The sequence below is a fragment of the Buttiauxella ferragutiae genome (genome assembly GCF_022637515.1).
GTDB lineage: Bacteria > Pseudomonadota > Gammaproteobacteria > Enterobacterales > Enterobacteriaceae > Buttiauxella > Buttiauxella ferragutiae.
In genome coordinates this window covers 4551858-4609528 of sequence record NZ_CP093332.1, presented here as the reverse complement: position 1 = coordinate 4609528, position 57671 = coordinate 4551858, and the positions used below count along the sequence as shown (strand labels likewise).

Below are 57671 nucleotides of genomic sequence, written 5' to 3'. Positions count from 1 at the left end.
ATCATGTACATTTCACCAGTCCCATTAAGATACTTTTGGCCGTAGGCAAACATTTGATAGAAGTCGGATTGCGCCAGCCCATACAGTGATTTTTTTTGTGAGTTGTTATTCACCAGCTTCCATTTTGTATCCATCACCATTTTGGTTTGAACCGGTTGGCGTGATTGAATCAACAAGTCTGGGCGAAGTTTAAAGCAGTCGTTAGGCCCATGCTTCACCAAGGAATAAGTGGCAGCCTGCGATTTAACTTTGAGTTGAGGGGGTAATTCGTCGGGGAGGGTTTGTGCAACAAAGGACTCAAATACCGCTTCCATAGGGAACAAAAGTGATATCGCTTTGGTGTTTCCCTGCAAGGCACTTGGGCTCATCCCTCTGAGGATCAACTGTGCCCAGGCCATTGGCTCGCTGTAATGAGCCATACCACGCTCAATGCGTAGGCTGTTTATATCGCTTTCAATATCCCGACTCAGTGGAATACCGTCAAAAGCAAAGCGCAGTTCGTAAAGCCAGCGTTGATTCTCAGATGAAAGCTTCAGGCTAAGTAGCTTATCCAGCGCTGAATGTAAGAGCCGATTGGCTGAACAATCCGGCATGTAGTCATCATAATCGACACAAAACTTATGACGATTCACCACGTTATGCCGCAACTGTGTGGAAAGCATCAGCTTGCCCTTCATAAAAGACAGATTACCTTGCTCGCTCACATAGTCGGAGCGCAAACCTTGTTTAAGCAATTGGCTGACGCTTTGCAAAAACTGGCTGATAAAAATCTCGAGCAAAGGCATGCGCTGTGCCTGAAGAGTGGCCTGCTGGGTTTGAATATGTCGAAACCCTGGCAGGTGGCTTAGCATCGTGATGAATGTTTCTCTTGCACTCGCAGCCGTGAGGTTTTTACCAATCTTGGGCAGTATCTCAAGCTGGAAACCGTGAGGCGTAGAAAGCATCCCCGCGTAGTTTTGCACCTGAAGCAATTTAAAACCTGAGCGAGAGGTGAGTTTGAGAAACTGGCTTCCTTGAATGCTAGTTAGGCTAAGTGTCTCTAAATAATCAAAGACCTGTTGAGGGACCAGCTTTGCGCCAACTGAAGCCGCTTTTCCACTCCCTAGGAGGTCATATTCAAAAACAGAGAGCACTTCACCCATGGTTTAAAGCCTGCTCATCAAGAGTGGTCTGCTGTGGCTGATAAATAGCGCGGTAAGCCTGTGGCATATTCCAGATCTCTTCATCAAATGCTTCGAGCTCGTAAGCTGTCGATTGCTGATCATGGCGTCGTAAAGCATGATTGTTACCAAAAAGCGTATCCAGATCGTCGGTTTTCTCAATCACGAATTGCAGGCTGTCGTCTTGTTTCTGGTTGTCTGCCAGCACCAGCCTGATCTTGTTCCAGTCATCGAAAAAGTATTCCTGCAACAGCGGAATGATCTTTTTCTGGAATGCGATCTTCAATTGTTTAAACGCAGCTTCTTCATCACCGGCATCGAGTGCATTTTTTACCGGCATAAAGAACGCATGCCCTAGCGTATGTTCACGATCGTAAAGTGCTTCGATGCGGCTGTTGAGTTTCTCTAACAACGACTCGAGTTCTATGCCTTTCACCTTAGTTCCACTCAGTAAAGAGAGATCAGGCATCATCTCGACAAAGTCAAAGCGACGGCGCAAAGCCGTGTCCATTAGAGCTAAAGAACGATCCGCAGTGTTCATGGCTCCGATGATGTCGACATTGCCAGGTACACTGAAGTGATCACCGCTATAAGACAGTTGCAGGCTCATTGCATTGGACATACCCGCACGCTTGTCTACTTCAATGAGCGAAATCAACTCGCCAAAGATCTTGGAGATGTTGCCGCGATTGATCTCATCAATGAAAATGGCGTAGCGATGTGCTGGATCGGCATTGGCACGCTGACACAGGCGCATAAAGATACCCGGCTCAATAGGGTAAGAGATATTGCCACTTTCGTCAGAGCGAGCGCGGATACCTTCAATAAATTCTTCATAGCCGTAAGATTGGTGGAACGTAACCACTGCAAAACGCTGGATGGCTTCGGCAGATTTAGGACCGTGCTTAAGTTCGGCGTAGAGCTCAACCAAATCCTCCACTTGCTCGAGCTGTGAATCAACTAGCAACCATTCGCTTTTATCTGTTTTGTTAAATACAGCAGGTTCACGCCGATTCTTATAATCAACGGTTAACGACTCGGGAACTGTGTAGGATTGCAAAGCAGCCCAGGCAGTATTTGATAAGTTACCATTACGACCATTCAATAATGCCTTACGTTGAAACCACGTATGCTCAATAATTTGGCGAACTTTGGCTCGTTTCCCTAGATCGAACAGTACCAGTACAATGACCTGCATCCAGTTTAACGATTCAAGACGAGAATCCAGCCAGGCATCAAGATCGGCTGGGACAGCTTGGGATGTGTACTCTTTCATCTTTTGCTGCAAGGTGAAGGTCTTGCCAGTGCCCGGGGGCCCAAAGAAGATCACATTACTTGGCGAATGTGAGAGGGGCTTAATTTCGGTGAGCTCACTACTGGTTGTTGATGTGGTGGTGGATACTTTCTCCTGTCTCTGTTCATTATCGCGTTCGCGTAATAATTCATAGAGATGCCAAATAGCCATATTCACGTAATAAGGATCTGCATTGGGAGATTGGGCGTGTATGGCTTGCTTCAATTCATTGTTTTTCTGCAACCAATTACCGTTCAGTGCCAAACCGAGGTGGAATTTCTTATTCAGAAAATCTGCCGCTTTAGTAAACGCATTCTCATCCACTGTACTGGTGCAGGTTTCTGGCGAAAACGCGGCAAAGACACGATTTCTCAAACTCCAATACATACGCTTCAGAAGTCCGGTTTCTTTGGCCTGCTTTAGAGCATCGCCAACATATTGGTAGGTTGCTTCATCCGGCTGCTGACGAATACGTTCGGTTAATTCTCTGAGCAGTGGCAGGCTTTGCTGATATTCCGCTAAAGACGGAACACCCTGGCGAATACTGGCAATACCGTTGCCACGTTCATACCAAAGCCGTTTGACCAAATCATCCGTTTCAGGCTCAGTAAAAGTTGAGGTTTGCTGTAGCAAGGTCGTAAATTCGCGGTATCGCTGATCCCACTTTGAAGCTGCGTAATTTTTATCTTTCGCCAGGGTATCAATCAATTCACTGATCGTCAGCTTGCCTGCTTCGACACTATCCACAAGATCCATCGTGAGTTTCCTTTACTGTGACATTGCTTACTAGATAGCTAGTGTGCTGTTTTATAACTTATCTTACCAAGCATGTGTTTGTGGCCAAGCGCCATGAGTAAGATTTTCAATGCAAATTACAGTTTTTTCATATTATTGAATTTATTGTTCTCAAACGAGTTTTTAGCACCTTCACCTTGAGTTGTGATTATCGTATTCCTTTGTTGTGCTGAAGAGTTGTTGTTATCAATGGAGTATGAGCAGTGCGGATATTAGTGCAGAGCAGGCGCCCCTTCTGGGTTAGTAAGGTGCGATGGCTTTGAGTTGGAAGAGGAAAGGGCGGGGGAGATTAACGATGTAAGGGATGAGGTTCGCTGTCTTGACACTGTTCTGAACGTCGGCCGTGAGCGGAAGTTAACAGTTTTAGAAATCAAGCTAATTAGCATAAAATCTCTCAACTGAAGTGGTATGGAGCAGCAGAAATAAATGACGACAAGGCAGTATGCGCAAAAATCAATCTTCGATCTGGAAGCAATCTTCGAGCAGTCGCGCAACAACGCTAGTGTACTTGAAGGGCTGTTGAACGAGCTGACATTTCGCAACACTGCCAAAGCGCGGACGCTGACGACTAAAATCGAGCAAGCCCTAACCGCACTTAACGGTCGCAGCGTGGTCTCCATGTCGGGTTCCAGTCCATCAGCGCGTCATCCCGGTTCGGCGTCCACGCAATCCTCCCAAGTTGTGCCCCGTGAAGCGCCTGCAACGGCAGTGCAACTGCGACAGAAGGCTACTCCGGGCCCTGTCATGCTACAGCAATTCGGCAACGACCAGATCGACCCAGGTCCGCTCCCGTCTTTCTCTCCGTCAGGTAAGGCGAATGATGCGCGCGCGATACTGGCAGCATGGATAGCCCTCGAAGCACTGTCGCCTCAAGGCTATAAGCGCCCAGAAGATATGGCAACCGGCGACCGCTCCAGGGTTGCCCTATTGGATCGAGGCATTCCATGGGGACCAAATGCCCGTAGCAAGCCCAGCCATAGGCTTTATTTCGAGGTCGTCCTCGGCGCCATCGCTCTCGACAAGGCGACGGACGAACTGGTCAAGGTTTTTGGCGAGGACGAGGAACGTTCACGCCCGGACGGCAAGAAAGCGGCCATCGGCTCGATCCTGATCGACAAGGAAGGCTATGTGCTTGAGGACAACGGCGTCGCTGTTTCCAGTTTTGCCTGGGCGCTCAAGCCGGCACTCGATCTGAAGCTCGGGAGCTTAGGGGCTTGGCCGAAAGTAGAGCTGCGCATTATCGAGCGTCTGGATCGGATGGTTCGCCGCCACAACGAGGATGGAGAACCCATACCGATCGATCTGGATGTCGTTCTTAACGCTCATAGATGGCTTGTGTCGCAGTTCGGTGTGCCCGAGCATTTGGTTGAACCACCCACATTCGTACTCAAGGTGTTTCATCATTTCAAGGCCAAGGCGCCGCCTGAGCCTTCGTTGCTGAATTCCTTCTATCTTGAAGATCTCGGCGAAGCAGCAGAATTGATCGAGGCGGGCAAAGCCGGAACCGGTTTGCGGCGCTACATGGGAATTGGCAGGCCTGACCAGAAAATCGATGTGCTATCGCCCGTTTCCGCAGTCGAACCGTTCGTCGCACCGTCGCTCATGCCGCAGGCTCGTTGGCCTTCGCAAGGCGGCCATCCATTGGTGCTGCTTCAACAGGCCGCTGTGAATGCAGCGCGTGCTGAGCTGATTGATGCTCCGGGTATCATTGGCGTCAATGGGCCGCCGGGAACCGGAAAGACCACTCTTCTCCGGGATATCGTCGTTGGTTGCATTCTTGATCGGGCCACTGCGATGTCCGGCTTCAACAAACCGCAGGATGCTTTTTCCACAACAGGCGAGAAGCTGGCATTCGGCTCTAATGCCTTCCTGCACTTCTACAGGTTACATGCATCCTTGAAGGGCCATGAGATCGTCGTTGCGTCCTCCAATAACAAAGCGGTCGAAAACGTCAGCAAAGAGCTTCCCCTCAAGGAAGCCAATGGTCGCCATGAACAGATCGCCTACTTCCGGTCCATCAGCGACCTGATTGCGAACCCCAAACGCGCTGGCTATTTCGAAGCCGAGGGCGACACCCTCTCCGATCCTATCGAAACCTGGGGATTGATCGCCGCCGCGCTCGGCAAGAGCAGCAACCGAGGCGCGTTCCAGCAGGGTTTCTGGTGGAATGAGGACGGCGGTTTCCTTACCTACCTGAAAGCAGCTCGCGGCATGAACGTCATGCGTGAGATCAAGGACGAAGAAACTGGCGCAATCATTGATCGCGTGATGCCCAGCGTGGTCGTCAATGAGCGGCCCAGCACCAACGAAGCGGACGCTGCTGCAGCTTGGCGCAAAGCGCGAACCACATTCCTTAAGCTCAAGGAGACAGTGGACGCCGAAATCGCCAGCATCGAAGGGATGCGAGGGGATATCCGGGCGCTCAAGGGGGCGACCATCGAACTTCAAAAGCTGAAACAGCTTCGTCCGAGCCTGGATGAAGCCGTCGAACAGGCACGCCAGATTGCGGAATCCTGCCATCGGGATCAGGAGAAGGCAAAGTCGCAGGTCGAGAGGGACAAGACCTTGCTCGATAGCCATCTTGCTGGCCGTCCGGGTTTCTTCTCCCGCTTATTCGGGACTGCAGCCTGGAAATCGTGGAGATCGACACTGCAGAAGCTTTCGGCAACCTTGCAGCAATCAGCCCTACTAGTGCAGGTTGCGGATGGCGCTTTGGAGCTTGCAAGGACTGAGTGGAGCAATGCTCAGTCCCAGTTACAGCAACTCGACCATGGAATTTCCAGCAGATGGCAGGCAGTCTCGGAATTGAAGGCGACCGCGGCGCAGGCACGAAACCGCATGGGCGACAGAGTCGTTGACGAGCTGTTCTTCGAGCGCGAGCACGAGGTTATCCACCTGACGGCGCCATGGCTTCCCGATGAGGTTCATCGCCTGCGTGAGGACCTGTTCGCCGCCGCCTTGGCTGTGCATAAAGCGTTCATCGATGCTTCGGCCAGCCGCTTGCAACACAATCTTGGGCTATTGATGTCGGGCATGGTGGCTGGTGCCTTCCAGTCTCCCGCTCATCGTGAACTCCTCCCCGATCTTTGGTCGAGTCTTTTCATGGTGGTGCCGACTGTGTCCACGACGTTCGCCTCTGTCCGGACGATGTTCGGGGATCTGCCACCAGAGAGTATTGGCTGGCTGCTGGTGGATGAAGCGGGCCAGGCCGTTCCTCAGGCGGCAGTTGGAGCGATCATGCGGGCAAAGCGCTCCATCGTAGTGGGCGACCCGTTGCAGATCCCACCTGTGGTTTCGCTTCCTGAGAAGCTGAACGCCGCAATCTGCAAGTTCTTCGACATTGACCAGATCGAATGGTCTGCCCCCGCTGCATCTACGCAGACCCTTGCGGATCAGGCATCGCGCTTCAAATCCACCTTCGTCACAGACGTAGGTGATCGAGAGGTCGGGCTGCCACTCCTCGTTCACAGGCGCTGCCAGAACCCAATGTTCGATGTCTCTAACTCCATCGCCTATGCCGGGCAGATGGTCCATGCTGTCGGGCCTAAAAGGCCTGGACCAATCGGCTCGGCATTGGGGCGAGCTCGCTGGATCGACGTCAATGGCGATGCTGAGACGAAGTGGTGCCCCGACGAGGGCGACGCGGTTGTACGAATGCTCAAAGAGCTGGCAGCATCGGGCATTACAAATCCTGACGTCTTTATCATCACACCATTCAAGATCGTAGAGCAGAACATGCGTCGGCGTCTCGACAGTGAGACTGATCTGCTGCGGGCGTTAGGCGTAAAGTTAGATGAGTGGAGCCGTGATCGTGTAGGCACGATCCACACGTTCCAGGGCCGAGAGGCGGACACTGTCATCCTGCTGCTGGGTGCGCCGAAAGCTAGCCAACAAAGGGCGCGTCAGTGGGCGGCGAGCCCGCCAAACATTATCAATGTAGCCGTCTCACGCGCCAAGCAAAACCTATATGTGGTCGGCTCGGCTGCTGCATGGGCGGGGGCGGGAACTAGCCTGCAGGTCCTGCAGCGGCAATTGGCGCAATCAGCCTGACAATCTCCGAGGCGCCATTCATTGTTTAAGAATAGCGTTGCATCGACCAGTTGAACTCACAGCCAAAAGCGGACGTTCCTTGGTTCTAGAAATGCTCTGATGTAGTGGCCAATTTTTGTTGGCCACTACAACTTATAAAGGAACGATGCGTGCGGGGTTCATCGTGGCTCGGCAGTAACAACAGTTCACTTGAGAAAGACCGGATACATTCACGCACGATGCTGCTGCCATCAAAAGCCTTGCTCTCCATGTCGCCAACTTCTTATGCCTTCTATATATAGAAGGAAGAACAGGAGATGGCATGTTTAAGGCAGATCCCGTGGTTAGGAACGCCAACCTCGGCTTCGCGGAGGATATAAACGAGCGGTGAGGCAGAAAAATTCGTCTTCATGGGGCGTTTCTGGTGTTGCTGATGACGTTATTACTGACTTTGAGGTGAGTTTATCAAGGGGAGTCGATAATTTTTGTGGATAACTTTGTGCACAACTGCGTATAAGGCGGGGTTTTGCTGTGGAATGCAGCAGTCAGTAAAATTACTGCATATTTAGGCTTGCAGCCTCAGCAGAACTCCCTATAATGCGCCTCCATCGACACGGAACATGTGAACAACATCACAGAGTAACGGCGGCGATGAGAGTCAAATATCCTGAAATTAAGGGTTGACTCTGAAAGAGGAAAGCGTAATATACGCCACCTCGAGTTAGCAAGCGAAAGCGCCTAACTCACTGCTCTTTAACAATTTATCAGACAATCTGTGTGGGCACTCGCAGGATTGATATCTCAGATACCTTCGGGTATCAAAAAAATATCAAGTCTTGAAGAGTGACCAAGCAGTAATTCATTTAGTTGAATTATTACGAAAGTTAATTTTTGAGCACCGCTTCACGAGTTGAAGCAAATCAAGCTTTTAATTGAAGAGTTTGATCATGGCTCAGATTGAACGCTGGCGGCAGGCCTAACACATGCAAGTCGAGCGGTAGCACAGGAGAGCTTGCTCTCTGGGTGACGAGCGGCGGACGGGTGAGTAATGTCTGGGAAACTGCCTGATGGAGGGGGATAACTACTGGAAACGGTAGCTAATACCGCATAACGTCTTCGGACCAAAGAGGGGGACCTTCGGGCCTCTTGCCATCAGATGTGCCCAGATGGGATTAGCTAGTAGGTGAGGTAATGGCTCACCTAGGCGACGATCCCTAGCTGGTCTGAGAGGATGACCAGCCACACTGGAACTGAGACACGGTCCAGACTCCTACGGGAGGCAGCAGTGGGGAATATTGCACAATGGGCGCAAGCCTGATGCAGCCATGCCGCGTGTATGAAGAAGGCCTTCGGGTTGTAAAGTACTTTCAGCGAGGAGGAAGGCATTGTGGTTAATAACCGCAGTGATTGACGTTACTCGCAGAAGAAGCACCGGCTAACTCCGTGCCAGCAGCCGCGGTAATACGGAGGGTGCAAGCGTTAATCGGAATTACTGGGCGTAAAGCGCACGCAGGCGGTCTGTCAAGTCGGATGTGAAATCCCCGGGCTCAACCTGGGAACTGCATTCGAAACTGGCAGGCTAGAGTCTTGTAGAGGGGGGTAGAATTCCAGGTGTAGCGGTGAAATGCGTAGAGATCTGGAGGAATACCGGTGGCGAAGGCGGCCCCCTGGACAAAGACTGACGCTCAGGTGCGAAAGCGTGGGGAGCAAACAGGATTAGATACCCTGGTAGTCCACGCCGTAAACGATGTCGACTTGGAGGTTGTTCCCTTGAGGAGTGGCTTCCGGAGCTAACGCGTTAAGTCGACCGCCTGGGGAGTACGGCCGCAAGGTTAAAACTCAAATGAATTGACGGGGGCCCGCACAAGCGGTGGAGCATGTGGTTTAATTCGATGCAACGCGAAGAACCTTACCTACTCTTGACATCCAGAGAATTTGCTAGAGATAGCTTAGTGCCTTCGGGAACTCTGAGACAGGTGCTGCATGGCTGTCGTCAGCTCGTGTTGTGAAATGTTGGGTTAAGTCCCGCAACGAGCGCAACCCTTATCCTTTGTTGCCAGCGGTTCGGCCGGGAACTCAAAGGAGACTGCCAGTGATAAACTGGAGGAAGGTGGGGATGACGTCAAGTCATCATGGCCCTTACGAGTAGGGCTACACACGTGCTACAATGGCGCATACAAAGAGAAGCGACCTCGCGAGAGCAAGCGGACCTCATAAAGTGCGTCGTAGTCCGGATCGGAGTCTGCAACTCGACTCCGTGAAGTCGGAATCGCTAGTAATCGTAGATCAGAATGCTACGGTGAATACGTTCCCGGGCCTTGTACACACCGCCCGTCACACCATGGGAGTGGGTTGCAAAAGAAGTAGGTAGCTTAACCTTCGGGAGGGCGCTTACCACTTTGTGATTCATGACTGGGGTGAAGTCGTAACAAGGTAACCGTAGGGGAACCTGCGGTTGGATCACCTCCTTACCTAATAGATACGAACTTGCGTAGTGCTCACACAGATTGTCTGATGAAAGTAAATGAGCAAAAAGCGATATCCTGCAAAGGATTATTCGTGTCCCCATCGTCTAGAGGCCCAGGACACTGCCCTTTCACGGCTGTAACAGGGGTTCGAATCCCCTTGGGGACGCCATCTCCGATAATGTGTGAAAGACATTATCACCGAATATCTCAAAACTGACTTTCGAGTCACGTTTGAGATATTGCTCTTTAAAAATCCGGAACAAGCTGAAAATTGAAACGACATGTCGTCTCATTCCTCCGTAATAAGGAATGGGAATACGATATGTTCGAGTCTCTCAAATTTTCACAACATCGATTGTGTCTTACGAGACATCTTCGGGTTGTGAGGTTAAGCGACTAAGCGTACACGGTGGATGCCCTGGCAGTCAGAGGCGATGAAGGACGTGCTAATCTGCGATAAGCGTCGGTAAGGTGATATGAACCGTTATAACCGACGATTTCCGAATGGGGAAACCCAGTGCAATTCGTTGCACTATCGTTAAGTGAATACATAGCTTAACGAAGCGAACCGGGGGAACTGAAACATCTAAGTACCCCGAGGAAAAGAAATCAACCGAGATTCCCCCAGTAGCGGCGAGCGAACGGGGAGCAGCCCAGAGTCTGAATCAGTTTGTGTATTAGTGGAAGCGTCTGGAAAGTCGCAGGGTACAGGGTGATACTCCCGTACACAAAAATACACATGCTGTGAACTCGAAGAGTAGGGCGGGACACGTGGTATCCTGTCTGAATATGGGGGGACCATCCTCCAAGGCTAAATACTCCTGACTGACCGATAGTGAACCAGTACCGTGAGGGAAAGGCGAAAAGAACCCCGGCGAGGGGAGTGAAACAGAACCTGAAACCGTGTACGTACAAGCAGTGGGAGCCTCTTTTATGGGGTGACTGCGTACCTTTTGTATAATGGGTCAGCGACTTATATTCTGTAGCAAGGTTAACCGTATAGGGGAGCCGCAGGGAAACCGAGTCTTAACTGGGCGTTAAGTTGCAGGGTATAGACCCGAAACCCGGTGATCTAGCCATGGGCAGGTTGAAGGTTGGGTAACACTAACTGGAGGACCGAACCGACTAATGTTGAAAAATTAGCGGATGACTTGTGGCTGGGGGTGAAAGGCCAATCAAACCGGGAGATAGCTGGTTCTCCCCGAAAGCTATTTAGGTAGCGCCTCGTGAACTCATCTTCGGGGGTAGAGCACTGTTTCGGCTAGGGGGCCATCCCGGCTTACCAACCCGATGCAAACTCCGAATACCGAAGAATGTTATCACGGGAGACACACGGCGGGTGCTAACGTCCGTCGTGAAGAGGGAAACAACCCAGACCGCCAGCTAAGGTCCCAAAGTCATGGTTAAGTGGGAAACGATGTGGGAAGGCACAGACAGCCAGGATGTTGGCTTAGAAGCAGCCATCATTTAAAGAAAGCGTAATAGCTCACTGGTCGAGTCGGCCTGCGCGGAAGATGTAACGGGGCTAAACCATGCACCGAAGCTGCGGCAGCGACGCTTATGCGTTGTTGGGTAGGGGAGCGTTCTGTAAGCCGTTGAAGCTGGACTGTGAGGTCTGGTGGAGGTATCAGAAGTGCGAATGCTGACATAAGTAACGATAAAGCGGGTGAAAAACCCGCTCGCCGGAAGACCAAGGGTTCCTGTCCAACGTTAATCGGGGCAGGGTGAGTCGACCCCTAAGGCGAGGCCGAAAGGCGTAGTCGATGGGAAACAGGTTAATATTCCTGTACTCGGTGTTACTGCGAAGGGGGGACGGAGAGGGCTATGTTAGCCGGGCGACGGTTGTCCCGGTTTAAGCATGTAGGCGGAGAGTTTAGGTAAATCCGGACTCTTATTCAACGCTGAGGTGTGATGACGAGGCACTACGGTGCTGAAGTAACAAATGCCGCACTTCCAGGAAAAGCCTCTAAGCATCAGGTAGCATCAAATCGTACCCCAAACCGACACAGGTGGTCAGGTAGAGAATACCAAGGCGCTTGAGAGAACTCGGGTGAAGGAACTAGGCAAAATGGTGCCGTAACTTCGGGAGAAGGCACGCTGTCGGTAGGTGAAGTCCCTTGCGGATGGAGCTGAAGGCAGTCGAAGATACCAGCTGGCTGCAACTGTTTATTAAAAACACAGCACTGTGCAAACACGAAAGTGGACGTATACGGTGTGACGCCTGCCCGGTGCCGGAAGGTTAATTGATGGGGTTAAGCGCAAGCTGAAGCTCTTGATCGAAGCCCCGGTAAACGGCGGCCGTAACTATAACGGTCCTAAGGTAGCGAAATTCCTTGTCGGGTAAGTTCCGACCTGCACGAATGGCGTAATGATGGCCAGGCTGTCTCCACCCGAGACTCAGTGAAATTGAAATCGCTGTGAAGATGCAGTGTACCCGCGGCAAGACGGAAAGACCCCGTGAACCTTTACTATAGCTTGACACTGAACACTGGTCCTTGATGTGTAGGATAGGTGGGAGGCTTTGAAGCGAGGACGCCAGTTCTTGTGGAGCCAACCTTGAAATACCACCCTTTAATGGCTGGTGTTCTAACGTAGACCCGTAATCCGGGTTGCGGACAGTGTCTGGTGGGTAGTTTGACTGGGGCGGTCTCCTCCTAAAGCGTAACGGAGGAGCACGAAGGTTAGCTAATCACGGTCGGACATCGTGAGGTTAGTGCAAAGGCATAAGCTAGCTTGACTGCGAGAGTGACGGCTCGAGCAGGTGCGAAAGCAGGTCTTAGTGATCCGGTGGTTCTGAATGGAAGGGCCATCGCTCAACGGATAAAAGGTACTCCGGGGATAACAGGCTGATACCGCCCAAGAGTTCATATCGACGGCGGTGTTTGGCACCTCGATGTCGGCTCATCACATCCTGGGGCTGAAGTAGGTCCCAAGGGTATGGCTGTTCGCCATTTAAAGTGGTACGCGAGCTGGGTTTAGAACGTCGTGAGACAGTTCGGTCCCTATCTGCCGTGGGCGCTGGAGAATTGAGGGGGGCTGCTCCTAGTACGAGAGGACCGGAGTGGACGCATCACTGGTGTTCGGGTTGTCATGCCAATGGCATTGCCCGGTAGCTAAATGCGGAAAAGATAAGCGCTGAAAGCATCTAAGCGCGAAACTTGCCCCGAGATGAGTTCTCCCTGACCCTTTAAGGGTCCTGAAGGAACGTTGAAGACTACGACGTTGATAGGCTGGGTGTGTAAGCGTAGCGATACGTTGAGCTAACCAGTACTAATGATCCGTGAGGCTTAACCTTACAACACCGAAGGTGTTTTGGTTGAGAGACTATGACATTTGATTTTCAGCTTGAACCGAGATTAAGTTGATGGTTGTGTGGATAACACAACGGTTAACAAAACAGAATATGCCTGGCGGCACTAGCGCGGTGGTCCCACCTGACCCCATGCCGAACTCAGAAGTGAAACGCCGTAGCGCCGATGGTAGTGTGGGGTCTCCCCATGCGAGAGTAGGGAACTGCCAGGCTCCAATTAAGCAAAAAGCCCTGTACTGACGTACAGGGCTTTTTGCTGTCTGCGATTTATGCAATTTTCTCGTTATTTAAGCGATACAGACCACAGAAAAAGCCTCTTACACCCACAAAAAACCGATTCGGTACATACTTATGGTTGAAAAAACACCAAAGGCGCAATGCCAGGCAGGCTATCTTATGGCTAAGAATACTATCTGTATTTGGTACGATCATGATGCGGAAGATGCTGCTCGTTTCTATGCTGCGACCTTTCCAGACAGTAGCGTAGGTGCCGTCATCCCAGCTCCTGGCGATTATCCTGATGGTAAGGCTGGTGACACAATAGTTGTTGAGTTTGTCGTTGCAGGTGTGTCATGTATCGGCCTCAATGGCGGACCACATTTCAAACATAGTGAAGCCTTCTCCTTTCAGATATCCACCGAAGATCAGGCCGAAACGGACCGCTACTGGAATGCTATAGTCGGTAACGGCGGCCAGGAAAGCGAATGCGGTTGGTGCAAAGATAAATGGGGTGTTAGCTGGCAAATTACCCCGCGGGTACTAACCGAAGCCCTCGCCATGGGTGGGGATATCGCCAGCCGTGCATTTGGGGCGATGATGTCGATGAAGAAAATAGACGTTGCAGCTATTGAAGCGGCGATACGTGGTTGACGAACTGAACACACTGGACCTGAAGCCAGTGCGTTCCCATTCATCATAAAACGGCAAAGCCCTTGTGGCTCTAAATCTCTCGCAACAATCGAGCTGGGTTCCCTGCATAAATCCCCGGTTTAACAATATCCTTCGTCACCACACTTCCGGCACCGATCACCGCACCGCTACAGATATGTTCAGTCAGGATCGTACTACCGCTGCCGATAATCACATTATTGCCCAGCTGAATACTGACCCAGCTTTCAGGATCTGGGTTGAGCCTTCCGGAGCGGAAAAGGTCGTTGGCGAACGTTACGTTATGACCGATGAAGCAGTTTTTGCCCGTTATCACTTTCTCGCAAAGGAATGAATGTGACTGGATGCGTGTGCCCGCACCAATAATACAGTGCCTTTGAATCTCGACAAAAGGGCCGACAAATACACCATCGTGCAGGGTACATTCGTAGAGATTTGCCGGTTCGCATACTGTGACATCATCGCTGGCTGTCACATCTCTGATGCTGCTTTTTAATATTTTCATTCTTTCTCCGGGCTGCTGAAAGGTCGTATCAATTTGTCCGTTTTGTGAGCAGCTTCAAGCCTTCGAGTGTTATTCCTTTTTCTGGTAAAAGTACGCACATTTAGCTCAAAAAACATTCAAAAACTGGCGAATACTGAGACCAGATAAAGCATATGGCCTTTCACCAGAAATGAGCTAACCAGAGGAATATGCTGATGAAAAGAGACCTACAGGCAGTAAACAATTTCGATTTTCTGGCACGTAGTTTTGCTCGTATGTATGCACTTGGGCAAGTGGTTGATATTCAGGCTGTAACCGGCAACATGAGCACCGATCAGCAGGCCTGGTTTCGGAAGCGTTACGAGCAATATTGCCAGCAAGCGACTCGGGCTCGCGAGCTTGAGTTGGAACATTAATCCCAGCGGGCCATCGGGCCCGTTTCTTTTTCAGAACGCGTTTTACTCCATTCCCACTTCCCAACTATCCTTCCCCAAAATTAATCTAAAAATATAAAAGCATTAGCGATAATTTTTAATTCTTTTATCTAATCCTCGCCATTGGAAATACTGCTCCTAACCCCGATACAGGAGCACTCATCATGGTAACAAAACGACATTCTCTCTGGCTGGCCGCTCTGGCCCTTATTGCAGCACCGGCATTCGCAGTGGATGTCACCGTCGCGTACCAAACATCTGCTGAACCCGCCAAAGTCGCGCAGGCCGATAACGCTTTCGCCAAAGATAGTGGCGCAAAAGTGGAATGGCGCAAGTTCGATAGTGGCGCGAGTGTAGTACGTGCGCTGGCGTCTGGCGATGTGCAGATTGGCAATATCGGCTCAAGCCCGCTTGCGGTGGCCGCCAGCCAAAAAGTGCCAATCGAAGTGTTCCTGCTGGCCTCGCAACTGGGTAACTCTGAAGCGCTGGTCGTGAAGAAGGGCATCACCAGCCCGAAAGATCTGATTGGCAAACGCATTGCCGTGCCGTTTATCTCCACTACACATTACAGCCTGCTTGCGGCTCTGAAACATTGGGGCATCAAACCGGGCCAGGTTGAAATTCTTAACCTCCAGCCTCCGGCGATTATTGCTGCCTGGCAGCGTGGTGATATCGACGGGGCTTATGTCTGGGCACCAGCGGTCAACGAGCTGGAGAAAGAGGGCACCGTGCTGACCGATTCCGCGCAAGTGGGTAAATGGGGCGCACCAACGCTGGATGTCTGGGTGGTGCGTAAAGACTTTGCTAAGGCCCATCCTGAAGTTGTTGAAGCCTTTGCCAAAAGCGCTCTCGCCGCGCAGAAAAGTTATATCGATAATCCCGACGAATGGCTGAAACAGCCGGATAACCTCAGCAAACTTTCGCGCCTGAGCGGTGTGCCCGAAAGCGATGTTCCGGTGCTGGTTAAAGGCAATACCTATCTCACCGCCAGCCAGCAAACTGAGCAACTCAGCGGCCCGGTAAACAAGGCGATTGTCGACACCGCTCAGTTCCTCAAAGCGCAGGGCAAAGTCCCGGCGGTAGAGACGGATTACAGCCAGTTTGTCACCGACCGCTTCGTGAAAACACTGGCGCAGTAAGGAGTTAGCCATGTTACAGGTTTCGCATTTAAGCGCAGATTTCGATGGTAAAACCGTTCTCAACGATATCAATCTGACCGTGGATGAAGGTGAGTTACTGGTGGTTCTCGGCCCATCCGGCTGCGGGAAAACTACGCTGCTGAACCTGATAGCTGGCTTTGTTCCTTATCACTCCGGCAGCATCACGCTTGCGGGTAAGCAGGTTACCGGACCAGGCGCTGAGCGCGGTGTGGTGTTTCAGCATGAAGGTCTGCTGCCGTGGCGAACCGTGCTGGATAACGTCGCGTTCGGCCTGCAACTTGCCGGGCAACCAAAGCCAGAGCGCGAGGAAATCGCGATCGATATGCTGCGCAAAGTCGGGCTGGAAGATAAGGCGAAGCGCGCCATCTGGCAGCTTTCAGGCGGGCAGCGCCAGCGTGTGGGAATTGCTCGCGCACTGGCCACGCGTCCGCAACTGTTACTGCTCGATGAACCTTTTGGCGCGCTGGATGCATTTACTCGCGAGCAAATGCAAACCCTGCTGTTAAAGCTATGGCACGAAAGTCGTCGCCAGGTGTTGTTGATTACGCATGACATTGAAGAAGCCGTGTTCCTGGCAACCGAACTCGTGTTGCTTTCACCAGGACCGGGGCGCGTGTTGGAGCGTTTACCGCTCGATTTTGGCCGCAGGTTTGCTGAAGGTGAACCGTGCCGAAACATCAAATCCGACCCGGAATTTATCGCTAAGCGCGAGTACGTGCTGAGCCGGGTGTTTGAACAACGCGAGGGTTTTTTATGAGCATCGTTATTCAGGATAAAGCCCGTCGCAAACGGCTGGCGGTGCACTGGCCATTCTCGCGCCAGATAACGCTCAGCCTCACAACGGTGACGGCAATCATTTTGCTGTGGTGGTGGGTGGCGGCACAGCTTTGGATAAGCCCGCTATTTTTGCCACCGCCAGGCCAGGTATTGATGAAGCTGATTAGCATCGCCGGGCCACAAGGATTTATGGATGCCACACTTTGGCAGCATCTCGCCGCCAGCCTGTTACGCATTCTCACGGCACTTTTGGCTGCGGTGCTGATTGGCATTCCGGTCGGTATTGCTATGGGGCTTAGCCCAACGGTGCGCGGCATTCTCGACCCGTTGATTGAATTGTATCGCCCGGTGCCGCCGCTGGCTTATTTACCACTGATGGTGATTTGGTTCGGCATCGGTGAAACCTCAAAGATCTTGCTGATTTATCTGGCGATATTCGCCCCTGTTGCGATGTCGACGATGGCTGGCGTACGCGGCGCGAAACAGGTGCGCATTCGTGCTGCCGAGGCTTTGGGGGCATCACGCCTTCAGGTGGTATGGCATGTGATTTTACCCGGTGCGCTGCCGGAAATCCTCACCGGCTTTCGTATCGGGCTTGGCGTTGGCTGGTCAACGCTGGTTGCCGCGGAGCTTATCGCCGCCACGCGTGGATTAGGTTTTATGGTGCAGTCAGCCGGTGAGTTTTTGGCAACCGACGTGGTGCTGGCGGGGATCGGCGTGATTGCAGTTATTGCATTTTGTTTAGAGCTGGGTTTACGCGCCTTGCAGCGCCGCTTAACCCCATGGCATGGAGAAGGGCAATGAGTGAAAAAGTGAATGTTGTGCCGTTGGGGCCGTACATTGGTGCGCAGGTCAGTGGCGTAACTCTAAGCCGGGGTTTGACCGATAACCAGTTTGAGCAGCTTTATCACGCGCTGATCCGCCATCAGGTGTTGTTCCTTCGCGACCAGCCGATTACCCCTGCACAGCAGCGTGCACTGGCACAGCGGTTTGGCGACCTGCATATTCATCCTGTTTACCCACACGCCGAAGGTGTAGCGGAAATTATTTTGCTGGATACGCATAACGATAATCCACCGGATAACGACAACTGGCACACCGACGTGACCTTTATTGAAACGCCGCCTGCCGGGGCGATTCTGGCGGCAAAGCTTATTCCTGAAACGGGTGGTGACACCTTGTGGACCAGCGGTATTGCGGCGTACGAGGCGCTTTCAGAACCGTTTAAGCGTTTATTGTCTAGACTGCGGGCAGAGCATGACTTCAGGAAGTCATTCCCGGAATATAAACATTTGAGCAGCGAAGAGGAACATCAGCGCTGGCGCGAAGCGGTCGTTAAAAATCCCCCGTTGCTGCATCCGGTGATTCGCACCCATCCGGTCAGCGGCAAGCAGGCATTGTTTGTTAATGAGGGGTTTACGACGCGAATTGTCGATATCTCGCAAAAAGAAAGCGATGCACTGCTCGCATTCCTGTTCGCGCATATTACAAAACCGGAGTTCCAGGTGCGCTGGCGTTGGCAGGAAAACGACATTGCTCTCTGGGATAACCGCGTCACACAGCATTATGCTAACGCGGATTATCTACCAGCGCGGCGCGTTATGCACCGTGCGACGGTTCTGGGGGACAAACCTTTCTGGCGGGGTTAATGGGTTGCAGTGATTTGTCGGCTTGTAGGTCGGATAAGCGCTAGCGCCATCCGACACAATTACTTCACCCGCACTTTTGCCGCTACCAATAGCGCAGTCAGTAGCATCAAACTGCCAGACAACACCAGCGGCGAGAATATGCCGAGGTTATCAAGCGCGAGCCCGCCAATTGCTGCGCCGCAGGTGTTGGCCAACTGGATCACGGCGACCTGAATAGATCCCGCTTTTTCAGCTTGATCCGCCAGCGAGCGGGTGATCCACGTTGACCAGCCGACCGGAATAAGCGCGAAGGCAAAGCCCCAAATTATGGCAACGACAGAAGCGACAATCTTATCCGATCCCCACAACACCAGTGTTAAGGCGCTAAGCGCCAGTATCAGCGGGGCGCAGGTCAGCGCCAGCTTGAGCGAGCGCTTCAGGAAAACGGCAGAAAGAGAAGTCCCGACAAAACTGGCGATCCCAAAGCTCAGTAATACTAGTGTCAAGCCATCGACGTCGAATCCGGCTAGCGTCATATAAACCGGGCGAATATAAGTGAAGAAGGCAAACTGCCCGGCGAAGGCGGTAAAAATCGCAGCCATCCCAGCCAAAACGCCAGGGCGTTTAAGCAGGACAAACATGTTTTGCTTGTGCTGGGTTGATTCACCCGGTAGCGATGGTAGCGCTTTCCACACCCAAATAATGCACACCACGCCCATCAGCGCCGCGCCATTAAAGACGTTGCGCCAGCCAATAATCCCACCTAAAAAACTGCCTAACGGTGCGGCAATCACCAGTGCGATAGACACTGCGCCAAAGATAACCGACAACGCTTTTGGCACTGTTCGAGCCGGGACCAGGCGCATGGTTAATGAAGCGGACATCGCCCAGAAACCACCCAGCGCAACGCCCAGACAGGCTCGTCCCATCAGCAGCATCGTAAAGTTGCTCGCAAAGGAAACCAGCAGGCAGGAGAGAGTAAGCAGAATGGCAAACAGGAACACTACGTAGCGGCGATCGGTTGAGCGGATAATACTGGTCACAAACAGGCTTGCGAACATGGCAACGAAGGCAGTAACGGTAACGGACTGCCCCGCGACACCTTCAGAAATGCCTAATTCCTGCGCCATCGGCGTCAGCAAACTGACCGGTAAAAACTCCACGGTGATCAGGCATGCGACGCAGAATGCCACGGCAAATACCGCCGACCAATTAGGCCGCGCGACGACCCTCGGTTCGATTGTTCCTTCAATATGCTCACTCATTTCGTCACCTGGCGTCGTTACTACGATAAAGCCGCGTAGTGTAGCACCATTAGTGTGACGAACTTAACATTTTGGCAACTTGATCGAGGGTTCTAGAAATCGAGCTCAAGTGCGAAACAGAGGTAGGCCATCAATGGTGCGCAATGCTGAAACTGTTCGGCACAAAAGCTGATGGCACCAGGCTTACACAACTCTTCGAAATCGATATTTTTGACGGCGATAAAATCTTTGCGCTTCAATTCTGTTAGCAGGGGATGCGTCTTATCAAAACCCTTTGGCGGGCGACTTAAGCTATCGCCATCCATTATAAACCCCTGGTTTTGCAAGGTCTGCAACGCCTTCCGATAAGCATTTGGATTTTCATCTATACACATGCGAATGGCATTCAGGGCTTTAGATTCTGGGTGCCAAATCCCGGCCGCAATAAAACAACCTTCCGGGGCAATATGAACATAGAGCCCAGGAGCATGGACATCTTTCCCCTGGAAATGACGAAATTGAATGCCGACATTGGTTTTATAAGGCGTTTTGTCTTTGCTAAAACGACTGTCGCGCTGAGGGCGCATCAGACTACCCCCCACTTTTTTCGGCACGGCGGTCAGTTTGGACGATATGGCCAGAATGCCAGGCTGCATCTGTTCGATAAAACGTAGAGCAGGGCTTCTGACGTTATTTTCGTATTCATCCTGATGGTCTTTAAACCAATCGCGTGAATTGTTTTGTGCGAGCTTATTCAGGAATTGCAGGCTTTCTGGGCTAAACGGTGCTTTTGACGATACCGGAGCGCTTGGGGTTTTAGGTGTTTGAGTCGCCATTATCGATGAACCCTTATAAATACTTATAGAGCGGGCGCCGGCGGTAGTGATCTTAACGGAATATGAGACAAATCATCGACGCCAGCCAAGAGGTTGTTAAAGAGGGTAGCAAGTCTGTCAGCTTAGGGCGAGGCCACCAGCCGTTTATTGGGCTGGTGGGTTTAATCAAAGCACTGGAAACCGAACATTATCTAAACTGGATGAGCTAGACGGTGACTTTGCGGCGGGGCTCGCTGGTGCGTTGCTGCGTTTGCCACTTGTCTGCCAGACCGACCTGAGCATTGGACGGCGCAAGCATCGAATGACCACGAATCAGATCAGCCGCGCGCTCTGCCAGCATGATAGTCGGCGCATTCAGGTTGCCGTTAGGTTCTGTTGGGAATACGGATGAATCAATTACGCGTAGCCCTTGTAGGCCGTGCACGCGCAATTCAGAATCGACGACAGCCAAATCGTCCTCACCCATCCGGCAAGAACCACATGGATGCATTGTACTTTCCATGTTGGCACGCACAAAAGCATCAATTTCTTCGTCAGTTTTCACGTTCGGGCCGGGGGCAAGTTCCACGCCACGAAATTTGTCCATGGCAGGCTGACCGATAATCTCGCGTGTCAGGCGCACGCAACGGCGAAAACCTTCGCGGTCCTCTTCCCGCTCCAAATAGTTAAAACGGATTTCAGGATGTTCATACGGATCGGCAGATCGCACCCGTACATAACCACGACTTTTCGGCTTATTTGGCCCTGTCAGTACCATGAAACCGTGTCCCTTGAACGGCTTGTCACCGTCGTAACGCATCGCCGCGGGTAAAAAATGGAACTGGATATCTGGCCAGCGCAATCCTTTCTCTGAGCGGATGAAACCACCCGCCTCAAAATGGTTGCTCGCACCCAGACCATCTTTGAAGAGTAACCAGCGCAACCCAATCAGTGCCTTAGGGATCAACCCCATTTTGCTGTTAAGAGAAACGGGTTCCTTACATTCAAATTGAATGTAAATCTCAGAGTGATCTTGTAAATTTTCCCCAACACCGGGTAGGTCGTGTTTCACTTCAATACCGGCTTGACGCAATACTTCGGCTGGGCCGATGCCTGAACGCTGCAAGAGATGGGGGGAACCGATCGGACCTGAAGAAACCAACACCTCACGGGTGCAGCGCACGGTGTGTATTTCCCCGCCGTGTTCATATTCGACGCCCACCACACGCTTACCTTCCAGTACTAGTTTACGCGTCATTGCATTGGTGATAACGGTCAGGTTGGGCCGTTCCATGGCAGGGCGTAAATAGGCATTAGCGGTGGACCATCGCACACCATTCTTGACCGTCATATGCATTGCGCCAAAGCCTTCCTGCATGTAACCGTTGGTATCGTCGGTCTTTATGTAGCCCGCCTGTGTACCAGCCTCTACCCAGGCCCCATAAAGTGGGTTTTGCATATTGTTGCCGTTGTTAGTGCTGAGCGGGCCTTCTGAACCGCGGTAGTCGTCGCCACCAAACTTGAAATTCTCTGCTTTGCGAAAATAGGGCAGGCAGTTGCGATAACCCCAATTTTTGGCACCTAACGACTCCCATTCATCAAAGTCGCACGCATGGCCACGGATGTAGACCAGGCCATTGATGGACGACGAACCGCCAAGCACTTTTCCACGTGGGCAGTGCAGGCGACGCCCATCCAGATGTGGCTCGGGTTCCGTTTCGTAGTGCCAGTTATATTTTTTAGTGTTCATCGGTATTGAGAACGCGCTGGGCATCTGGATGATAATGCTTTTATCGCTGCCGCCGAACTCAATCACCAGCACACTTACACTTGAATCTTCGGTCAGACGATTTGCCAGCACGCAACCCGCTGATCCGGCACCCACGATGATATAGTCAAATTGTTTGGTAGACATATTGCTCTTGCTCCATTCATGTTCTGGACAACAACCTCAGACGCGTCATTTATTCCCGGTGGTGTACTCCGGCATATTGATTTCGATTTGCGCGATCACCGCTTCTTCGTGATGTAGGTTCAGCGAACGACAAGACAGGTAGTAGACGATGCTGGATACGATAAGCCCCACCAGCCAGGCCAGATCAACGCTACCCATTGCACGTGCTATCGGGCCGACATACACCTCGCGACTCCCTTCAAAGATGCAGAAGAATGGGACCATCGCCATGAAACCCACCATGTAGGAGAGCAAACCACGAGCTCCCCAGCGGCCATAGAGGTTGCCGTGTGGCAAGAAGAAGTGTGGGATGGCATAGCGTCCTTTGCGCACAAAGAAATAGTCTGTGAGGTTGACTGCTGTCCATGGAACAAGGAAGTACAGCATCACAACCAGATAGATGTTGAGCACCGACAAGCCAGAGCCGGAGTTGTAGATACTCATTGCTACACCCAATTGCAGGAACACGACTAAGAAGATCGCCACAATGCGGGTTTTGGCAGTCGGTTCAATCTTCCTGAAGGAATCCACACTGGTTATGGCCGTGAGTTTGGCGCTGTAAATGTTCATCGCAATAACAGGCAGGAAGGCCAGGATGGTGATAGCCACCATAAAGGTACCCAGATGTGGAGCAAAGCCGGTGCCAACAGTATTGAGTGCCACCAGTACATCAGTCGCATGCAGATGGGCAGCCAACCAGCCACCTACTGAGATCATCCAGGCACCTGATAGCGATGCGCCCAGAAATACCGCCGTGATAAGCTTGCTGCTTGAGGTATTTTTAGGCAGATAGCGCGAATAGTCGGACACATACGGCGCGTAGGCTATGTTGTAACTGGCGGCGGCAGCAAACTGTGCAATAAATCCTGTCCAGTTGAAGCCCAGCGGTGCTTCCTGCACCGCCCCTTCAACTACTGGAGCATCATGAACCCAGCCCATCAGCACCGCCAGAGTGACCAGTCCATACAAAGGCAACGATAGATACAGCGACCATTTGAAGGTTTTGTGCATCCAGTCGTGGCCGAGTATGGCCAGAATGGTAGCGGGAACAGTCACTGCCAGCGCAACCTGTAAAGGATCCCAACTGAACAGTGTTTTCAGCCCCTGCATCATCAGCACCAGGTTGACGATATTAAAACCCGCGAACACAAACAGTGTCGCGATCAAGACCAGCACCACGCCACGATAACCAAATTGTGCGCGTGACTGGATCATCTGTGGTAGCCCCAGGTGTGGCCCTTGTGAGCCATGGAAAGCCATAAACAACGTACCGAACATGATGCCCAGAGTGCCAGCAATCGTGGTCCACAGTGCATCAAGACCGACACTCGGACCAACAAAGCCAATAGTCATAGTGAAGAAGGTAAAGTTGCCGACGAACCAGAATGGCCCCTGGCTTGAGAGTTTATCGGTACGCTCTTGTTCTGGTACAAAATCGATCGAGCGTCCTTCAATAGGGCTTTGATCGTTGCTGGTGGCTTTCACTGCTGTTGATTCTGTTTGCATAAAATACCCCGTACTCGATAAGGGTGAAGCAATAAGAATTCATTAAGCCAGGTAGTAACCGGCTCACTAGTTCAGTGTGTTGTGCGCTATCTGGCCACTTCCGAACAGCAGCGGCTTGCTTCGGAAGTGGCAGGCGAGTCGGACTATGAAGGCAAGGTGATCCACACCGTTTTGGTTTCCATCAGGTGGTCAAGCTGCTCAGGACCCAGATCTTTACCAAAACCAGAATCTTTGAAACCACCGAATGGCAGAGCCGGGTCGATGGTGCTGTGCGCATTGACATACACCGAGCCGGCATGTAGCTGGGGAATCAGCGTGTGTACGCGGGCCAGGTCGTTTGAATAAATAGCGGCAGCCAGGCCAAACGGTGAATCGTTGGCGAGCTCAATTGCCTCTTCGACTGTATCGAACGGGGCGGTCACTAGCACCGGGCCGAAGATCTCTTCCTGTACGATACGCATATCGTTGCGGCAGTGAGCAAAGATGGTTGGCTCAACGAAGAAACCCTCTTCTTGCTGAGGACGACCACCATAGTAAAGTGTTGCACCTTCGCGCACGCCAGCATCAATGTAGGACAGTACCGAGTCCTTCTGCCTGGCCGATACTAGTGGGCTGATGAAACACTCCCGATCCAGACCTGGCGCAATCTTCAGCGTCGAGGTGTAGTCGGCAAGTGCCGTCAAAAAGCGATCGTAGATACTGCGGTGAATATAGGCTCGGGTACCGGCATCGCACACTTGGCCAGAGTTAAAGAACACGCCGTTGGCGACCGCCTGAGCTGCGGCGGGGATATCGGCATCTTCTAGTACCAGAACGGGAGATTTGCCTCCCAATTCAAGGGTGACACGCTTGATGTTCTCGACGGCGGTATGCCCGACTTCACGACCAACAGGGGTGGAGCCGGTAAAGGTTACCTTGTCGATCCCCGGGTGGCTGGCCATGGCTGCGCCAATCACATGGCCATGCCCGGTGATGATATTGATAACGCCGTCAGGAATACCAGCTTCCTGTACTAATTCAGCAAAGCGCAGCGTCGACAATGATGTTAGTTCAGCGGGTTTAATCACGGCCGTACAGCCTACCGCTAGTGCGGCCGCCAGTTTCCATGCCATGGTTTGCAGTGGGAAGTTCCACGGCACAATAGCGGCAACGACACCAATCGGTTCTTTGCGGGTATATGCCAGATAATTGCCCGGCAGGGATGGCTCGACAGTGCGACCATGCAGCTTAGAGGCCCAGCCAGCGAAATAGCGGAAGGTGTCGATGGTGCCCTGGATATCGACGTCACGCGCTTGCGATACCGATTTCCCCATATCAATTGATTCGATCTCAGCCAGTTCATCGGCGTTGGCTTCTATCAGGTCGGCCAGGCGGTGCATCAGGCGCTCGCGTTCCAGTGGCTTCAGGCGACGCCATTCACCGTGGTCGAACTGGTAGCGGGCCGCAGCTACTGCTCGGTCCAGGTCAGTGGTCGTTGCGAGCGGAATCGACGTCAACTGGCCCTGGGTGGACGGCTCAGTGACGGCACTGACTTCTCCTTCGCTACCGTCAACCCACTGGCCACCGATAAACATTTTCTGCGGTTTGGCCAAAAAGCGTCGCGTTGCCTCGGAAATACCGTATTGGTCGAGATAGTGTTTTACTGTTGCATCCATTTGATCATCCTCTCTTTATAGTTCTCAGCGAGACAACGCCTGCTTACGCTCGTAGAAAATGAAACCAATGCTGTTCATCAGCAGTTGGGCGGCCAGAATTGAGGTCACACCAGTGGGATCGTAGGCAGGGGCTACTTCGACCAAATCCATCCCGATAATGTTTCCACCGCTGCGTTTGGCCAATGCCTGAATGATTTCCAGGACCTCGTAGTACTGGAATCCGCCGTGGCTCGGCGTACCGGTACCTGGTGCAATAGAGGGGTCGAAACCGTCGATATCGATAGTGAGATAGTAGTTACAACCCTCAGGTATTTGCGCTAGTACAGCCTCAGTGCCTAAACGGCGCACGTCACGCACTGACAGGATGTTCGAACCTGCTGCGCGGGCTGCGTCGTAGTCGCTGCGGTTGGATGAGGAGACATTCCTGATGCCAAGCTGTGTCATGCCGACGATATGGTCCATTTCTGATGCACGGCGTAGTGGGCTGCCATGGCCATAGCGCACGCCGTGACGTTCGTCGACAAAGTCGAGGTGGGCGTCAAAGTGAACGATGTGAATCGGTCCTCGTCCTGCATATGCCTTGATGACAGGTGCGTGAATCGAATGGTCACCCCCCAGCACCACCGGCATGGCGCCGGAGGCAAGAATTTTTCGTACTGCAAGCTCGATGTTTGCGTTACTACTGACCATGTCGGTATGCACGATGTCAGCATCACCCACATCGACCATGCGTACCTGATCTTGTGTCAGGTAGAGCGCATCATCTTCATGGTCATAAGCACCGGCATGACCAAATGAAAACAAAGTAGATGCCTCGCGAATACCGCGTGGCCCAAAACGGGATCCTGCGCGCCATTGGGTCCCCATATCATTTGGGGCTCCAAGAATCGCCACGTCGGCATCAATCTCTTCCCAGTTAAGGCATACCGGCGATTTGGCAAAAGTACAATGCCCGACAAACGGTAAGTTTAATCGTCCAGTCTCATAGTTATTGTTCCCCATTTTCTCTCCCCATCTGTGGATTTTCTGATGAACGGCAGGCACTTGTTTATTTGCCTTAACAATGACTATGGTCAACAATTTGCAGTATAAAAATAGAAAACATCAGATGTTCATATCGGCATTTCCGAAGCAATGCGTAAGAGGAAAGAGAAGTGAATCAACTGCACAATATTGACCTAAAGCTACTGAGAATTTTCATGACAATTGTGAAATGCAATGGCTTTTCGGCCGCTCAGGCAGCCCTGAATGTCAGTCAGTCCACTATTAGTGAACAGATGACCAGCCTTGAGACACGGCTCGGTGTCAAATTGTGTGAACGGGGACGAAGTGGCTTTCGGCTTACTGAACATGGCGCGGCGACTTACGAGGCAGCACAACGCTTGTTATTGGCAGTAGACACCTTTTGTATGGATACCTCAGCGCTCAAGCGGCATATATCGGGCAGACTCTATCTGGGCATTATCGACAATACCGTTACCGATAGTGGCAGCGTTCTGTCACGCACTTTGCGACAGTTCGTCTCGCTTGGGCATGATGTGCAACTGGATATCTACATTGGTACACCAGCCGAGTTGGAGGAACGCGTATTGGATGGACGACTGCACGTCGCCATAGGACATTTTCCATTCGAGGTGGCGGGGTTGGCCTATACGCAGGTATACGATGAGGAGGATCGCTTGTACTGCAGTTGCTACCATCCGCTTTTCAACAACCAGGCAGAGGGTGATGGCCTGATTGCAGCGGTCCGTGATAGTCAAATTGTGGCGCGTGGCTTCCTGCAACAACGCGATCTGCAATTGCTCAAATCAGGTAGTGCAGCGGCGACTGTAGACAATGTTGAGGCGCAGGCCATTCTCATTTTGACCGGGGCTTACATCGGATTCCTTCCTATACATTACGCCCGCCAATGGGTTGATTCCGGTCATATGCGCCAGATTGTGCCGCAGCAATTTGGCTCTAAATGGCCGTTTTCTTCTGTCACAAAACGCGCAGCAACACAACCGACGATTCTTCGTGTATTTATGGAATCGTTGATGAGTAATTGTAATCCCACTTTAGCCTGACAATGCTTTGTTGATTGGGTTGGTTTTGTTGATAGTCATGTACAGAGACTACCAGCGGTCATCGGTTGTCGTACCTTAATAGCAAAGATTCGAATATCTATTTAATGTAGCAAACAAAAAGGACCTGGATAATTTCTTATCCAGGTCCTTGTTTTATTTGGTGGCCCCTACTGGACTTGAACCAGTGACCAAGCGATTATGAGTCATAAAATTGGCATGTTTTTAATTGTTCGTCATTGTCTCTATTTGTATTTTTAATTGTCTATAATCAATTGGTTATGAAGTTATTTTTGTTTCTGATTGGTTCTCTCATTTCCCCATTGTACTATCCTTACCTGACCCGAAATGGGTATCGGGTCAGGTAACGCTTATCCTCAGAAAGGTAACCTCATGGCCGCTAATCTTACCGAGACTGCTATACGTGGATTGAAGACAAAAAGTACGGCGTACTACGTGTGGAGCAACAGTGCTCAGCGTGGTACCGGCAGGCTTGGCGTTAAGGTTCAGCCTTCAGGCAGCAAGGTTTTTTATTTCCGTTACTACGTTGAGAAAGGGAAGAAAGAGAAGTTCATCCAGTTGGGCATCTGGCCTGAGATGAAACTGGTGACGGCCAATGAACTGGCGAAAAAGTATGGTGCCTGGCTTATTGAAGGAAAAGAACCTCAGCAAGAGCTTGAGCAACAGCGCCTGGCCGAACAGCACATCATGCAGCTGCATCGTTCGCAGGGATCGTTTGAAGAACTGGTGCATGGTTACGTCAATAAGATGAAGCTCGACAATAAGCGGACGTGGGCTGATGTATTGAAGCGCATAGAAAGAGAGTGCTACTCGGTTATTCCTCGTGATACCAAAGCGAAGGACGTGACGCCTCTGCAGATCAAAACCATTCTCTCAGGCATTATCCAGCGTGATGCGGTGGTGCATGCAAACCGGATTCGTTCCTACCTGATGGCGGCATTCAACTACGGTCTGAAAGCTGATAACGATCCGATGAATACCAGTGTGGGTATTACGTTCGGCCTTGAAGTTAACCCGGTATCGGCCATACCGAAACAGTCTTCGGCGGAAAAAGTGGGTGATACATGGTTAACGCTGGAAGAGCTGCGTGTTGTCATGGAGCAGTTCGCAGAGGCCACCAACGTTGGGCCGCTGATGCAGCATTTAATCCGCTTCTGCGTTTATGCTGGTGGGCAGCGTCCGTTTGAAATGATTGCCAGCCAGTGGAGCGCGATTGACTGGCAGCAAAAGACGCTGCTAGTAATTGCCGATGTATCGAAAAACAAACGGGAGCACCTGATCCCGCTGACTGAATCGGCATTAAGTGAATTAGCCTCAGTGAAAGAACTGACTAAAGAAAGTAACAGCCCCTATATCTTCCCGCTCTCGACCAACGGCGAACGACCAGTGCGTACCGATAGTCTGGCGCGTTCCATCATGTATTTCCGAGCTTTTAATCCTGAGTTTAAAGTTTTCACGGCGCGAGATTTACGTCGCACCTGTAAAACGTTGATGGGGGAGGTGGGGATCAGCAAAGAGATCCGCGACCGTATCCAGAATCACGCTTTGAACGACGTTAGCTCGAAACACTATGATCGTTATGATTACCTGACTGAAAAGCGCAGGGCGCTTGAGATCTGGGAAGATCGGATTAACAACTATCAACGACAGCAGGAAAACAACGTTGTGAACTTGTTTGGGCGGAGGTGAGAGCTTGGCAAAATATGAGCTTAATTCAGCAGAAGAGCGGTATCAGCCGGGCTCTGGTGATTTGGTGCTGTCTAATAAACTGGGGATCATTGATGAACAGGAAATGGAGGCGCTGGAATCGGGCCTACTGCTGATGCTGTATGAGCAGCTATTTATTGAGGACCAGCCGCCTGAGGCGCTGGCTTTTGAGCACATCAGCAGGTGGCATCGCCAATGGCTGGGGAATGTGTATGACTGGGCGGGGAGGTTGCGTAATGCCAACTTAACTAAGGACGGCTTTCAGTTTGCCGCTGCCGACAGGATTCCACTTCTTCTCGATGGTTTCGAGAAACAGTTTCTCGCTCAGTCTGGTGCGCTGAAATCCCTGAATCGTCCGGAGCTGGTTAGTTATCTGGCTGAATGCCATGTGGAGTTTATTTTGATCCACCCATTCAGAGAAGGTAACGGGCGTCTGTCGCGGCTACTTTGCGATGTGCTTTCGGTTCTGGCAGGGAAGGGCTTACTTGATTACAGCATGTGGGATGAGCACAAGGCGTTTTACTTCAAGGCAATACAGGCAGGCGTATCAGGGAACTACAGTCCCATGATACAACTGGTGAGCGACATCTTGCCAGATTAACGGGCGAGGCCCACGGCTTTCGCCTGTGCCTGATTTTGTTTGAGTTGCTGCTCAATTTTTTGCACAGAAGCACCGGTTTCTATCGCGGTCGAGCTGGCTACGGCGCGATAAATCTGGGCTTTTGTAACTTGCGGTGATGTTGATTGCTTGCGCATGGGGCGGTTCCTTGATGTATTCAATTGGATTATAGTTGTACTGGATGAATTGGACAATAGATCTCATTGGTTAGTATTTTAAAGCACAATCAAAAGCGTAAAATCGGTGAGGATTTTATTCTGAGGAGGAACAAATATAATGGAAAACAAATCTCAATTTCTTACTGTTGAAACTATCTGTATAAAATATAGTGTTAAGTTGGAAAATATAATAGAGCTTTGGTGTGATAATACTATCTCTCTATATACATCTTGAAGGAAATCCGTGTCAATTATCATGTTCTATTCGTAAAGACGATGAGTCTCACTTAAAGGAGGAGTTAAACGATATTTTCACCGAGATTGGTTCGCCTAATAGTTCACTAGATAATATCGAACAGCATAAATATTTTATTGAAAACCGCAAGGTTGAAATTATTAACGAAGTTGATTTATATCAAAAAGATAAACCCCCTCTAACTAAGATAAGACAGTTTCGAATGAAAAAAGGGGCGGGTATTTTCTATATTCCCATCGGCGATGATCAGTTTTATTACGATGGTTACGCATATGGATATTGGCGGATTAAGCCTGGACCAACTACACGGTTCATAAAGGGTGATTATAAAATATCTAATTCAAATCCTTTGTTGTCGGATGACGATGTTTCAGCTTTATTGAAAGTCATAGGACATGATGAAGGGGCCTTTTTGATATTTAAAGAAGCAATTGAAGTTAATAAACGTGAGCTATGTATGAATGTTGATGACATTGAAAAGTTAGAGTATGTATTGTCTGATTCATCGAAAATTGAAAAGAACGAAAATGAAAAACGTTATTCTAAAGTAGAGCATTTGGATTTATATATTTTGCTGAATGAGTATTGTTTGGAAAATAATGGTAATGTTAATTTTACAACAATGGCTGAAGTGCTAACCACTTTAAACAAAACAAAATATGGTGGGAAATACGCATTCAAACCTGAAACTATTCGCCGTTGGTTAAAAAACATTCCAATATAACTCAATGTATTGAATTGATATAGCTCAGTCCACTTTGTCCGAACTCTTCATCCTACATGCTGTGTTAAAAGGATGAGAGTGTTGTTTTCCTGTTGTCCTCGATACCTTATTAAGGCCTTAATAAGGTGTCTGTTCCTTTCACATCCTCGTAAACTGAGACATGCTGCTTTCACTGAAACCAAGGAGGCAACATGAAAACAACATTCAACTATCCAACCCCCGAAAAACGCTTACAGACGCTACGTAACTATGGTGAACCCCATGACCGTCTGGTAAGAGAAAAAGAGCGCCAGTACATAACATCAATATCTCGTTCCACTACCTAGAAACTGGAGCAAGTCGGTCAGTTTCCCTTGCGTAAATCCATTGGGATGAAGTCCTGTGGATGGTTGCTCAGTGATTTACTTTGTTGGATCAATGAGCGTTAAGCATAGTAGATAAATATTTTATCGTTAGGTATTCATATTGTTATTTCCGCTAAGAATAGCGGATTAGCTACGCTAGCAAAGTTATTCTCATCGTTAATTCAATTCGAGGTATTTTATGTCCATCAGTCGTCCTTTTCCTGTAGAAGCTTTTCCACCGATAATTAGAAATGCTGTTTGTGAAGTGGAGCAACAAACGCAAGCACCTCTTCCGTTAATCGCTGCATCGGTACTGGGTGCCGTTTCCCTTGTTTGTCAAAATAGAATTGATGTATGTAGGCTGAATAATCTTCGTAGCCCAACCTCACTTTTTTTACTAACACTTACGGAATCAGGAGAGCGGAAAAGCACAGTGGACAAAATTTTAATGAGGCCGCTGTATCAACTTGAAGAAGAGTTATTTGAGAGGTATACACAGGAGATAATCGACTGGCGTAATAATGAAGTTGTTTTTAAGGCTAAACAAAAAGCACTTCTATCGAGAATGAAAACTGATATTAGCCGTAACAAGTGTACATCAGCTATAGATGAACGACTCCGACTGTTATTAACAACTGGTCCTACAGATCCTGTGAGATATAAATTAATGCTTAATGATGCAACACCTGCTGCAATGAAAAATTTCCTCGGTGGCCAATGGCGTTCTATTGGTCTAATGTCCGATGAGGCAGGGGTTGTATTCAATGGCATTCTTTGAAAGAATTACCATTTATAAATAAAATGTGGGATGGCTCAGTATTTTCGGTGGAAAGAAAGAGTTCACCTGAGCTATTAATAAAAGATGCTAGGTTAACTATGTCATTAATGGTTCAACCAGATGTATTTGAAAATTATAGAAGTCGTAAAGGTGATATGGCTAAAGGGATCGGTTTTTTCTCTAGGCGTTTGATTTGCATGCAAAAATCAACGCAAGGCTATCGGTCGATTAACAACCCTATTGTATCAACGGAACACCTACCAGTTTTTCATAAACGATTGATTCAGCTCATGAGAGAGAGCATATTTAGAAAAGGAGAGAAGGAACGAGTTTGTTTGAGACTTTCTCTCGGAGCAGAAAGAAAATGGATCGATTTTTATAACCAAACTGAGCGGGAAATGGGCGAGCTTGGTTATTTATCAGACTTTAAAGACTATGCCTCTAAAATGGCAGAGAACATGGCAAGGATTGCTGCATTATTGCATTACTTTGATGGGGCTGAAGGTGATATTTCAGCTCAGGCTGTGGAAGATGCAAAAAAAATTAGTGCTTGGTATGTCGAGGAGTACAAACGTTTGTTCACTGTTTCTAAAGGATTCACGATAGTCGATACTGAGGCTGAAGAGTTATATTCGTGGATAAAAAATCATTGTAAAAATACTCTCTCTGCACATATAAGTAAAACAATGATTTTGCAATATGGACCTCACCGCTTTAGAAATAAGTTTAAGATGAATGAATTGTTAGGCGTTCTTTATGATCAAAATAAAATCATAGTAGATCAAACAACTAAGGTGACTTACATCAAGCCGTGTGGTTTTTATAATTAATTGTAGAGTGTTTGTTTAATAAAGAACTTTGCTGGAACTGTATTCCTAACTGTTTTTAATGTTGGAAAGGTAATATATATTTTTTATACACATCATCATTACCTCTTCATATATCATTAAATGTATTCACGGATAGTTCATTATCTACTGACAGAATATTCAGTCCTATCCATCTCTATTGAACATGCCTCTAATAACCATAGGGGCAGTTACTAAGGAATATTATATGGATTTATATCATGGATCACACGGTGAACATGTATTGGCGTATAGAAAGCATATTGAGCAAGTAATAAATAATGCAGTCGCTGAGTTTCCTAGGACAATGGCATTGCGTGTTTATGTGCACTATCCCCCCATTCTGGACAGAGGTGATACTGTTTGCTGTTTCCCTAACCTAGAGCCTGGAGCTATATCTCGCTTTCACCGCTCGTTAAATGCAATGCTTGAAGCTAATGAAAACCGCAGGACATTAAAAGGCTCAAGAATATATCCTAACCGAGTGCGTCACGTATGGGCCAGAGAGTTTTCAGAAGAAGGTAAATGTCATTTCCATCTCGGACTATTTTTCAATAAAGATGCCTATTACCATTTAGGAGATTATGAACACGAAGACAGTCTGAGAGTGATGATAACCAAGGCCTGGTACAGTGCACTTGGTTTAGAACCTGAAGATTACCCAGGATTGGTCCATTTTGCGCATAATGGAAGATATATATTAAACGTCAATAACTCTTGTATTGACGATGAATATAATAAACTGCTGGAACGTTTAGATTACCTGGCCAAACTCGATACTAAAGTATTTGGTGATGGCGACCGTAATTTTGGATGTAGTCGGAATTGATTTATTTTTACATCAATGGCCTTTCTTATGGATTGAAAAGCTTTACTACCTGATAATTCTCTTATCTTCAGCTCTAAAAACTGTTACGGTGGAGCTCTCCCGTCCCGTAAGACAGTTTCTGTCCTAATGGCAAGGCCTTCGAAAAGGTCTCAGAATTGACGCCTCCGAGATGACTATGGCGCTGGGTCTGGTTGTAATACACATCAATATAATCGAAGATATATCCCTGAATTTATATATTCGCTTTCTGACACGTTCTTTTTTGAGTGAACTGAAGAATGATTGTGCCACTGCAATATGCCAGCAGTTACCACGACGGCTCATACTCTGTGCCAGTTTATAGACCCTGCAGAAGCATAACCGCTGCCAGCAATCGAGGCTGTACTGAATTCTCTGACCACTGTTCTCAATAAAGCTTTCTCGCAGTTTTGGTTGCCAAATGGCCTGCTTCTTTCTTAAATTCAAGGGGGAGTAGTGGTATGCCCGTAAACTCCTCTTATAATCAAAATATAGGCTAGATTTGTCTACGGGCTCGGTGGTACTCCATTTATGAAAATCTTGAATCTGTCTGACACATTGAAATTCAAATCACATTTCTGTTGATGCTAATAACGCATTAATCTTTCAAATAGTCACTAAGATTTCTAACACCTTTCTTGAATGCACCTCTGATTATCATTTCTATAATATGAGTATTCCAATCATTGATGTATGAAGCGGAGCTGTAGGTTTTTTTGTCATGTTTTGAGCTAATAATGAATTCACCATTGCTGCTTGAAACAACAACATCGAACCATCCCACACGAACTCTCTCTGTCGAGCCAAAGAATTTATGTTTTAGCAACGTAACACCAGCATCATCTATGATAAAGCTACCGATGGTAATTTTTTCTCCATCATCGAGATTCTTTAGCATATTGATGATTAATCTTATGCCCACAGCACGCCACAGAGCGTTCTGGAATCCATTAAACACCTTCTCATCTTTAAGTGTAATAACGGCTCCACCTGAATTATTCAGACCATACGCGGAGGACAAGGAGTTGGTAAAACCAATGGTGTAGGTTGTACCCGTTGGCACCCCATTCACCGAGTTACGAACTGCACCCCAGCGCAGAGCGTTAATATCTTCCAATGAATAATGTCGTCCATCCCAGTCAATTCCTGACGGTGAAATAGAAAGTTTATCTTTGAAAACTCGTCCCACTACTGCGCTGAAGGTAATGGATTCATTCCATTCATCATTTTTCTTTTGCTCTTCAACTCGCTCGATATGGAACTCTGCGAGTGCAGCTTCGTCTTCTTTCACTTTCTCAATAAATTGAGGCAGTTCAGAGAATACTTCACGTTCAATTTCTGTCAGGCGCGTAGCTGCATTGAGCATGTCATGCTGATTGTACAATTCGAGTGAGAGGTTACGCAGTGACCAAGCGAGTTGGACGCTTTTCTCGTGATCGATTCCACGCGCTTTAGAGCCAAGCTGGATAGGTCGAGTGAACCTGTCCCAATTTTTAGTTAGTTTTTCCAACGCATTGAGTAACGGTAAAACTGACTCTTCGCCATCCGGGATTTGTTCACGAATTGTCGAGATAACTCGTTGTATATTGGCATCTTCTTTATCAAGTACCGACTGAATTTCTATATCATAAGCATCAAGTAGTTCATTTATCAGCTCTGGCGCAGCCACATGTCCTTCTGCGGTTGCGTAACGGACTGTAATTGCCAGTGTCTCAAGTAAGGTTTCTGACGGCAGACGATTCAAGGCATCTTTAATGACACCATTGTAAATTCGCTTGCGCTCGTAGAACTCTGTCTCAATAAGTTCGCCACTCATGACGCTTGCGAACCCGGACCAGACGCGATCATCATTGATCTGTTCTGTTATCTGTTCCAAATCGCATTCATCGACTTGTGTCGCAAACTCAAGAATAAACTCTGCCAGGTAGTCAGCCGCGTATTCACATGAAACCGCGTCAAAAGCGGCGGCCATCAAATTACAGTGCGCAAGCGAAGGGAGATTTCTTTCTCTCCGAACTGACATAGTATTTACCAGTAAATTGTCCAGTAAACGATTTGCGCGGTCGGGCGAAACGCCAGGTAGCCAGGCCATTTCTGCTGCCACACGATTTTTCGGATTCGTCAGCATGCTTCGGGCTCGTTGGCACTCATCAGCATCATGTAGTAAAGATTGCTGCTCAGCTTGCTCAACAATAGTTCTTCGATCATTTCTCACCGTGATCCCTAACACTGCAAACGGGTTGCTATGCAAGGATGACGTAGTTAAAGACGCCTCATCTGGTGTAAAAGACATTGCAGTTTTTCCTAAATTGACGCCACAAAAGGCGGTTAAAGCCGTTTCATTGTTAGGTATTACGGTGTATTGCCATTGGTTATATTAGAATCTGGCACGTCCTTCATTTTGATATTCATACTGCCTTTGTTGCACGTCGCGATTGGCATTATCATAATCGTTTTGATGGTAGCGATAGCTCGAACAACGCGCATTGTAGTCGGCAATATATTCATTAAAGAGTTTTGTGTCGGCGTTACTTTGAGGATTGAGTGCCCCCCTGGCCGCATCAAGGCGGATACCCTCCGCAAGGCAGTATCGTATTTGCGCGCGACTTAGGACTAGGTTTGTCCCTACAGGTGGCACCTGGTCAATCGGTGAAGCTTCGGGCTCGGGGGCTGAAGAGTTGCTTGCTGTAGACGAGGTGTCGTTAGCGGGTAAGTAAGTCGAAGAATTGTTGGCTGAAGTAGAAGACGGCGGAGCATCATCCGGGCGGTTTGCCAGCCAATAGACTCCCGCAATAACGGCAAGGCCAATGATCCAGTTTCGGCCTTTGTTGTTAGGTTTTTCTGGCGCCGCAGGCTTTTGATACTGAGGTTGCGGCGAAGATGTACTCGGTGAAACTGGGGTTGTGATGACGGCACTGGTAGCTACAGCCGATTGCGGTTTTGAGGTTATTCCCACATTGCAGATTTCCTGCGTTACTATGTCATCTACATCCGACACCATAGAGGCGAGCCCAGCGAAGCCCATTGGGCGCTTATTGTTGTTTTGTTTATGATAGTCCTGCACCTTGTCCCCTTAAATAAATCCGATCCGGTATTGTGAGTCATCTTTATCACTACGTGATGTCGTGGCGTCCAGGGCCGCTTGTAAATATTCTTGCGATACCATGGATTTCCCCGACCGGACAGCCAGACGAGCACCTTCTCGCACCACAAAGCTGACATCTGAAAGAGGCCGATACGCCATTGCAGAAGCTAAAGCAACTAAATCCAGAACGTCATCTTTTGGCAATTCCGATAGCAGATTTTCCAGCAATGCTTGAACTTCTGATTCGCTGGCGTAATCCACTTTTATTATATGGTCAAAGCGTCCACGCCTTAAAATGGCTGGGTCGATGATATCTAAGCGGTTTGTCATCCCCAGAATGAGCACTTGGTGGTTCTGCACTTGCGGTATGCGACGTAAAAACTCAGCCACTTCTTCCACGCGATGCTGGTCACTTCCCCCTCGACGGTCGGCAAGAAAAGCATCCATTTCATCAATGACAATTACCGCGGGAGCTTGCTCAATTGCTTTATCAAAGATCTCAGCAATTTTTTTGCTGGTATCATGGATATAGGGGCTCGCGACACTCGAGGCATCTATCTGAAAACACGGCCAATCGAGATATTCTACCAGCCGCTCAACCGCATACGTTTTGCCACAACCAGGCGGCCCATGAAGGATCACTGGGGCCGGAAAGCCAATCCCCATCATCGCGTACTGTTCGCTATTGCGAAATATATCGATGATATGTTCGTTAAAAAAAGTGCTCAGATCTGGTCGTCCTGCGAGTTCAAAAGGGGCTATGTTGTTAGCACGTTGAGCAGCTTTTATACTTCGCTCTTCGCATTGTTTTTCAAGCCCCCATTGTTCCTCATCGCTTTCGCCATTATTTGGTTTAAAAGCGTTCTGTGAAGCCGTTGAATTAAAGCCAGCGGAGCCAATAACATCAGCCAAATGATTCGAGCTCAACCAAGTCAGCGCCTGCTTTAATTGATCAGTGGCACGAATGGAAATTCTCATCCCGCCAGTCAGCCATTGCCCAAGAACCACGTCGTCCGTGATAAATGCCTCTGAGCTATAAACGGGAAGCAGTCTGCAAAGCTTCTCTACATACAACGCATCATGCAGAGATGATGATGCATCAATGTTTCGCGTCGCTTTAAAGGCTTGAGCAAAAGCCAGTGCTTCAGCTTTACTGTCAGGCGATTTGCTTAGGTTGACGGGACACAAAGCTGAACGTTGAACATCAGGCATTAGATGGAATTGTTGCGAGCCATACTCGAAACACTGAAATTGTCCCGCTTCAATGATCCCTGTAGAAAGCCAACGATGTTCGAGTGAGTCGAGTACAATCAGTGCCCGACTTCGCTCAACTGTCTCGATAATCTGCCAGCCTTCCCCTTCGAAAAGTGTAAAACGAAGTGTTCTTCCATCGAGTAAACGGAAGCCAACAGGCAGCCAGGGTACAATCACTTTGCTTATCCCCGCAGAATATTCGCACTAGCCATCAACTCGTCTTCGTCACCAGAAATAATCCTGATGGAGTCCAACTGAACCACAACATCTCTGAGTCTCTCAGCATCATTATTCGCCAGAGCCTGTTCGCCTGCGACACACAGTTGCGCATGCTCATGGGTATCCGGGAAAAGATATTGGTTTTGTGAAAGCCATTTAAAGCGATCAGAAATAAACCAATCCTGCTGCCAAAGAATGCTGAAGTTTTTGTTGCGCAGTTCATTAAGGAAAGCTTCAAAATCAGGATTTTTAGCATCAATTGCGCGCTGAGCGGTTTTCGCCAAGTTATCAAATGATAATGCTTCAGAAGATCGGGCATATTGACGCAGCACCTCATCAAAAAGTGATACCACTTTACCTAGCTCTAGTTGCCTGATAGTACTCAGATTGTTTTTTCTCGCAATCGCAAGGAGGCGCTTCACCTCTTGAATATCATCCATCGCCTGTTTGGCAGTCTCAGGATCTGTTTCGCCCATCTGAATAGCCTGCGCTTGCTGCAGTTTTTCACGAGCCTGGATTAGCTTTGGATCATCCACATTCGCCTCCATTTCATCAAGACGCTGTTGAATGCTTGCAGCCTGCTCGGTAATTAATTTAGAAGCACTGGAGTAATCTATTTGAGCATCTTGTTGCGAATAGAAGTTGCGCCCACTATGGAACGAGCTACCGATAGAAGGGATTGACACATCAAGGGCGATATTACCGGAATCACGAATTTCATATTCACAAATAAGCTCGGCACCTGCGCCAATCATATCTTCATCAACATCCGATCCTTTTATTTCAAACATACCAATGAAGCGGTTATCGCTGATAGGGTCAGTAATTTCACCTTCCCAAAGTTTAAATTTTAATGAATTTACGCTGCCCGCCCGCAAAGTTTCTTGTGCTTTAAACGAGACGGTTCCTCTCTTCGGTAATTGGTCACCTTCGCGTACCAGATAAACAGGTACCAATGGACCGCCAGGCTTATCACGGGCTTCAATACTGATGGAATGAGATGCAGGGATAGCATCAATACTAGCTGCGGTTCGTACGATGATGATTTTGTCTTCTTTAAGGCCCATAGGGCCACCCAATGCATCAAAAACAAAAATCTTAAAAGTATTATCACTAGGCTTAGGCAGATTGAGCTCCACCTGAGCGCCATTCTTCAGAGCCAAGCGCCCGGATGACCAGCCTGTGTCTAGGCTATCAATCTGGAACTCTGCGCCGTCGATTGCAGCACTGTCGAGTTTTGCCACCACTCTAGCGCGAATGTCTGGTGTTCTTGCGATGTAGTTGAAGGTAAGAGCCAAATCCCCGCCAGTGGTTAATGCTCCACGAGAGGTTTTACGCCCACGGCTTTGCGATGCCCAATCAATTGACTCTGCAAAAACAGCCGCACCTTCAGCGACTGCGCTCATTGGGTTAACGTCTGTTGAAGCATTAATACCTAGCTCAAAGGCAACATTATCACGTAGGGGCTTGTACTGCGTCGGGCCACCCACAAATACAATACGTTCAATATCATGAGAACTGAGCTGGGCTTTTTCGATTGTCTCGCGAGCTGACTGAACAGCTTCCGCCACTTTAGGAGCGATGAGGCTATCAAGCAGTGAACGAGTAAAAGGAATATCCACATAGATCTCTTCGCCGGATTCGTCAGTCACCCCAATTTCAGATTCGTTCAGAATAATGACTGTCTCTTCTTTAGACGAAAGCTCGATTTTGGCTTTCTCCGCTGCCCAAAGCCCCATTCTGATTAGCGGTTTGTATTTTTTGTTCGTCGAGAAATCCGAGGGTAAATCGAAAGTACTGACAAGCCAGGGCCTTACTACACTATCCAGAATCGAGCGGTCAAAGTCAGTACCACCGCACATCGCCACACCGCCGTGAGCAAGTAAGCTAACACGCGAATTAATACTTTCCGCGATAGCGATATCAAGCGTGCCACCACCGAGGTCAAACACTAAAAAGATCCCGTCAGCGGTACGGTGCTTCATGACACACATTACGGCAGCAACAGGCTCCTGCATTAATGCTACATTACCTAAGCCAGCCATTTCGGCCGCTTTTAATGTGGCATCTTTCTGCATCTGATTGAACGCAGCGGGAACAGTAATCACCGTTCCAGCCACCCCGCCATTACGCATCTCTTCAGGAAGATAACCAAAACAAAGCTTGAGAATTTCAGCTGAACATTCTTCAGGTGTCATTGTGAGATCCACTGCGCTTAGTTTAACTGGCGTACTTGTCCCCATGATCCGCTTGAATTTTGTCGCAGCATTGTCGGGGTTTTTCGCTGCACTATCATAGGCTCGTTTCCCGAGATATTTATTACCACGGCGGTCAATAAATATCGCAGAAGGCGTAACATCATTTTGATCTGGACTTTTATAACTTATTGTTTTTTCACCATTATAAGAACAAATTGCGCTATTCGTAGTACCGAGATCGATGCCGATATAATTCATTGCTGTACCTTCTTGAGCATAACTGTGCCTTGCTTCCGCAGCCCGTTTGTTCCCATAATGATGGGTTCAATCATGTGATCGACAACCAGAACATCATCAGGACCAAAATCCCCAATATTAAGGGCAGATGCTGCCATTCCAGAGTCAAAAACCTGTCCTTCTATATTCACAAGCTTAAGTCCCCCCGCCTCAAGATTCTCTTCTAATTTCTTCTGGAAATAGCGGACTTGATTGATGTAGCGAGCGCTCTCACCTGCATCAACTTTATTGATCAAGCGAGTGAACACACGCGCGAAACGCCAGCCCTCGATAACAATATCGATAAGCGATCCTTCGAGCTTTTCAGGATTATTTGCACTTTCAGAAGTCATGACAGCCTCATCGTTCGGTATTAAATCTAAAATAGCTTATGCAACCAGGATGTCTCGTCTTGCCCAAAACGACCTCATCCCAAGCAAAGCATAGATCATTCCCGTTGGATAAAAATTGAGATAAAAAGGTAGATACCCCAAATTTTATACCTTTCAACAAGCTCACGCATTCGAAAAAATTTCAAGCATATATCATCATCCTGAACGCACCACCATAACGGCGAATCCACAACGGATTCGCCGTTTTTGTTTTCTTTATTTCAGGAGATGCCATGAGAAATCAAGAAGGTCTACAAACACTTCGCGACTCACTTACTTACTTGCCACTGTGGGCCTCAGAACGAGTCATGCAGCAAATTCATCAACTGAAAAACTACGAGCCAGTGATCGGCATTATGGGAAAAACCGGAGCAGGTAAGAGCAGTCTGTGTAATGCCCTATTTGCCGGAAAAGTGTCACCAGTCAGCGATGTGGCTGCCTGTACCCGTGAGCCACTGCGCTTTCGCCTGCAGGTGGGAGAGCACTATATGACACTGGTGGACTTGCCCGGTGTGGGCGAAAGTGGCGATCGCGATACCGAGTATGCTGCGCTGTACCGCGAACAACTACCCCGGCTCGATCTGGTGCTGTGGCTGATTAAGGCCGATGACCGGGCGCTGGCGGTGGATGAGCATTTTTACCGACAGGTGATTGGTGAGGCATACCGGCATAAGGTGCTGTTTGTTATCAGCCAGTCTGATAAGACTGAGCCCACCAGCGGAGGAGAACGATTATCCACAGAGCAGAAGCAAAACATTAGCCGCAAAATCTGCCTCCTGCATGTGCTATTCCACCCCGTGCATCCTGTGTGTGCCGTGTCGGTCCGTCTGCAGTGGGGATTACGGGTTATGGCAGAGCGTATGGTCCGCAGCCTGCCGCGTGTGGCCAGCAGTCCGATGGTGGCGCAACTGCAGCGCCCCTTTCGTACTGAACAGGTAAAGGAGAAAGCGCGCAGTGATTTTGGTGAAACGGTCGGTGCCGCGCTGGATATGGTGTGCAATGTCCCCCTGATACCCGCCCCGGTACGCACGGTGATACGTGCCGTGCGTGACACAGTAGTCTCTGTGGCCCGCACCGTATGGGATTTTTTCTTCTGAGTTTCCTTTTCTTACTTCCTGTCGTTAATCCAGATATCTGAGGTGTTATATGTCCCGTTTAGCTTCCCGCTTTGGTGCGGCGAACCTCGTTCGTCGTGACCGCCCGCTGACTGATGATGAGCTCATGCGCTTTGTGCCCAGCGTGTTCAGTCAGGAAAAACATGAATCACGCAGCGCACGTTATACCTATATCCCGACCATTACCTTGCTGGACAGCCTGCGGCGTGAAGGCTTTCAGCTCTTCTTTGCCTGCCAGACGCGTGTACGTGATCCGGACCGTCGCGAGCACACCAAACATATGTTGCGCCTGCGTCGTGCCGGGCAAATCACTGGTAAGCAGGTGCCGGAAATTATTCTGCTCAATTCACATGATGGTTCCAGCTCTTACCAGATGTTACCTGGGCTGTTTCGGCAGGTTTGCCAGAACGGGCTGATTTGCGGTGAGACCTTTGGCGAGGTACGCGTTCCGCATAAAGGAGACGTGGTGAGTCAGGTAATTGAAGGGGCGTATGAGGTGCTCGGGATTTTTGACCGGGTGGAGGAAAAGCGCGATGCCATGCAGTCGCTGATGCTACCACCACCGGCCCGTCAGGCGCTGGCAAAAGCCGCTATCACTTATCGCTTTGGCGAGGACCACCAGCCGGTAACCGAAGCTCAGGTTCTCACTCCCCGCCGTTACGAAGATTACTGTGATGACCTGTGGACTACCTATCAGCGTCTGCAGGAAAACCTGATAAAAGGCGGTCTCAGTGGACGTAATGCAAAAGGTGGACGAACACATACCCGGGCCGTGCGGGGCATCGACGGCGATGTGAAGCTTAACCGTGCCCTGTGGGTGATGGCCGAGACCATGCTCGGGCAGTTCCGGGGTTACCCGACAATCGTGGCGATGTTACTACTCGATTGATGGAGCATATTCGGGACAACCCTTCGAAGGATGTTTACGAAGATGATTTCTTCAGTATCCGTTACTTTCAGAAGGGAACAGCGCACATCACTTTTAAGCGGTACGATCTGACAGAAAAGATGAATGATATCGTGGCGAAGCACTATCCGGGGATGCTGGTAGCCAGATGAAGAGGGCAGGGAGGTAATTCCTTACCTGACCCATTACCTGACCCGATTCGTATAAAACGAAAAAGGAGTCAGACGATTTCTCATCTAACTCCTTGTTTTATTTGGTGGCCCCTGCTGGACTTGAACCAGCGACCAAGCGATTATGAGTTCCTGTTGGAACAATCGAAAATCAATAGTTTGCGTTTAAAATCAGTCTATTGTGTTGTCATGAATTATCACTGATTGTCTGGATTCTTCATTTCCACCGCCATTTTATCGCCACTCTGAAAATCCGTGAACACGGTCATCTTCTTAAGATTGCTTTGACAGTGGTTTTGGATTCAAAATTACAATTATTTTCCAGATGGTTATGAGGATAACACACAGAATGGCATACACGTCTTTTGAAGATAGTCAGTTCATGCAAGCCTTAAAGCAGCGAGATGATCTTGACCCGTTTGTTGAGAACAAAATCGCTGCATTTGGAATGGAGCTGTGTTTTGGAATTGATGATCCTATTGCTACCTTGATGCCTGCTGTAACTGGCGGAGGTGGCGATGCCAAAATTGATATTCTTTACGTCAACAGGGATATGGGAATCATAGTTGTTTGCCAAGCGTACCAATCTCAAGCTCTTCGGGTGAGCGCTAAAGGTAATAAAGGGACCGATCTTGGGCATGCAATGGCTGTTTTACTCTCAACCGATGAGGATGATTTGCCTGCTGGGGTTTCGCCTCACATCTTAGATGCGAGAGAAGCGATCCGCGAAGGTGCCATTCGAGCAATACATGTTTGGTATGTCCACAATTGTCCAGAGAACAAAACAATACAGACAGACATGGGACGGTGTGTAGCAGGCGTTCGCAACCAGTTAGATAAGTATGGCGAAGTAGCTAAAAATATCGCATTGCAGTTTAGAGAAGTAGGCCTAGAAACATTGGATAGTTTCTATCGCTCATCATCACAGGCAATTTCCGTTGCAGACAAATTCGAGTTTGAGGAACCCCGCAAAGGATTCTTGATGCAAGATGCTGCTTGGCAAACCTTCATTACCACTGTCAACGGTCAGTGGCTGGCTAACCTCTACAGAGATTATGTGGGAGCAGGGCTTTACAATCCCAATGTCCGAGGTTTTATGGGGGCAAACAATAAAGACTCGGACAAGGTGATAAATGCAGGTATACAGCTTTCCGCGCAATCCTCCCCTCAAGATTTCTTCGTTTTCAATAATGGAATTACCGCATTAGTTCATGATTTCGAAATTGAAAATGGAACAGCTATAAAATCTATTACTGGGATTGGTATCGTAAACGGTGCTCAAACAACAGGCTCACTTGGTGAGTTGGATATGGGTGTTGATTTGTCAAATATCGAAGTTGGTGTCAGATTTATTAAATGTGAGAATAAAGAAACAGTAAGATCGATTACAAAATTCAATAATAGCCAAAATAAAGTCATTCAGTCTGACTTTAGGGCTAATGACAATATCCAAACACGATTGCGTGATGATTTTAGAAAATTAAAAATTGCTGAGTATGATGGTGGATTGCGTGGGCATGTGTTTACTAATAAGAAGAACAAAATTGATTCGCATACAGCGGCACAAGCTTTAACCGCTTGGCATGGTAGCCCTTATGATAGTTACCATAATAAAATGCAGATATGGGAACAGGATGACCATTATAAAGTGGCATTTAATGAAACAATTTCCGCACAACATGTATTGTTTGTATATTCGTTGAATGAAGCTGCAAATCTTCTTAAGTCTGAACTTCAAGAGAATAGTAAGCAGGGACAGTTGAAACAGGACGATAAAGACTTGTTGTCATTCCTGAATGAAAGGGGAAGTGCTTTCATGACTGTCCACGCAATGAGTGGATTACTGGAAACACTCCTTAATGGGAAAATACTTTCCCCATATCAAATTGGATTCAATGCAACTATCCATAAAGAAGCGGCCTGCATCCTTTGGAAGGGTTTGTTAAGATTATTTGCCAAATTCATATTAATGCTCAAACCAGGTGTGGCAGGAAGGTTATCAAACAAAAGTGAGATAGCAAAAGCAAGGGGCGAGTTTGTGCGAGCTGCTGGCACTATCGCTGAAGTAATGAAGGGAATGCCTGGAGCTAACCCTTATGATTTCTTCATAAGCAAGATAGATAATAAGATTTGATCTGTGAATAAGGATATAGGGGCTAACCCTATATCCTTATGCCAGAGGATTAAGTTTCACTGCATCCTCTAAATGGTCAGGTGCAAAGTGCGCGTAACGCATCGTCATCTTTATATCAGTATGTCCAAGTACGCGCTGAAGCACCAGTATGTTTCCCCCATTCATCATGAAATGGCTGGCGAATGTATGGCGTAAAACATGGGTCAATTGCCCGGCTGGCAACTCTATACCGGTTCTCTCCAGGGCAGAACGAAATGCGCCATAACAGTCAGAGAACAGTCGGGGTTTTTTATCTGCCGGGAGCTTGTCATAAAGCTCTTTGCTTATCGGAACGGTACGGTTTTTCCGGCCCTTTGTGTATGTGTAGGTGATTTTATACTTTGTTAGCTGGCTTTTTCGCAGCCCTTCAGCCTCAGACCATCGTGCACCTGTTGAAAGGCAGATTCGCACAACCATTTCCAGATCGGGGTGCTCATGCCTGCAACATTCATCAAGCAGCAGATGGATCTGGTCCTTATTGAGCCACGCCATTTCGATTTCTTCAGTGCGAAAAGGACGCATATTTTTTAGAGGATTTTCGCCTTTCCATTCACCCAGGCGGCTTAGTTCATTGAACACGGCACGAAAATAAGCTAACTCCAAGTTTACGGTGCGAGGGGAAACCTCTTTGACACGGTTAGAGCGGGCGAATTTACCCGCTATTCTTTTTTCGCGGTAACGTGAAAACATCTGCGCGTCAAAGTCTCGCGCCAGAGGTTCGCCCATGCACTCAAAGGCATGATGCATTGCATCTTTTCGCTTTTCGCCATCCTTGAGTGTAATCCCGTGGGCGCTATACCAGGCATCCACCAAATCTTTGAGCGAGCGGCGATCTTCAGGTGCGTCGTTCCATGGCTTTTGGATTGTGTGTTGTTCGAAAGCCAGCGCCTCACCTTTTGTGGCAAATTTTTTCCTGATGCGTTTGCCTTTCGGGCCATTGGGATATAGCTCACAAAGCCATCCCCCCGTAGGGTTCTTACGGATAGCCATCAGTTAACCTCACTGTAAATCCCCGCCACACGCCCAAGGACCTTGATTTCATCGAAAGAACATTCAAAAGGTACTTTCCCACCTGTTACATGCACTTGTTTTGCGGGTAGCACAGCAAGCTCTCTGATGCTAATTGAGCCATCAACATCGACTAGGCGCATGCCATCAGAGATTGCTTCAGATCGCTCAATGAAATGAATTTTGTTCTCAGCGCGAACACAAAACACTTCACTCTTTTCTTTCCTAAGAATTGAATGGTCTATCCCAAAAACACCATCTTCGCTTAACTTGCCTTCACTTAAAGTGAATTTTTGGATCTCCACGATGGAATTATTTTCGCCTGCTGGGATTCTACCTCCTGCGAAGCGCTCGCCTTTCCCGGTCAAAATCCACTGAAGACTTGCCCCCGTTTCCAGCGCACAAATGGATGCGAAATCATAAGAGATAGTGCCGCGTGTATAGCGGTTTGAAAGGGAGCTTGCTGAAATCTGGAAATGATCAGCGAGCTGGATTTTTTGATGGAAACCATAAATCTCACATACGCGATCTAAGATAGCTACTGCTTCAAATGTGTAGTCTCTAATCTTCATTTGTGATCTCAATTGTTGACCGATACTCATTTGTTGAGTAAAGTCATCTTAAAGTGTATTAAATCAATGCCACTGCGTGAGAAACTTTGAGCATTGATGACAATGTTTAAACAAAAGGGGATCATGCTATATGGCTAGTGAAATTACAATCGTCAAAATCCCACGCGAGAAAGTCTATCCAGAAGAATTTGCCTCTCTGGAAGGTGTTTCTCTTAGCACTGTTCGCCGCTGGACCACTGGCAACAGCCCTTGTCTACCTATCGAACCCCGTGTAATCAAGCCTGGACGTGTTCGTGCAGGTGGCCGTGTTCGTATCCTTTATGCGCAGTGGAAAGAAAAGCAGGTCCGTGATGCCTTGGGTCACTCCCGTTTTCAAATCATTGTTGGTGCGTAATTCACTTTATGTGAATAATAAGGAATCAGCATGTTAGATTTTCGCATTTCCTCACATGCACACTTTGACGAGGCTTGCCGTAAATTTGCGGCGGCGCATAACGTCAAGGAGCTGGCAGTCAAGGCCAGTATTAAACCGCATACGCTGTATAACAAGCTCAATCCGGAACAGCCTCACCAACTCACCCCGCGTGAGATTTGGGTGCTGACCGATATCACCGAGGATTCCACCCTGGTTGATGGCTTTCTCGCACAGATTCATTGTCTGCCGTGCGTGCCGGTTAACGAGCTGGCGAAAGACAAATTGCAGTCTTACGTCATGCACGCAATGAGCAAACTCGGCGAGCTGGCCAGCGGCGCAGTATCAACAGAACGCCTTACCCCGGCGCGTAAAAACTCAATGGTCGAGAGCATTAATTCGGGGATCCGAATGCTGTCTCTTTCTGCGATGGCGTTACAGGCTCGCTTACAGGCTAACCCGGCTATGTCGAGCGTGGTTGATGGCGTGAGCGGTATTAGCGCATCGCTTGGGCTTATCTGAGGTGACTATGCTGAGGAATGAGCCGTCATTTGCTTCACTGCTGAAAAACCAAAGCCCCTCTATGCACTTCGGGCATGGTTGGATAACCGGGAAAGATGGTAAGCGCTGGCACCCTAACCGCAACCAGTCTGCATTATTAAATGGTCTTTGCGCTAAAAAGCCGTCTTTGTTTACCTGGCTGATTAAACGTTGGGGGATTAAATGAAAAGTGCTGTGCTCTCTTCATCCGTTCCGGCAGCAAAAAAAGAATTTAACAATGTGTACTTTATGCACGCGTGTATTGATGAACCGTTAAAAATGACAGGCGACGAATGTCTCGCACGTTTTCGACAGCAATTAAAGGCGACGAGTAACGCCGCGCAGCGTAATTTTAATAAGCTGGACGACAATTTTAAATTCGTTGTCCTGACGCTGGCGAACCGCAAAGAGCCAGCAGCATTTAAATCAGATGAAATCGGCAAGTCTTTTGAGTATTTCGATAAGCCGCGCCGCTTTCTCATTATTGAGTCGATGAATGAATTAACTCGCTGGGGAAATATACTGCCGCGTCGTTTTTCCAAGCACGATATTTATCTGGCTGATTAATTAACCACTTTCAAAAACAAAGGCGTAAACCCGCCGGGCATTCTTTTGCCTAAATTCAGGAGTTTTATTTATGCGTTCAATTTTTATTTCCACGCCGCAAGGCGATAACGCGGCGATGGATGAACTGTTATCTGTTGCCCGTTTGGACGAGCGCCGCAGCCGCGCAGTTGCGGTGTCTGCTCGCCTGGCAAAGCTGGCCCGCCACATTCAGGCTGGAAGGCTGGATTGTCAGCAGGCCTCCGAGCTGCTGCGCGAAGAGGCCGCACGTTACGAAAATGAAGCAAGGGAGCTGCACTGATGGCCGACGCAATGGACGGAGTACAGGAGCGCGGGCAGGCAGATCGCGAGCGCCGCATCAATCAGGTTCGCAGTCGTACCGCTGCGCCTTCTCGATTTACCTGTGAAGAGTGTGATGCACCAATCCCGGGGGCGCGCCGTGCCGCACTTCCGGGCGTTGCTTTTTGTGTGACCTGTCAGGAAATCATTGAGCTTAAATCCAAACACTACAGGGGCGTATAAATGGGCACCATACTGAAGTGGGCGGGAAATAAAACCGCCATCATGCCGGAACTTGTTAAACATCTGCCTGCTGGCTCGCGGCTGGTTGAACCTTTCGCTGGTTCCTGTGCTGTAATGATGGCAACAGATTATCCGTCTTATCTTGTTGCGGATATAAATGATGATCTGATCAATATGTATCAGCAAATTAAGGAAGACCCTGAATTTTTCATCATGATTGCATCTGGTTTTTTTAGGCAAAATAGCGAGGATGATTTCAGACGCATTCGGCACGGTTTTAATAATGGGGAGTCTAACGGAAAGGTTTGGCGCGCCGCTGCATTTCTATATCTCAATCGTCATTGTTACAGGGGATTGTGCAGATATAACAAAAGTGGCGGGTTTAATGTTCCATATGGCAATTATAAAAAGCCCTATTTTCCGCACGCAGAAATTCTGACATTTGCTGAAAAGGCAGCGCGCGCCACATTCATTTGTGCCACTTATGAAGAAACATTCACAATGCTACGCAGTGGTGATGTCGTTTACTGCGATCCACCTTATCACGAAACATTTAATCAGTATCACTCTGCTGGTTTTACGGCGAGAGAACAGGGAACGCTGTCAGCATTGCTATGTGACCATGTAAATAATGGAGGTTCGGTTGTTGCGTCAAATAGTGACACCACGCTGATTCGTTATCTTTATCGTGATTTCCAACTCCATCAAATTACGGCAAGGCGCAGCATGGGAGTGGTCTCCGGTGAGGGTAAATCTGCATCGGAAATCATTGCGGTCTCTACGCCATATTTATGGATTGGCTTTGACCCGGCAGTCGGTCGCGATTACACCGGCGCGTGCGAATGACAAAAATTGCCTACGCTTACCCGTGGAATGCTTCACGGGCGGCGATCGCTAGCCCTTATCTCACCTATGCAGAAGAATACCGCCGCAACCGTATGTTTGCCGCGTTGTTGCATGCAAGAAAATCCCTGGCGCTTCTGCCTGAGTGTGTGCGTTTTGATGTTTACCGCACCGCTGCAGTGTTGGAGCGCGAGCAGGGAAGCCTGCGAGCTAATGCCTTTTTAATCAGCTTTTGCAAAAGGGCATTGTCCCGCGTTGAGCTTGTTACCAAAAAATACCAGGTGACCGGTATTAATGCCGATGTTTCCAGTGCTGCATTTGGTGGTCAATTCGATACCGATATTATTCGCTATACCGCATCACGCATGGTCAATATGGTAAGCCGTTATAATTGTCTGCCAGATATGTCACGCGCCGATGTGGATTTGCTGGCCGCTGATATTGCGAACTTTACCCGCGCCGAGCTCGCAAACATTGACGATTCCGGATTCGGTGAGCTGAAAACGCTTTATACTTGGTACACCCGTGCCGGGTTAATTGCCTTGCAGTTCAATGTCACCCCGCTGCATTGGGATCGCGCCTTAAAAAAATACGTCAATCAGGACGATTTAGCCCCGGCAGTCATTCGCATGTTTACCGAAACGTGGTGGCGTAGCCGCCTGCGCCGTATTGCTGCCTCATGGCGTGAGCATCTGCAAATTGCCGTCGGTGTCGTAAGCAAGAAAAAGCACGCGTACGCGAGTAAAAACTGTGTAACCGACTGGCGCGAGCAAAAGCGCCGCACCCGCGAATTTCTCAAGGGACTTGAGCTCGAGGACGAGGAAGGGAACCGCATCAGCCTGATTGAAAAATATGATGGTTCTGTTGCTAATCCGGCTATTCGTCGCTGTGAGTTAATGGCTCGTATTCGTGGTTTTGAGGATATCTGCGCGGGGCTCGGTTATGTGGGCGAGTTTTACACCATTACGGCGCCCTCGAAATACCACGCTACAACCAAAGCGGGCTATCGTAACACTAAGTGGAACGGTTGCAGCCCGGCAGAAACGCAATCTTATTTAACCGGCTTATGGGCTCGAATTCGTGCCAAGCTGCATCGCGAAGAGATTCGTATATTCGGGATCCGCGTCGCCGAACCGCATCATGATGCAACCCCCCATTGGCACATGCTCATGTTTATGCTGCCGGAAGATGTTGAGCGTGTGCGCGGCATTATTCGGGATTACGCCTATCAGGAAGATTTTGCCGAGCTGAGAAGCGAAAAGGCCAGAAAGGCACGTTTCCATGCTGAGGCCATCGACCCGGAGAAAGGCAGCGCGACAGGCTATATCGCTAAATATATTTCTAAAAATATTGATGGTTATGCGCTGGACGATGAGAAAGACGACGAAAGCGGCGAACTGATAAAAGAAAGCGCCCCTGCTGTTTCGGCCTGGGCGGCGCGCTGGCACATTCGTCAGTTCCAGTTCGTCGGTGGTGCGCCAGTAACCGTTTATCGTGAATTGCGTCGCATGGCTGACCCGGATACAGCTCGAGCCCTAAGCGTTGAGTTTGCAGCGGTTCATGATGCTGCGCATTGGGGGCGCTGGGCTGATTATGTTAACGCTCAGGGGGGGCCGTTTGTTCGTCGTGATGAGCTGCAGGTGCGCACGTTATATGAGGCGCGCGACGATCTGAACCAGTACGGAGAGGAAACGGTCTGCATTCGTGGCGTATACGACACCGCTATCGGCTCTGATTCGTCAATTCTAACCCGCCTTACACAATGGAAGATTGTCCCAAAACGTACCTCAGATTTGGCCGTTGAATTGGCCTTTGACGTTAAGGGTGCTCCTGCGCCCTCTCGGAGTTCTGTCAATAACTGTACGGGAAGCGAAGGCGAACTACCGGAACTCGATTTATCAAAACCACTAAGTCGGTGCGAAAGGCGGCGGCTAACAAACCGACTCAGGGAGCAAAAGCCTGTTGTTAGACGAACGTTCATCCACGGAGCGGATGAGCAAAGCCCCGCCATACAGCGAACTATCGACGAGGTATATCTAACCACTGGTGTCATCATCAGCCGGGGTGAAGCCCTGCATTTAATTAAGGGGGGTAAACGTTGTTTTAATGACAAAGGGTGCAGAGGTTCGGCCAGTGGTGAATTATTTTCTGCGACCCCGTCGCATAAGGCTAAAGCTAGGAAAATTCTCAGGCGCGTTGAAGTCTTAGCTGCTTCGACTGCGAAAGCTAACTCCTAATATTCATCGATATCATGCACATACAATGTGTTTGTATCTCATTTTTTACTTCACACTTTTTGTTAATACATTATACTGTGTTTTTGTACAGTGCTTGTTGTGGAGGATACATGGATAGAGAGTTGAACCAGCATGTAATGATTGAACGGGTTGAAATGATTGCCCGTCTGACGACTGAAAACGCTTGCCAGGAAAGAGATCGTGAAATTGCGTTAAATTTAATCGCTGAAATTGCGAGAGGGAACTTGATGAAAAACGACTCGTTTTCTGTTGTTTTCTCCGCAACACCTGTTGAAGAACGATTAAAAAAAGGTGGTGAAGTGCGGGTAAACATTACGCTTGATAAAGACCAACAAATCGAACAGCAGGTAGTGGATGCTTTTAAATGTGAACTCACGCGGCGTGTACAGTCAGTTTTTCCTTCGACACGTATAACTATTAAGAAAGGTTCGATGACTGGCGTGGAGCTGAAAGGTTTTGACAGTGAGTCTGACCGTGAAGCACTAGACAATATTCTTCAGCAAGTTTGGGAAGATGAGAGCTGGCGATAATTCCTGAAAAATCTGCGCGATTTAATCCCATGATTGAATGCATGGGATTATTTTTTATGGGCATTACTGACTACAATTAATACTACAGTACTGTAGGGGAAGAAAGTGAATGGTTAGTAAATAGATCGTTTAAGAAACCAAATGGTTGCATGTGATTATTAAATGTATTTCATTGTAATTATTAATGGTTGGGATTAATTACCATAATTTATTTTTATTCATGCAAGGGTGTTAATGGTGTGTAAAATGGTCGTAAGCTATGATAAATTTATTATCTTGCGATTAACATTTTTCAATGTTGACTAGTTTTTTTTAGGTTTTTATTGTGAATTTATATTTTTAGTGCTTTATTTTAACTAAATTTAAAATTGCCCCGTTTAGGATAATTATGCCAGCAGATAAGCTAACCACAATGTTTACTCAGCATGAATGCCCGTCTTGGGCTTGCCCAGCATGCGGAAATGCGACGCTTAAGATCAAGAATGGTACCTTCAACTATGACGAAACTTTAGAATCAATTCAGTATCGTAATAGTAATGATCAATATTGGGATCCGGAAAGTATATCTTATATTTTTTCAAGTATTTTGGTTTGCGAAAATAGCCGTTGTAAGCAGGTTGTCGCATGTAGTGGTTCTGGTGGTGTTTATCAGCACTGGAATAAAGACGAAATTGAGCATATCGACCTTTTTTCAGCTAAACATTTTACCCCAACCCTTAAGCCTTTTAACATCCCGCAAGCGTGTCCTGCATCTGTTCAAAATGCCCTTAATGAGTCATTTAGTCTGTATCTTAGTAATCCTGCCGCTGCGGCAAATGCTATACGTACTTCAGTAGAAAACTTACTAACTGAACTTGGTATACCAACACAATTGACTAATAAAAAAGGTCAACCTTACAGACTAACCCTCAATGCCCGCTTGGAGATTTTACCTTCTGATCTTCAAAAACATTTAGATGCTTTAACTGCAATAAGGTGGCTTGGCAATGCAGGTAGCCACAATGCTGATGCAGTGAGTACAAATGATATTGGGCCTGCTTATGAAGTTGTTGAATATTTTCTTTCTGAAATGTATGCATCTAAAGCTAGTGCGGTAGCTCAAATTATAGACAAAATCAAAGAGCGATTTGCTAGTTGAAAACAGATTATTCAACTATGACTTAGGCTGTTAACTATGTATGCCTTTCCTGCATTAATTCGCATTATTGTAAAAGGTTGGTATTTAATCCGGCTCGCCATAACTGGCGGGCTTTTTTGTATTTAATGCAACTGCATTAAAACCGACCCATAAAGCGGGCAGGCGTGGCGGGGATAGCATTGCGCGCTGGCGTGGTATTTATTTTATTTAATTTGCGCCTGAGCACATCGTGATGGCGTTTTTGGGTGTGCCGTTTCGCTTGGGTGTGGTTGTCGGTGTTCGCACTGTGTGGCGTGTCTGAGGGCGTGAGGCGAGGGCGTAAAAAAGCCGCTACATGAGCGGCTAGAATCGGGAATTACTCGGCAGGTGTTAACTCGTAAGCCTTAAAACGGATCACCTCCTCACCAATCCACTCATTCACCTCTTTAATCCTTTCCTGCAACGGCGTCAGCTCGTTACGCACAAACACCTGTGCAGCCTTCACTACGTCACCGAAACCACCGGTATTGTTGGGGATGACACCCATCATTTGCGGTGGTACACGGTGCGCACTCATTAAATCCTCGGCACTGGCTTTCTTGATATTAAAGAAATCGTCTTTGGTCGCCACCTCGCTTAGTGGCACGATTTTAATCCCGTCTGGTTTGCCGTTCGGTGCGTAGAAAAACAGGTTTTTAAAATTCCCCAGTCCTTTTGAGCTGCGCATCGCTTCGCGCAGGGATTCCACGTCGGTGCTGCTCTGCGCTGCATCGGTTACATACATGATGTAACCCGCGTGCGCGCCGTTCTGGTAATACTTGCGGCGGAACAGGGTCGCCGATTCATTCAGCCAGGCCGAGTTAAGTGCGCTGAGGTATTCCGGCAGGCCGTAAAGCTCCTGGTTGATATCCGGTTCCAGCAGGTGGAACACGGAGCCAGGCGCGAACTCATGCGGGGTGACAAACGACTGCACAAACCAGTACGCATCCTCGCTGGTACCCTTGCGGGTATATTTGGCCGGTGAGGTTTCCAGCCGTAACAGCTTGCCGGTAACACTCATGCGCTTTTCCAGAAACGCATTGCCGAACACCAGAAAATCCAGTGCAAAGCGGCTGAAATCCTGCTGCGATAACAACGGGTGCGGGATAAAGGTTGAGGCAAGAATATTGCGCTTCACGTAAATCGGCGAGCTGTGGTGAACGGCAGCGCGCAGGGTTTTTGCCAGGCCGGTAAAACTCACCGGCGGCTCAAACCATTTGCCGTTACCGACGCACTCGGTGTAATCGAGAATGTCACGGCGGTCGAGCACCGGTGACGGCTCACCAAAGGTGAAGGCTTCCATTTTTTGCGGTGCCGCAGCCGGTGCAGCAATGGTGTTTTTTGCTGCGTGATGTTTGCGTTTCTTCGCCATCAGTTGAATTCCAGAATTGAGGTGGATGCGTTGCCACTACCGGCGGTGAGTGGCTCATTTAACAGCGCGTGCATGGTTGCCCACGCGACATCGGCGTGGCTGGCTTCTTCGCTGCGGCTGGCGTCATAGGTGGCACTGCGCCCGCTGCTGGTCATGGTTTTACGAATAGCCATAAACGAGGCGGTGATGTCGGTATAACTCACGTCGTATTCCAGGCATCCACGCGCAATCGTGTCTTTGGCTTTGAGCACCATCGCGGTTTTCACCTCGGGGCTGTAGCGGATTTCACGCGCTGCGGGATAGAACGCGCGCACGAGCTGGTAAACACCCTGACCGATGCCGGTCGCATCGATACCGATATATTCGACGTGGTATTTTTCGGTCAGCTTTTTGATGGATTCGGCCTGCGTCGCGAAGTCCATCCCCTTCCACTGGTGACGCTCCAGAATGCGGAATTTGCCACCGGCAACCACTGGCGGAGCCAGCACCACACACCCGGCACTGTCGCCAGTGTGTGACGGGTCGTAACCAATCCACACCGGGCGATAGCCAAACGGGCGCGTGGCGAATGGTTGCCAGTCATCCGCCCAGGCTTCCATGCTGTCGACCATGCAGCGTTGCAGCTCCTCGAACGGAAACACCGAGGCTTTGTCGTCGACAAACTCACACATGAATAAATTGCGGAAATCTTCGGCGCTGTTTTCTCGCTTCAGCGTGTCGAGGTTAAACAGGTCACAACCCCCGGCGAGCGCATCCTCAATGGTGACAATCTGTCGCCACTGACCGTCCGCGCAGGCCATGCCGTTTTTTAACGCCGTGTGGCTGATATCAAGGTCAACACACTCGCTTTTGTCTGACCGGCCTTTGTTGAACAGTTCCCCTGACCAGAACGGATACGCGCCATGCGCCAGCGTTGACGGCGTGGAAAAATATGTCGAGCGCAGGTGCTGCTGCGAGGCCATGCCCGACGCCACTTTGCGCAGCTTCTGAAAGTTGGGGATCCAGAAAATTTCATCGACCAGCAGGTCGCCGTTATGGCTCTGTGCGGTGTTGGAATTGGTGCCGAGAAAAATCAGTTTTGCACCGTTGTTGCCGATGACAATCGGGTCGCCTGTCAGGTCAACATCGACCAGGCGCGCAAACTGGATGATGTACTCGCGGAACACATACGCCTGCGTCTTGGACGCTGAGAGGAAAATCTGGTTATGGCCGGTTTTCAGCGCGCGCAGCAGTGACTCACGCGAGAAATAAAACGTTGCCCCAATCTGGCGGGATTTAAGGATATTGCGGATACGGTGCTTCAATCCCGCCTGATGCCAGCCGAGCTGATACTCGAAGGATTCAGCAAAGAAAATCTCCTCGAGCTTTTCGATAGCCTCGTCGCTGAAATAGTTCTTTTTCGGCTTCTTACGCTCACCTTTATTGCGGTTCGCCACGTTGGGATTTAAATCCGCTTCACTGCCGGTCTGGTTATAGCGATTGACCCGCGCCAGCCGCTCAATCTGCCGGCCTAGCAGGTCAATTTCTTTGAAGTCGCCGCCGTCTTTTTTCGGCTTGGTAATCAGCTGAATAAGCCGCGCTTCGAGACTGTTTTCAACACGGCTAATGGGCGCAATGCTGTCCCAGCCGTCGCGCTGCTTCCAGCTCTGCACGGTCGGGCGTTTCTGTCCGAGCATTTCCGCAATCTGTGGCACGGAAAACCCCTGCCAGTAAAGCAATGACGCCTGTCGTCGTGGATCTTTAAGAATGGAGGTATCGGTGGTGATTGTCATGGTGGCCTCGCGTTATCTGATAAGCGGCAAGGCTACTGAACCGAAGGGGGAAGCGCGCTAAGGTGCTGTTGTGTCAGGGGTAAGCCATCCGGGATGAATGGCAGGTCGGGTGCAGAGTCAGGAAACTAAGCCTGACCCAATCACCCCACACTCAGGACTCCTGAACATGGCAAAGAAAGTTTCTAAATGGTTCCGCATCGGCGTCGAAGGTGACACCTGCGACGGTCGCGTGATCAGCGGCAGCGACATTCAGGAAATGGCCGATTCATTCGACCCGCGTGTCTACGGCGCACGCATAAATCTCGAGCACATCACCAGTGTGTTACCTGACAGCCCGTTTTGCCGTTACGGCGATGTCACCGAGCTG

Annotated in this window: 45 protein-coding genes, 1 tRNA gene, 3 rRNA genes and 4 pseudogenes (2 of these 53 cut by a window edge); 33 read left to right on the top strand and 20 right to left on the bottom strand. The window is 49.0% G+C overall.

Features of this window, described 5'->3' with window-relative positions; genetic code table 11:
- Both MNO13_RS21225 and MNO13_RS21220 read right to left on the bottom strand, forming a co-directional pair.
- A protein-coding gene (locus MNO13_RS21225) for an McrC family protein (RefSeq protein ID WP_241939259.1) crosses the window boundary here: on the bottom strand, window positions 1-1142 show its 5' portion. It extends 202 nt beyond the left edge of the window; 1142 of the gene's 1344 nt are visible here — the first part of the coding sequence; the start codon lies at window positions 1140-1142; its stop codon lies beyond the left edge, outside the window.
- Window positions 1135-3210, bottom strand: coding sequence for an McrB family protein (locus tag MNO13_RS21220; RefSeq protein ID WP_241939258.1), 2076 nt, complete (start codon window positions 3208-3210; stop codon window positions 1135-1137). The genes MNO13_RS21225 and MNO13_RS21220 overlap by 8 nt, the downstream gene beginning before the upstream one ends.
- Before the next feature lie 465 nt (window positions 3211-3675).
- Between MNO13_RS21220 and MNO13_RS21215 the strand changes: the two genes are divergently transcribed.
- The 6 genes from MNO13_RS21215 to MNO13_RS21190 all read left to right on the top strand — a co-directional run bounded on the left by MNO13_RS21215 (window position 3676) and on the right by MNO13_RS21190 (window position 13926).
- On the top strand, window positions 3676-7299 hold the full coding sequence (locus MNO13_RS21215; RefSeq protein ID WP_241939257.1) for a DEAD/DEAH box helicase: 3624 nt from the start codon (window positions 3676-3678) through the stop codon (window positions 7297-7299).
- A gap of 908 nt (window positions 7300-8207) precedes the next feature.
- A 16S ribosomal RNA gene (locus MNO13_RS21210) occupies window positions 8208-9749 on the top strand.
- 90 nt (window positions 9750-9839) lie between these two features.
- Window positions 9840-9915 (top strand) — tRNA-Glu (locus MNO13_RS21205).
- A 217-nt stretch (window positions 9916-10132) separates the two neighbouring features.
- Window positions 10133-13041, top strand: a 23S ribosomal RNA gene (locus tag MNO13_RS21200).
- Between the two features lie 111 nt (window positions 13042-13152).
- Window positions 13153-13268: ribosomal RNA gene (rrf, locus tag MNO13_RS21195) — 5S ribosomal RNA — on the top strand.
- The 16S, 23S and 5S rRNA genes sit together here with 1 tRNA gene alongside, the layout of an rRNA operon.
- Window positions 13269-13452: 184 nt before the next feature.
- On the top strand, window positions 13453-13926 hold the full coding sequence (locus MNO13_RS21190; RefSeq protein WP_064540307.1) for a VOC family protein: 474 nt from the start codon (window positions 13453-13455) through the stop codon (window positions 13924-13926).
- A gap of 70 nt (window positions 13927-13996) precedes the next feature.
- Here MNO13_RS21190 and MNO13_RS21185 read toward each other — a convergent pair whose 3' ends face one another.
- Window positions 13997-14449: an acyltransferase gene (locus MNO13_RS21185; RefSeq protein WP_064540304.1), complete on the bottom strand. Its 453-nt coding sequence runs from the start codon at window positions 14447-14449 to the stop codon at window positions 13997-13999.
- 188 nt (window positions 14450-14637) lie between these two features.
- Between MNO13_RS21185 and glgS the strand changes: the two genes are divergently transcribed.
- The 5 genes from glgS (at window position 14638) to tauD (ending at window position 18448) form a co-directional block, all read left to right on the top strand.
- The gene (gene glgS, locus MNO13_RS21180) at window positions 14638-14844 is read left to right on the top strand and encodes a cell surface composition regulator GlgS (protein ID WP_121814397.1); all 207 of its coding nucleotides are present in this window, start codon (window positions 14638-14640) and stop codon (window positions 14842-14844) included.
- 182 nt (window positions 14845-15026) lie between these two features.
- Window positions 15027-16001, top strand: coding sequence for a taurine ABC transporter substrate-binding protein (tauA, locus tag MNO13_RS21175; RefSeq protein ID WP_422387203.1), 975 nt, complete (start codon window positions 15027-15029; stop codon window positions 15999-16001).
- Window positions 16002-16011: 10 nt separating this feature from the next.
- Entirely contained in the window at window positions 16012-16779 is a 768-nt protein-coding gene (tauB, locus tag MNO13_RS21170; protein WP_064540295.1) for a taurine ABC transporter ATP-binding subunit, read from the top strand.
- Complete coding sequence (gene tauC, locus MNO13_RS21165; RefSeq protein WP_241939256.1) at window positions 16776-17603, top strand: taurine ABC transporter permease TauC; 828 nt, start codon at window positions 16776-16778, stop codon at window positions 17601-17603. Before tauB ends, tauC begins: the two co-directional genes overlap by 4 nt.
- A complete protein-coding gene (gene tauD / locus MNO13_RS21160; RefSeq protein ID WP_241939255.1) occupies window positions 17600-18448 on the top strand; it encodes a taurine dioxygenase in 849 nt (282 codons plus the stop codon). The genes tauC and tauD overlap by 4 nt, the downstream gene beginning before the upstream one ends.
- A 59-nt stretch (window positions 18449-18507) precedes the next feature.
- Here the strand turns inward: tauD and nepI are convergent, their stop codons facing one another.
- From nepI to speB, 6 genes are all read right to left on the bottom strand, one after another.
- Complete coding sequence (gene nepI, locus MNO13_RS21155) at window positions 18508-19692, bottom strand: purine ribonucleoside efflux pump NepI (RefSeq protein ID WP_064540287.1); 1185 nt, start codon at window positions 19690-19692, stop codon at window positions 18508-18510.
- Window positions 19693-19784: 92 nt separating this feature from the next.
- The gene (locus MNO13_RS21150; protein ID WP_121814391.1) at window positions 19785-20507 is read right to left on the bottom strand and encodes a DUF2461 domain-containing protein; all 723 of its coding nucleotides are present in this window, start codon (window positions 20505-20507) and stop codon (window positions 19785-19787) included.
- A 205-nt stretch (window positions 20508-20712) separates the two neighbouring features.
- Complete coding sequence (gene betA / locus MNO13_RS21145; protein ID WP_241939254.1) at window positions 20713-22401, bottom strand: choline dehydrogenase; 1689 nt, start codon at window positions 22399-22401, stop codon at window positions 20713-20715.
- Window positions 22402-22446: 45 nt separating this feature from the next.
- Window positions 22447-23946 (bottom strand): purine-cytosine permease family protein, encoded by a 1500-nt coding sequence (locus tag MNO13_RS21140; RefSeq protein WP_064540280.1) that lies wholly within the window; start codon window positions 23944-23946, stop codon window positions 22447-22449.
- A 143-nt stretch (window positions 23947-24089) separates the two neighbouring features.
- Window positions 24090-25601 carry an aldehyde dehydrogenase family protein gene (locus tag MNO13_RS21135; RefSeq protein ID WP_237932321.1) on the bottom strand — a complete coding sequence of 504 codons (1512 nt, stop codon included), beginning with the start codon at window positions 25599-25601 and terminating at the stop codon, window positions 24090-24092.
- 24 nt (window positions 25602-25625) lie between these two features.
- Window positions 25626-26603, bottom strand: coding sequence for an agmatinase (gene speB / locus MNO13_RS21130; RefSeq protein WP_064540276.1), 978 nt, complete (start codon window positions 26601-26603; stop codon window positions 25626-25628).
- Window positions 26604-26755: 152 nt separating this feature from the next.
- Between speB and MNO13_RS21125 the strand changes: the two genes are divergently transcribed.
- The 3 genes from MNO13_RS21125 to MNO13_RS21115 all read left to right on the top strand — a co-directional run bounded on the left by MNO13_RS21125 (window position 26756) and on the right by MNO13_RS21115 (window position 29993).
- Entirely contained in the window at window positions 26756-27667 is a 912-nt protein-coding gene (locus MNO13_RS21125; RefSeq protein ID WP_241939253.1) for a LysR family transcriptional regulator, read from the top strand.
- Between the two features lie 390 nt (window positions 27668-28057).
- Entirely contained in the window at window positions 28058-29374 is a 1317-nt protein-coding gene (locus MNO13_RS21120; RefSeq protein WP_241939252.1) for a tyrosine-type recombinase/integrase, read from the top strand.
- 4 nt (window positions 29375-29378) lie between these two features.
- Window positions 29379-29993 carry a Fic/DOC family protein gene (locus MNO13_RS21115; protein WP_241939251.1) on the top strand — a complete coding sequence of 205 codons (615 nt, stop codon included), beginning with the start codon at window positions 29379-29381 and terminating at the stop codon, window positions 29991-29993.
- Here MNO13_RS21115 and MNO13_RS21110 read toward each other — a convergent pair.
- Window positions 29990-30148, bottom strand: coding sequence for a hypothetical protein (locus tag MNO13_RS21110; RefSeq protein ID WP_241939250.1), 159 nt, complete (start codon window positions 30146-30148; stop codon window positions 29990-29992). The two genes, MNO13_RS21115 and MNO13_RS21110, sit on opposite strands and share 4 nt — an antisense overlap.
- Before the next feature lie 224 nt (window positions 30149-30372).
- Between MNO13_RS21110 and MNO13_RS21105 the strand changes: the two genes are divergently transcribed.
- The 4 genes and pseudogenes from MNO13_RS21105 to MNO13_RS21090 all read left to right on the top strand — a co-directional run bounded on the left by MNO13_RS21105 (window position 30373) and on the right by MNO13_RS21090 (window position 33948).
- A complete protein-coding gene (locus MNO13_RS21105; protein ID WP_241939249.1) occupies window positions 30373-31149 on the top strand; it encodes a hypothetical protein in 777 nt (258 codons plus the stop codon).
- Window positions 31150-31340: 191 nt separating this feature from the next.
- A pseudogene (locus MNO13_RS21100) lies at window positions 31341-31577 on the top strand (helix-turn-helix transcriptional regulator).
- A 115-nt stretch (window positions 31578-31692) separates the two neighbouring features.
- A pseudogene (locus tag MNO13_RS21095) lies at window positions 31693-33101 on the top strand (YfjI family protein).
- Between the two features lie 226 nt (window positions 33102-33327).
- A complete protein-coding gene (locus tag MNO13_RS21090; protein ID WP_241939248.1) occupies window positions 33328-33948 on the top strand; it encodes an inovirus Gp2 family protein in 621 nt (206 codons plus the stop codon).
- Between the two features lie 73 nt (window positions 33949-34021).
- Here the strand turns inward: MNO13_RS21090 and MNO13_RS21085 are convergent.
- The 6 genes and pseudogenes from MNO13_RS21085 to MNO13_RS21060 form a co-directional block, all read right to left on the bottom strand.
- Window positions 34022-34392: pseudogene (locus tag MNO13_RS21085) on the bottom strand (hypothetical protein); the annotation flags it as partial.
- Window positions 34393-34564: 172 nt separating this feature from the next.
- Window positions 34565-36259 (bottom strand): hypothetical protein, encoded by a 1695-nt coding sequence (locus MNO13_RS21080; RefSeq protein WP_241939247.1) that lies wholly within the window; start codon window positions 36257-36259, stop codon window positions 34565-34567.
- A gap of 84 nt (window positions 36260-36343) precedes the next feature.
- Window positions 36344-37030 carry a hypothetical protein gene (locus tag MNO13_RS21075; protein WP_241939246.1) on the bottom strand — a complete coding sequence of 229 codons (687 nt, stop codon included), beginning with the start codon at window positions 37028-37030 and terminating at the stop codon, window positions 36344-36346.
- 9 nt (window positions 37031-37039) lie between these two features.
- Window positions 37040-38482: an ATP-binding protein gene (locus MNO13_RS21070; RefSeq protein WP_241939245.1), complete on the bottom strand. Its 1443-nt coding sequence runs from the start codon at window positions 38480-38482 to the stop codon at window positions 37040-37042.
- A 5-nt stretch (window positions 38483-38487) separates the two neighbouring features.
- A complete protein-coding gene (locus MNO13_RS21065; protein ID WP_241939244.1) occupies window positions 38488-40980 on the bottom strand; it encodes an Hsp70 family protein in 2493 nt (830 codons plus the stop codon).
- Window positions 40977-41351 (bottom strand): hypothetical protein, encoded by a 375-nt coding sequence (locus MNO13_RS21060; RefSeq protein ID WP_061806845.1) that lies wholly within the window; start codon window positions 41349-41351, stop codon window positions 40977-40979. Before MNO13_RS21060 ends, MNO13_RS21065 begins: the two co-directional genes overlap by 4 nt.
- A gap of 272 nt (window positions 41352-41623) precedes the next feature.
- Between MNO13_RS21060 and MNO13_RS21055 the strand changes: the two genes are divergently transcribed.
- The 4 genes and pseudogenes from MNO13_RS21055 (at window position 41624) to MNO13_RS21040 (ending at window position 45716) form a co-directional block, all read left to right on the top strand.
- On the top strand, window positions 41624-42487 hold the full coding sequence (locus tag MNO13_RS21055) for a GTPase family protein (protein WP_241939243.1): 864 nt from the start codon (window positions 41624-41626) through the stop codon (window positions 42485-42487).
- A 49-nt stretch (window positions 42488-42536) separates the two neighbouring features.
- Complete coding sequence (locus tag MNO13_RS21050; RefSeq protein WP_241939242.1) at window positions 42537-43394, top strand: DUF932 domain-containing protein; 858 nt, start codon at window positions 42537-42539, stop codon at window positions 43392-43394.
- Window positions 43358-43564: pseudogene (locus tag MNO13_RS21045) on the top strand (DUF4942 domain-containing protein); the annotation flags it as partial. The gene MNO13_RS21050 and the pseudogene MNO13_RS21045, both read left to right, overlap by 37 nt.
- Window positions 43565-43931: 367 nt before the next feature.
- The gene (locus MNO13_RS21040; protein WP_241939241.1) at window positions 43932-45716 is read left to right on the top strand and encodes an AIPR family protein; all 1785 of its coding nucleotides are present in this window, start codon (window positions 43932-43934) and stop codon (window positions 45714-45716) included.
- Window positions 45717-45752: 36 nt separating this feature from the next.
- Here MNO13_RS21040 and MNO13_RS21035 read toward each other — a convergent pair whose 3' ends face one another.
- On the bottom strand, window positions 45753-46745 hold the full coding sequence (locus MNO13_RS21035; RefSeq protein ID WP_241939240.1) for a phage integrase: 993 nt from the start codon (window positions 46743-46745) through the stop codon (window positions 45753-45755).
- Entirely contained in the window at window positions 46745-47335 is a 591-nt protein-coding gene (locus MNO13_RS21030; RefSeq protein ID WP_241939239.1) for a phage repressor protein CI, read from the bottom strand. The genes MNO13_RS21035 and MNO13_RS21030 overlap by 1 nt, the downstream gene beginning before the upstream one ends.
- 130 nt (window positions 47336-47465) lie before the next feature.
- On the opposite strand from MNO13_RS21030, the gene MNO13_RS21025 reads away from it, so the two are divergent.
- From MNO13_RS21025 to MNO13_RS20980, 10 genes are all read left to right on the top strand, one after another.
- Window positions 47466-47729 carry a hypothetical protein gene (locus MNO13_RS21025; protein ID WP_105583015.1) on the top strand — a complete coding sequence of 88 codons (264 nt, stop codon included), beginning with the start codon at window positions 47466-47468 and terminating at the stop codon, window positions 47727-47729.
- A 30-nt stretch (window positions 47730-47759) separates the two neighbouring features.
- A complete protein-coding gene (locus MNO13_RS21020; RefSeq protein WP_241939238.1) occupies window positions 47760-48269 on the top strand; it encodes a phage regulatory CII family protein in 510 nt (169 codons plus the stop codon).
- Window positions 48270-48276: 7 nt separating this feature from the next.
- Window positions 48277-48474, top strand: a complete 198-nt coding sequence (locus MNO13_RS21015; protein ID WP_241939237.1) for a phage filamentation protein Fil family protein — start codon at window positions 48277-48279, stop codon at window positions 48472-48474.
- The gene (locus MNO13_RS21010) at window positions 48471-48854 is read left to right on the top strand and encodes a hypothetical protein (protein WP_241939236.1); all 384 of its coding nucleotides are present in this window, start codon (window positions 48471-48473) and stop codon (window positions 48852-48854) included. The genes MNO13_RS21015 and MNO13_RS21010 overlap by 4 nt, the downstream gene beginning before the upstream one ends.
- Before the next feature lie 70 nt (window positions 48855-48924).
- On the top strand, window positions 48925-49152 hold the full coding sequence (locus MNO13_RS21005) for a DUF2732 family protein (RefSeq protein ID WP_241939235.1): 228 nt from the start codon (window positions 48925-48927) through the stop codon (window positions 49150-49152).
- Window positions 49152-49373: a TraR/DksA family transcriptional regulator gene (locus MNO13_RS21000; RefSeq protein WP_241939234.1), complete on the top strand. Its 222-nt coding sequence runs from the start codon at window positions 49152-49154 to the stop codon at window positions 49371-49373. Before MNO13_RS21005 ends, MNO13_RS21000 begins: the two co-directional genes overlap by 1 nt.
- Window positions 49374-50219: a DNA adenine methylase gene (locus MNO13_RS20995; RefSeq protein ID WP_241939233.1), complete on the top strand. Its 846-nt coding sequence runs from the start codon at window positions 49374-49376 to the stop codon at window positions 50217-50219.
- Window positions 50216-52453 carry a replication endonuclease gene (locus MNO13_RS20990; protein WP_241939232.1) on the top strand — a complete coding sequence of 746 codons (2238 nt, stop codon included), beginning with the start codon at window positions 50216-50218 and terminating at the stop codon, window positions 52451-52453. The genes MNO13_RS20995 and MNO13_RS20990 overlap by 4 nt, the downstream gene beginning before the upstream one ends.
- 110 nt (window positions 52454-52563) lie before the next feature.
- Window positions 52564-53004 carry a DinI-like family protein gene (locus MNO13_RS20985; RefSeq protein WP_241939231.1) on the top strand — a complete coding sequence of 147 codons (441 nt, stop codon included), beginning with the start codon at window positions 52564-52566 and terminating at the stop codon, window positions 53002-53004.
- Window positions 53005-53392: 388 nt separating this feature from the next.
- Window positions 53393-54142: a DUF4145 domain-containing protein gene (locus tag MNO13_RS20980; protein ID WP_241939230.1), complete on the top strand. Its 750-nt coding sequence runs from the start codon at window positions 53393-53395 to the stop codon at window positions 54140-54142.
- 355 nt (window positions 54143-54497) lie between these two features.
- Here the strand turns inward: MNO13_RS20980 and MNO13_RS20975 are convergent, their stop codons facing one another.
- Together MNO13_RS20975 and MNO13_RS20970 are read right to left on the bottom strand one after the other, a co-directional pair.
- Complete coding sequence (locus MNO13_RS20975; protein WP_241939229.1) at window positions 54498-55532, bottom strand: phage portal protein; 1035 nt, start codon at window positions 55530-55532, stop codon at window positions 54498-54500.
- Window positions 55532-57304 carry a terminase ATPase subunit family protein gene (locus MNO13_RS20970; RefSeq protein ID WP_241939228.1) on the bottom strand — a complete coding sequence of 591 codons (1773 nt, stop codon included), beginning with the start codon at window positions 57302-57304 and terminating at the stop codon, window positions 55532-55534. The genes MNO13_RS20975 and MNO13_RS20970 overlap by 1 nt, the downstream gene beginning before the upstream one ends.
- Before the next feature lie 166 nt (window positions 57305-57470).
- Here MNO13_RS20970 and MNO13_RS20965 point away from each other — a divergent pair, with 166 nt between their 5' ends.
- A protein-coding gene (locus MNO13_RS20965) for a GPO family capsid scaffolding protein (RefSeq protein ID WP_241939227.1) crosses the window boundary here: on the top strand, window positions 57471-57671 show its start. It continues 621 nt past the right edge of the window; only the first 201 of its 822 coding nucleotides appear in the window; its start codon is at window positions 57471-57473; the stop codon falls past the right edge of the window.

Bases quoted from the DNA above. Each gene is read 5' to 3' on its own strand.
- MNO13_RS21090 (WP_241939248.1), top strand. From the start codon at position 33,328: ATGGATTTATATCATGGATCACACGGTGAACATGTATTGGCGTATAGA.
- MNO13_RS21010 (WP_241939236.1), top strand. From the start codon at position 48,471: ATGAAAAGTGCTGTGCTCTCTTCATCCGTTCCGGCAGCAAAAAAAGAA.
- MNO13_RS21030 (WP_241939239.1), bottom strand. From the start codon at position 47,335: ATGAAGATTAGAGACTACACATTTGAAGCAGTAGCTATCTTAGATCGC.
- nepI (WP_064540287.1), bottom strand. From the start codon at position 19,692: ATGAGTGAGCATATTGAAGGAACAATCGAACCGAGGGTCGTCGCGCGG.
- MNO13_RS21140 (WP_064540280.1), bottom strand. From the start codon at position 23,946: ATGCAAACAGAATCAACAGCAGTGAAAGCCACCAGCAACGATCAAAGC.
- MNO13_RS21120 (WP_241939252.1), top strand. From the start codon at position 28,058: ATGGCCGCTAATCTTACCGAGACTGCTATACGTGGATTGAAGACAAAA.
- MNO13_RS21080 (WP_241939247.1), bottom strand. From the start codon at position 36,259: ATGTCTTTTACACCAGATGAGGCGTCTTTAACTACGTCATCCTTGCAT.
- tauD (WP_241939255.1), top strand. From the start codon at position 17,600: ATGAGTGAAAAAGTGAATGTTGTGCCGTTGGGGCCGTACATTGGTGCG.
- MNO13_RS21065 (WP_241939244.1), bottom strand. From the start codon at position 40,980: ATGAATTATATCGGCATCGATCTCGGTACTACGAATAGCGCAATTTGT.
- MNO13_RS21055 (WP_241939243.1), top strand. From the start codon at position 41,624: ATGAGAAATCAAGAAGGTCTACAAACACTTCGCGACTCACTTACTTAC.
- glgS (WP_121814397.1), top strand. From the start codon at position 14,638: ATGCTGATGAAAAGAGACCTACAGGCAGTAAACAATTTCGATTTTCTG.
- MNO13_RS21060 (WP_061806845.1), bottom strand. From the start codon at position 41,351: ATGACTTCTGAAAGTGCAAATAATCCTGAAAAGCTCGAAGGATCGCTT.
- betA (WP_241939254.1), bottom strand. From the start codon at position 22,401: ATGTCTACCAAACAATTTGACTATATCATCGTGGGTGCCGGATCAGCG.
- MNO13_RS21020 (WP_241939238.1), top strand. From the start codon at position 47,760: ATGTTAGATTTTCGCATTTCCTCACATGCACACTTTGACGAGGCTTGC.
- MNO13_RS20995 (WP_241939233.1), top strand. From the start codon at position 49,374: ATGGGCACCATACTGAAGTGGGCGGGAAATAAAACCGCCATCATGCCG.
- MNO13_RS20970 (WP_241939228.1), bottom strand. From the start codon at position 57,304: ATGACAATCACCACCGATACCTCCATTCTTAAAGATCCACGACGACAG.
- MNO13_RS21005 (WP_241939235.1), top strand. From the start codon at position 48,925: ATGCGTTCAATTTTTATTTCCACGCCGCAAGGCGATAACGCGGCGATG.
- MNO13_RS20980 (WP_241939230.1), top strand. From the start codon at position 53,393: ATGCCAGCAGATAAGCTAACCACAATGTTTACTCAGCATGAATGCCCG.
- MNO13_RS21025 (WP_105583015.1), top strand. From the start codon at position 47,466: ATGGCTAGTGAAATTACAATCGTCAAAATCCCACGCGAGAAAGTCTAT.
- MNO13_RS20990 (WP_241939232.1), top strand. From the start codon at position 50,216: ATGACAAAAATTGCCTACGCTTACCCGTGGAATGCTTCACGGGCGGCG.
- MNO13_RS21040 (WP_241939241.1), top strand. From the start codon at position 43,932: ATGGCATACACGTCTTTTGAAGATAGTCAGTTCATGCAAGCCTTAAAG.
- MNO13_RS20975 (WP_241939229.1), bottom strand. From the start codon at position 55,532: ATGGCGAAGAAACGCAAACATCACGCAGCAAAAAACACCATTGCTGCA.
- tauA (WP_422387203.1), top strand. From the start codon at position 15,027: ATGGTAACAAAACGACATTCTCTCTGGCTGGCCGCTCTGGCCCTTATT.
- MNO13_RS21215 (WP_241939257.1), top strand. From the start codon at position 3,676: ATGACGACAAGGCAGTATGCGCAAAAATCAATCTTCGATCTGGAAGCA.
- MNO13_RS21135 (WP_237932321.1), bottom strand. From the start codon at position 25,601: ATGGATGCAACAGTAAAACACTATCTCGACCAATACGGTATTTCCGAG.
- tauC (WP_241939256.1), top strand. From the start codon at position 16,776: ATGAGCATCGTTATTCAGGATAAAGCCCGTCGCAAACGGCTGGCGGTG.
- MNO13_RS21015 (WP_241939237.1), top strand. From the start codon at position 48,277: ATGCTGAGGAATGAGCCGTCATTTGCTTCACTGCTGAAAAACCAAAGC.
- tauB (WP_064540295.1), top strand. From the start codon at position 16,012: ATGTTACAGGTTTCGCATTTAAGCGCAGATTTCGATGGTAAAACCGTT.
- MNO13_RS21035 (WP_241939240.1), bottom strand. From the start codon at position 46,745: ATGGCTATCCGTAAGAACCCTACGGGGGGATGGCTTTGTGAGCTATAT.
- MNO13_RS21050 (WP_241939242.1), top strand. From the start codon at position 42,537: ATGTCCCGTTTAGCTTCCCGCTTTGGTGCGGCGAACCTCGTTCGTCGT.
- MNO13_RS21220 (WP_241939258.1), bottom strand. From the start codon at position 3,210: ATGGATCTTGTGGATAGTGTCGAAGCAGGCAAGCTGACGATCAGTGAA.
- MNO13_RS21110 (WP_241939250.1), bottom strand. From the start codon at position 30,148: ATGCGCAAGCAATCAACATCACCGCAAGTTACAAAAGCCCAGATTTAT.
- MNO13_RS21000 (WP_241939234.1), top strand. From the start codon at position 49,152: ATGGCCGACGCAATGGACGGAGTACAGGAGCGCGGGCAGGCAGATCGC.
- MNO13_RS21185 (WP_064540304.1), bottom strand. From the start codon at position 14,449: ATGAAAATATTAAAAAGCAGCATCAGAGATGTGACAGCCAGCGATGAT.
- MNO13_RS21190 (WP_064540307.1), top strand. From the start codon at position 13,453: ATGGCTAAGAATACTATCTGTATTTGGTACGATCATGATGCGGAAGAT.
- MNO13_RS21150 (WP_121814391.1), bottom strand. From the start codon at position 20,507: ATGGCGACTCAAACACCTAAAACCCCAAGCGCTCCGGTATCGTCAAAA.
- MNO13_RS20985 (WP_241939231.1), top strand. From the start codon at position 52,564: ATGGATAGAGAGTTGAACCAGCATGTAATGATTGAACGGGTTGAAATG.
- speB (WP_064540276.1), bottom strand. From the start codon at position 26,603: ATGGGGAACAATAACTATGAGACTGGACGATTAAACTTACCGTTTGTC.